We start from the raw sequence: 55,908 nt of genomic DNA, 5'->3' as shown, positions 1-55,908 counted from the left end.
ACGAACGCTTCGCCCAGCAGGTCGGGCTGCCGGGCGTGATCGCCCACGGCATGCTCACCATGGGAGCGGCCGTGGGGCTGGTGGGCGACTGGGCCGGTGATCCGGCAGCAGTCACCGACTACCAGACCCGGTTCAGCAAACCGGTCCCCGTGCCTGACCCCACCCAAGGATCGCCCGATACCCCCACCGCACAGCTGGAGATCACCGCAAAGGTGGGCAAGCTGGATGAGGCAGCCGGCACCGCCCGGATCGACCTCACGGTGGAACTGGTGGACGGTGAGGAGCGGGCCAAGGTGCTCACCAAGTCCCAGGCGCTCGTCGCCCTCTCATAGGGTGACATGTACCCGAAACACCCAGCCTGTCTATAATCACCAGACGTTACTCACACTATGTACCGCACCGCCCTGGAAGCGGCACGCACCATTCGAACCGGGAGAACCACATGCCGAGCATGACCGAGCTGACCGAAAACCGGTGGCTGAAGCCGCTGGCCCTAGCCTCTGTGGCCGTACTGGCACTGAGCGCCTGTGGCGATGACGAGGAAAACGGTGATGCCGAGGCTGAGACTGAGGTGGAGACCGATGTGGAGATCGACGCCGAGGTTGAGACCCTGGAGGAGGGCGTGCTGCAGGTCTGCGCCGATGTGCCCTACCCGCCGTTCGAGTACTACGACACCGAGGGCAATGTGGTGGGTTACGACATCGACATCGCTGCCGCCATCGCCGGGGCGCTGGGCTTGGAGCTGGAGCTCATCGAATCCTCCTGGGAGGGTCTGGAGTCCGGGCTTGCCCTGGAATCTGAGAACTGTGACCTGGTGATCTCAGGTATGTCCATCACCGAGGAACGGGCCGGGAACATGCTCTTCAGCGACCCCTACCTGGATGACAACCTGGGGCTGCTGGCCACCACCGACTCCGGCATCTCCTCCACCGATGACCTGGACGGAGTGCCGGTGGGCGTGCAGAACGGCACCACCGGGCACACCTACGCCGCCGAGGAGCTCGGCCTGGACGTCACTGAGTATGAGGACTCCGGACTGCTGCTGCAGGGTCTGGAGGCTGGTCAGGTGGAGGCGCTGATCGGCAATATCTCGATCATCGGCTACCAGACCGGCGACGATGCGGCCTATGAGTTCGTGGAGGAGATCGACACCGGCGAGCAGCTGGGCATCGCCGCGCACCTGGAGAACCAGGAGCTCATCGAGGCGGTCAACGAGGTGCTCGCCGCCCTTGATGCCGAAGGCACCCTGGAGGAGATCCGGGAAGCCTGGTTCCACTCCGAGACCCCGGACGAGGGTGCTGACCCCGAGGACGAGGGTGACGAGGATGTCGACGACGGCGCTGAGGACGAAAACTGAGCCTCGCCTGCCCAGAGTCTGAGGCAGTGACGGTGAACCTCTGATGGCGCTCTCCAACCGTGAACGGGCACGGCTCTCCCTGGGGATCCAGGCCGGGATCTTTGCGGCGATCGTCGTAGTCCTGATCCTGCTGGTCGACTGGGGCGCTGTGCAGAACAGCTTCTTCGATCTGGAGAGCGTCTCAGGGATGTTCCCCGGGGTGATCACCGTGGGGCTGTGGAACACCATCCAGTACACCTTCTTCGGGTTCCTCTTCGGCCTGTTCGGCGGTACCCTGCTGGCTCTGATGCGGCTGGCCAGCTTCCCGGTCTATCGGTGGATCGCGGCGATCTATATTGAGTTCTTCCGGGGGATACCGGCGATCTTGGTGTTCATCGCCCTGGGCTTCGGCGCCTCCTTGGCGTTCAATCTGAACCTCTCCACCCTGCAGACCGCCTCCACCGCGCTGGCCATCGTCGGAGCTGCCTATATCGCGGAGACCATCCGTGCCGGCCTCCAAGCTGTGCCCAAGGGCCAGATGGAGGCCGCCCGCGCCCTCGGCATGCCGGCCTGGCGGGCCATGGTGAGCATCCAGATCCCGCAGGCCTTCCGGATCGTGCTGCCGCCGCTGACCAATGAGGCGATCCTGCTGACAAAGGACTCCTCGCTGATCTTCGTAGTCGGCATGGCCGGCTCCGCGGCGGAGCTGACCAAGATCGGCCGCGACGGCATCCTGCAGTACGGGGCCGGGATGACCCCGCTGGTGGTGGCCGGAGTTTGCTACCTGCTGATCACCGTACCGCTGTCGCTGTTGGCCCGGCGCATGGAGGAACGCGGCCCCGGACGGTCCTCCCGCAGGCGGCCCAGGAAGAAGGCGACTGAATCGCCGGTCACGGCAGGGGTGAAATGAGCGATACCGTCCCAGCAGGCGTCACAATCGAGGACCTGCACAAGTCCTATGGTGACAATGAGGTGCTCCAAGGCATCAGCATCACCGTCAACCCCGGCGAGGTGGTCTGCCTGATCGGCGCCACCGGCTCGGGCAAATCCACTCTGCTGCGCTGCGTGAACCGTCTGGAGGACCCCAACTCCGGGCGGATCCTGGTGGGCGAGTTCGATGCCACGGACCCGGATGTGAACCTGGATGCGATGCGCCGGAAGATCGGCATGGTCTTCCAGCAGTTCAACCTGTTCCCGCACCTCTCCGTCCTCGAGAACTGCACTATCACCCCCCGCCGGGTGCTCAAGCAGCCGCGCGCCGAGGCTGAGGCGGAGGCCATGCACCAATTGGAGCTGGTGGGACTGCAGCACCTGGCCCACCGCCGCCCCGCTCAGCTCTCCGGCGGCCAGCAACAGCGGGTGGCGATCGCCCGGGCGCTGACCATGAAACCCTCCCTGATGCTCTTTGACGAGCCCACCTCCGCCCTGGACCCGGAGACGGTGGGAGATGTGCTGGCCATCATGCGCGATCTCGCCCAGGCCGGAATGACCATGATCGTGGTGACCCATGAGATGGGCTTCGCACGCGAGGTGGCCGACCGGGTGGTGTTCATGAACCAGGGCCGGGTGGTGGAGGAGGGGCCCGCCCAGCAGGTGATCGGCGCCCCCGCCCAGCCACGCACCCAGGACTTCCTGCGCCGGGTGCTCAACCCACTGGGGGAGTAGCGGAGGACGCCGCCCCCTCACCTCTGAGCCGTCCCCGGCGCGGTTGAATAATGTGGTGTTGAACATAGTGTGACAGATTGTGACGTGTGCTCAACAGCACTGGTGCCGCTGGGCGTTAGGATGGGCTCTGCATCACGAGCTGCGGCCGTCACGATCCTCCCTGGGCCGCACACCAACCCCATGTTCACGGGTGGTTCGGATCACGATGCGGCCCGCTTCTGACGCCTTGAGCGTCACTGCCCGGAGCGGGCAAGAGCAGCAGTGGAGAGCGCCTCATCAGTGATTGAACTCCAGGATGTCCGCAAGGTCTATCCCGGCAATGTGACCGCCTTGGACGGGGTCAGCCTCCGTATCGGCCCGGGCAGCATCCATGGCATCGTCGGCCGATCCGGAGCCGGGAAGTCCACCCTCATCCGGTGTCTGACTGGGCTCGAGGACCTCAGCTCTGGCAGCATCCGGATCGACGGCAGGAGCATGGATCGTGCCACCGGGGCTGAGCTGATGAAGGCACGCCGCGCCATCGGGATGGTCTTCCAGCACGTGAACCTTCTGGACTCCCGCACCGCGGCCAGGAACATCGCCCATCCCCTGGAGATCGCAGGGGTCCCCCGCGCCAAGCGCAGAGCCCGGGTCAGCGAGCTGCTGGAACTGGTGGGGCTGGCCGACCGGGCCGATAACTACCCGGCCCAGCTCTCCGGCGGGCAGAAGCAGCGGGTGGGCATTGCCCGTGCGCTGGCCGCTGAGCCCCGAGTGCTGCTCTGCGACGAACCCACCTCCGCGCTGGACTCCACGACCACCCGGCAGATCCTTCAGCTCATCCGCTCTCTCCGGGACCGGTTGGGCATCACCGTCATCATCATCACCCACGAGATGTCAGTGGTGCGTGAGATCTGCGACTCGGTCTCCCTGCTGGAGAACGGGCGCGTCAGCCGCACCGGACGGCTGCTGGAGGTCATCTCCGACACCACCTCCCCGCTGTCCAAGGAACTCATCTCCCTGCCGCCGACCAGCGCCCTGAAGCCCGGGCAGCAGCTGGTCGAAGTGCTGCTCACCGAATCCGAGCACGTGCAGAACATCGGCGACCTGTTCAGTCTGCTGGCCGAGCAGGCCGTACCGGCCCGGGTAGAGGCGGGTTCCATCGAGACCATCCAGGGCAAGCAGGTCGGCAGGCTTCACCTGCGCCCCGAAGACATGCAGAGCGCCCAGCGTACCCTCCAGGTGCTGCACTCGGCCGGTCTGCATGCGGAGCTGACCACCGCTGAGCAGGTGGCGGCCGAGGAAGCCGCGGCAGAAGAGGCCGAGGCACCACGGGAAGGGGGCCGCTGATGCCCAGCGCCACCGACGAACTCTGGTTCGACAACCCGGTCATCGAACGCTTCCTGGTCGACGCGATCCTCGAAACCATCTACATGACCAGTGCCACCGGCTTCTTCACCGCGCTGTTCGGCCTGCCGCTGGGCATCCTGTTGTTCAACCTGGGGCCCAAGGGCCTGTATCCGGTGCAGCTGTTCTACCGGGTGCTGAGCGTGGCGGTTGACTTCGCCCGGGCGGTCCCCTTCATCATCCTGATGATCTGGATCATTCCGTTCACCCGGCTGGTAGTGGGGGCTGCGATCGGCTGGGAGGCGGCCGTGGTGCCGCTGACCATAGGTGCAATCCCCTTCTTCGCCCGGATGGTGGAGAACTCCCTCCGCGAGGTCTCCTGGGGCAAGGTGGAAGCAGTTCAGATGATGGGAGCCTCCAAGCTGCACATCACCTGGAACGTACTGCTCAGAGAGGGCCTGCCCGGCATCGTGGGCGGCTTCACCATCACCGTGGTCACCCTGATCAGCTTCACCGCCATGGCCGGAGCCGTGGGCGGAGGCGGATTGGGACAGCTGGCCATCAACTACGGATACCACCGATATATGGGCGACGTCATGCTCATCTGCGTGATTCTGCTGGTGGTCATCGTCACCGCCGTGCAATACACGGGGAACTACGTGGCCCGCCGCATCGATCATCGCTGAACCCGGGTGCCCGCGCTGGGCTGCCCGGTCACTCTCACTATGAAAGGAATATGCATCATGCCACACCGCACACACCGTTCACTGGGGATCGCCGCGGCCGCGGCCGCCGCGCTGCTCCTGGCCGCCTGCGGCAACGGAGATGACGAGGCCGACAACGGCGCCGGCACCGAGGGCGAGGACGGCATCGTGGAGCTCAGCGTGGGCGCCTCGCCGGTGCCACACGCCCAGATCCTGCAGTTCATCGATGATGAACTCGCCGAGGAGGCCGGCATCAGCCTGGACATCCAGGAGTACACCGACTACGTGATCCCCAACGAAGCACTGCACGCCGGGGAGCTGGATGCCAACTACTTCCAGCACGAGCCATGGTTCAACGCCGAGGTGCAGGAGCACGGATACGACCTGGCGCACTTCGAGGGCGTGCACATTGAGCCCTTCGCTCTGTACTCCACCCAGCACGAGAGCTACGAGGACCTCCCGGAGGGAGCGACCATCGCGCTGAACAACGACCCGTCCAACCAAGCCCGCGGCCTGGTGCTGCTGGAGGAGGCAGGGCTGATCACCCTGAGCGCGGACTGGCAGTCCGCCACCATCCTGGACATCGAGGACAACCCGCACAACTTCGAATTCATCGAGGCTGACGCCTCTGCCCTGGCCCGCACCCTCGACGACGTTGCCGCCGCGGTGATCAACGGCAACAACGCCCTGGAGGCCGGACTGTCTCCCACAGAGGACGGCCTGCTGGTGGAGTCCGGCGAGGACAACCCCTACGCCAACTTCTTGGCCGTGCGCTCCGAGGATGAGGACAACGAGGCGGTCCAGATCCTGCAGGACCTGCTCACCAGCGATGAGGTGCGCGAGTACATCGAGGAGACCTGGACCGACGGAGCTGTCCTGCCCGCCTTCTGAATCGGTGCCCGGCCCGTGCAGGTCTCCGGATAGTCTTGGACGGTGAGCACAGCCAAGATTTTCGCCGAGCACACCACTGCACGGGTCGGCGGCCCGGCAGCGGAGTGGGTCACCGCGGACACCGAGGCCCAAGCACTTGAGGTGCTCCAGGCCCATCCGCTGCCTCAGGAGACCGCTCGGGCCGCCGGGCAGGACTCGTTGTTAGTGCTCGGCGGCGGTTCCAACCTGCTGGTAGCGGACGCCGGCTTCAGCGGCACCGTGCTTCAGCTGGCCTTCACCGGAATCACCGCGGAGCCGGTCAGTCCCGCAGCGGCGACTACAGCTGATGCTATTGATGTCACTGTGGCAGCCGGCCACAGTTGGGACGCGGTGGTGGCTTGGACCGTGGAGCGCGGCCTCACCGGGCTCGAGGCGCTCTCTGGGATACCCGGGGCAGCCGGAGCGGTGCCGGTCCAAAACGTAGGCGCCTACGGGGCCGAGGTCGCTCAGACCATCCTTGATATCCGGGTCTGGGACAGGGCTGCCGCAGACCTCCTGGTGCTCAGCAGCGAGGACCTGGCCTTCGGCTACCGGGACTCCGCGCTGAAGCGCACCACTATCGCAGGCTCCCCGCGATACGTGGTGCTCTCCGTACGGTTCCGGCTCACCCACCAGGCCGGGCCGGCCCTCTCGGCACCCGTGCGCTATGCCGAACTGGCCCGCTCCCTGGGTCTGGACCCCGCCGCCGAGGAGCACTCCCGCCGCGCCCCGCTGACTGAGGTCCGCCAGAAGGTCCTGGCGCTGCGCGCAGGCAAAGGCATGGTCCTGGACCGGGCCGACCAGGACACCTGGTCCACCGGAAGCTTCTTCACCAACCCGATCATCCCGGACCCGGGTCAGGGGGCGGCGTCGTCCCCCTCCCTCCCCGAATCCGCCCCTCGCTTCCCCGCCGGGAAGGACCCCCAGGGGCGCGCTCTGGTCAAGCTCTCCGCAGCATGGCTGATCGAGAACGCCGGCTGCGGCAAGGGCTTCGGGGCCGAACTCACCGCAGGCCGGGCCTCACTGTCCACCAAGCACACCCTGGCAGTCACCAACCGGGGCGGGGCCAGCACCGAGGATCTGCTCACCGTGGCCCGTGCGGCCCGGGACAAGGTCCGCGAGCGCTTCGGCATCATCCTGCACCCGGAACCGGTGCTCATCGGCTGCAGCCTCTGAGCGGCTACGGCAGAATAGTCCCATGACACTGCGCACCGTCGACCTCGGCTCCCGAGGCTCCGTCCTGACCACCACGGCCCTGGGCTATGGGGCGATGTCCATTGCCGGAGCCTACGGGCCCATCGACGAGCAGGGCGCCCTGAATCTGCTTCATGAGATCTATGACCGTGGTGTGACCTTCATCGACACTGCGAATATCTACGGACTCGGGCTCAGCGAGTCCATCCTGGGCAAATTCCTCGCAGGCCGGCGCGCTGAATTCACCCTGGCCACCAAATGCGGTATCGAACCCAAAGGCGAGGCGGGCCAGCGCGGCACCAATGGCCGACCGGAGCATATCCGGGAGCAGATCGACCTCTCCCTGAGCAGGCTCGGCACTGACTATGTGGACCTCTACTATCTGCACCGTCCGGACCCCCAGGTGCCGGTGGAGGAGTCCGTAGGGGCACTGGCGGATCTGGTCACTGCTGGAAAGGTGCGCACCATCGGTCTCTCCGAGCACACCGCTGAGGAGATCCGCCGCGGCCATGCGGTGCACCCGATCACCGCAGTCCAGTCAGAGTGGAGCATCTTCGCCAGGGATGTGGAGCGGTATGTGATCCCCACCTGCGCTGAGCTGGGCATTGGGTTTGTGCCCTACTCCCCAGTGGCCCGCGGCCTGCTCACCGACCGGTTCAGCCCGGAGCTGCTGGCCCAGAAGGACACCCGGCATAAGTTCCCCTGGTTCTTCCCGGAGAACCTGGGGCACAACAACGACGTCGCCGCCCACGCCCGGGAACTGGCAGCGGAGGCTGGACTGCCCACCGCCGGTCTGGCCCTGGCCTGGCTCTACGCTAAGGCCTCAGCCTTCGGGGTGAAGATCTCCGTGATTCCCGGCACTCGCTATGCCCAGAACCTGGACGAGCTGCTCACCGGGTTGGAGGCTGGGCTGGCCGCTGAGGCGATCAGTGCGCTGGATGAGCTGGCTGATCAGATGTGCGGGGACCGCAGCTTCAGCCCTACCTGGGTCTCCGGGGGTCGCGAGGGCCTGCTGCCGCGCAGCTGACTACGGCGTATCACCGGTGACCACCGGGCGGTCATAGTTGTTCGACCACTCGCTGAAGGACCCGGGATAGAGCACGGCCTCGAACCCGCCCAGCTCCAGGGCCAGGCAGGAGTGGGCCCCGTTGATCCCGGAGCCGCAATAGCTGGCCACCGGTCTCTGCGGATCCACCCCCAGCGCCAGGAAGCGCTCCCGGAGCAGCTCAGGGGAGAGGAACCGCCCCTGGCCATCCACATTCTCCGCGGTCGGAGCATTGAGTGCTCCCGGGATATGCCCGGGCCGTGGGTCCATCGGCTCCACCTCGCCCCGGTAGCGCTGCGCAAGCCGGCTGTCCAGTAGGGTGCCGCGCTCGGGGAAGGCCGCGGCCTCGTCGATGCTCAGTGCCTCCAGCTGTCCATAGTCCAGCGTGATGCTGCCGGGGGAGGGAACTACGTCGCCGGTCTCCAGCGGGTAACCGGCACTCACCCAGCCGCGCAGCGAACCGTCCAGCACCCGGACATCCGCCACGCCGGCATGGCGCAGCAGCCACCAGGCCCGGGCCGAGGAGGTGTTCTTCATATCGTCATAGACCACCACAGTGTCCCCGTCATGCAGGCCCCAGCGGCGGGCCGCAGACTGCAGGGTCTCCCGGCTGGGCAGCGGGTGCCGGCCCTGGGTCAGCGGCAGTCCGTGCTCAGCCAGCTCAGTGTCCAGGTCCACATAGACCGCCCCGGGAAGATGGCCCTCCAGGTAGTCGGGACGGCCATCGGGCCGGTCCAGCCGCCAGCGCACATCAAGAATCCGCAGCCCCGGCTTCTCGGCAGAGATCAGCTCGTGCAGGTCCTCAGGTGAGATCAGATGCCCCATAGCTCTGAACTGTACCGTTATTGTGAGCCTGCGGATATGACCCCGTATGACGGCGCCTGAAAAATTCGAGCAGACAGTTGTTATGTTCAAACAGTGAGTGTTCCACTGAGCATCTTCGACCTGGTTCCGCTGGCCGAGGGGCAGCCCCCCGACCAGGCGCTGCACGCCAGTGCGGAACTGGCCCGCCGTGCAGAGGAGTTGGGCTACCGCCGGCTCTGGTACGGCGAGCACCACCTCAACCCCGGGGTGATCGGCTATAACCCTGCCCTGCTCATGAGCCTGGCCGGAGCGGTGACCACTACCTTGCGGCTGGGCTCCGGAGCGGTGCTGGCCGGACAGCGCAGCGCGCTGAACATTGCGGAGGACTTCGCCCTGCTCACTGCTGCCTACGGGGACCGCATCGATCTGGGTATCGGCCGGGCGGCCATCCGGCGCACTCAGCGGAAAAAGGCAGAGAACGACGACGCCGCCCCCACCCCGCCGGCCCGCTCCATTCCTGCCGCCCAGGAAGACCGAGTCACCCGGGAGGGCCTGCTGCTGCCTGCGGCCCCTGACCTGAGTCATCTCTTCGGATCCCCGAGGACTGCTGCGGCTTCTCAGCTGCTGCTGGCCGAGGGGGCCGAGGTGCCGCCCTACGGGGAATTCACCGACCAGCTGCTCGCCCTGCTGGACCACACCGCCGAGGTGGACGGGATTGCGTTCCCCGGGGCGGTCCCGCCTACCGCAGGCAAGCCGGAGGTGTGGGTGCTGGGCAGCTCCGCCGGGGAGTCCGCCGAAATCGCCGGCAGTCGCGGGCTGCGCTTCGGCGCCAACTACCACGTGGCACCCTCCAATGTCACCGATGCGGTGCAGCACTATCGGCAGAGCTTTGTGCCCCGCCGCGAGCTGGAGTCTCCCTATGTGATCGTCTCCGCAGAGGTGCTGGTGGCCGACACCCGTCAGGAGGTGGACCGCCTGGCGGCCGGCTACGCCGAATGGGTGCACTCCATCCGCACCGGGCAGGGTGCCATCCGGTATCCCAGCCCCGAGTCAGCTGCGCAGAGCCCGCTGAACCCGGAGCAGCAGAAACTGGTCCGGGACCGGCTGGAGACCCGCTTCACCGGCACTGCGGCACAGGTCGCCGAACAGCTGCAGACCCTGCAGCAGGCCACCGGTGCCGATGAGCTGCTCATCTCGGTCAGCGCCCACCGGGCCGAAGACCGGCTGGCCAGCTACGAGCTGCTGGCCGAGGAATGGGGTTTATGACAAAACACTACAACCAGATTTTTATGTTCAGATTACGGTGTTAGCGTAGACCCCGTCACGAGTTCCGGTCCGGCGCGCAAGCGCCGACAGCCCTGGCTGGCCGGACAGCAACCCTCTCTCACAGTGGGGTGCTCCAGGTGAGGACAAGGCGTCCGCCGCCCGGCGGGCAGCAAGTGTGAACTTCTTGGAGGACATCATGTCAGCAGCACAGGCCGAGGGCATCCCCCCGGCACAGACTTTCCACCTGGGCATCGGCCTGCAGGACACCGGATGGCACCCCGGCTCCTGGTTCCGGATTCCCGGAGCCCAGGAGATCTTCACCTCCCAGTACTGGGCAGATCTGGCACTGGCCGCCGAGGCGGGCGGCCTGGACTTCGTCACCTTCGAGGACTCCCTGGGCCTGCAGCGCCACGGCCAGCTGGATGCCTCCCTGGTGGCCTCCTGGTTGGGAGCCCGCACCAGCAAAATCGGGCTGATCCCCACCCTGACCACCACCCATACCGAGCCTTTCCACGTATCCAAGAACCTGGCCACCCTGGACCACATCAGCGCCGGCCGCGCCGGCTGGCAGGTGGAAGTCTCCCGCACCGAGGCGGAGTCCCGGCTCTTCGGCCGCGACCGGCCGCCCGCCGAGCTGCTGCCGGAGGACTCTGAGCCCTGGCTGGCCGAGCTCTACGCCGAATCCGAGCAGGCGGTGGAGGTGGTCCGCCGGCTCTGGGACTCCTGGGAGGATGACGCCGAGATCCGTGATGCTGCCACCGGCCGGTTCGTCGACCGGGAGAAGCTGCACTACATCGACTATCAGGGCTCCCGGTTCTCCGTAAAGGGGCCCTCGATCACCCCGCGTCCGCCCCAGGGCCAGCCGGTGGTCAGCTACCAGGGCACCTCGGAGCCGGTGATCAAAGCCGCAGCTACCAGCGCCGACCTGCTCTTCGTGGAAGCCCCGCAGCGCAGCCTGGCGGGGGAACTGCTCAAGACCGTCCGGGAGACCGAGCGGATCTTCGGACGCTCCGGTGCGCCCCTGCAGGTCTACGCGGACCTCACAGTTCTGGTGGAGGACTCCGATGAGAACGCCCAGTTCCGCTGGGCCGGGTTGGAGGAGGCCAACGGCTCTGATTGGAGCCCCGCCGGTGAACTGGTGGCCGGCTCGGCAGCTGCTGTGGCAGACGTCGTCGCCATCTACCAGGACCTAGGGTTCGCCGGGGTGCGGCTCAAGCCTGCCGAACACGCCCGGGACCTGAGCTCGATCGCCGAGCTGCTGGTGCCAGAACTCGCTCGCCGGGAGATCTTCACCCCCGTTGATGAGCCGCAGCAGCTGCGCCGCAGGCTCGGCCTGGGTGAGGCCCCCAATAGGCACTCGGCAGAGCAGAAGCATCACGACGCCGCACTGGTAGGAGACGCCGCATGAGTGCCAGTCCACGTCAGGTGATCCTCGGCGCCCACTTCCCAGGGGTCAACAACACCACCGTATGGTCAGATCCCGCCTCGGGCAGCCATATCGCGTTCGACTCCTTCCGCAGATTCGCCCAGGCGGCCGAGCGCGGCAGATTCGACTTCCTGTTCCTGGCCGAGGGGCTGCGGCTGCGCGAGCAGAAGGGTCAGATCCACGATCTGGACGTGGTGGGCCGACCTGACACCCTGCCGGTGCTTGCCGGGCTGGCCGCAGTCACCGAGCACCTGGGCCTGGCCGGGACCATCAACGCCACCTACAACGAGCCCTACGAGGTGGCCCGGCAGTTCGCCAGCCTGGACCACCTCTCCGCAGGCCGGGCCGCCTGGAACGTGGTGACCAGCTCGGATGCCTTCACCGGGGAGAACTTCCGGCGCGGGGGCTACCTGCCCCACGATCAGCGTTATGTGCGTGCCGAGGAGTTCGTCCGCGCAGCAAAGACCATCTGGGACTCCTGGTCAGGGGAGGAGCCGGATCCCTTCGAGTATCGCAGCACCCAGTTCAGCATCGAGGGGCGATTCAACCTGCCCCGGCCCCCGCAGGGCCACCCGGTGATCTTCCAGGCCGGAGACTCCGCCGAGGGCCGGGACTTCGCAGCCCGCAACGCCGATGCCATCTTCACCCGGCACAGCGCCGGTGAGGAGGGCCGGAGGTTCTACGCGGACGTCAAAGCCCGGGCTGAACGGTACGGCCGTGATCCCGACAGCCTCAAAGTGCTGCCCGGAATCAGCTTCATCATCGGCGACACCGACCAGGAGGCCGAGGAGATCGCCGCCGAGGTGCGCGCCCAGCAGGTCAGCGGCCAGACCGCCATCCTGATCCTGGAGCGGCTGTGGAACCGGGACCTCTCCGGGTACGACCCCGAGGGGCCGCTGCCAGAGATCGACCCCGACCCGGACGGCCCGCAGCTCTTCGCCGGGCGCACCCGGCAGCACGATGATGTCCACGCCGAGGTGGCCACGCTGCGCCGGATCTCAGCGGAGCAGGGCCTGAACCTGCGCCAGACCGTGATCGCCACCCAGGCCCGTCAATCACTGATCGGCAGCCCGGCCACGGTGGCCCAACAGATTATCGAGGCCGTGAAGACCCGGGTTTCCGACGGGTTCATCCTGGTCCCGCACATCACCCCTGCCGGACTGGACCCCTTTGTGGACAAGGTGGTGCCGCTGCTGCAGGAGCGCGGTGCACTGCGCAGCGAATACCCCCAGGGTGCGCTGCTCAGAGACCTGCTTGGGTTGGGTGTCCCAGGCAGTCCCTGTGGGGGCGGAGCCGAAACAGGTGCTCAGGCTCTGTCCCCACAGGTTTCCCTGTCTCACTGATCCGTGCGAGTGCCGCTGAGACGGGCAAACTCAGTGATCGTCTGCCGCTGCAGCTGACGACGCCGCGCCCCGCAGCGCAGTGCCCACAGCACCGACCCCGCCCCCACTAGCAGCAGAACCAGGGGCGCTATCAGAGTGAAGCGCTCCGTCTCGGTGAACAGGACAATACCGGCCAGGAGAAGGAAGGGGGCCAGCACCCAGCCGCAGGTCTCCCCGCCGCGCAGCAGAGTGGTGGGCGGGCGCTGCCAGGCCGCCAGGAACACCGGCGGCAGGCCGCGCTGAAGCTGCCCGGGATCCCGGGTGGCCAACCACTGGTGGGCGAGCCGGCGCTGCCGGCGGATCCATTGATCTGCCAGCAGCTGTCTGCTCCCGTAGGCCAGAACCGCTGCTGCCAAGCTGACCACCGCCAGGGCTGTCCAGCGATCCTCCTCGGTACGCAGGACAGCGGTCGCGAACCCCACCCCGGCTGTCGCGAACACCAGCAGCATCCAGCGCAGGGCTTTGTCCAGGGTTACGTGCCGGCTGGGGTGAGCTGCCAGGAACTCGGCCGCCGAGGCGGCGTCGCTGCGCTGGCGCTCCTCAATCGCCTCGGGATGCTCGCCGTGGCCGGCGGCCTCCGCTCGGCTCAATCGGGCGTCGTCCGCTTTTTGGTCTTCTTTCACCTGGTATGGGTGCCGGTCTGGCTGGTCCGAGTCACTGGTCCGGAGCAGGGAGTCCAGCCGATGGAACTTGCTCAGGGTCTGCCGCACGGCCTCGGGATGAGCCGGCTGCCAACGCCGGGTGTAGGCAGCCGTACGGGCTGCGGCGACCAGCTGCTGATCCGGGTTGAGCCCCTGTGCCGCGGGTATCGAAGCGCCTGCGGTCACCACCCCAGCCAGGAAGGTATCCAGCGCCTGGGCCGCCTCAGCCGAGAGCTGGGTGCTATGGGTGACCAGGATGCTGCGGTGGATGGTCACCGTGACCGACTCGGCGCCGATGAAGCGCAGCTGCTCAGTCAGGGAGAGCCCGCTGGTCGCAACCCGGATCTGCACCTGCTGCACCTGATGCGGCAGCAGCCGGGCCCGGCCCTGACTGATGCTGCCGTCGGCGGGGTGGTACCAGGCAGACGGCAGCCTGCTCAGCCGGATCAGCCCGTCCGTTCCGTTCATGCGCGCCAGTGTAACGGTGTAGTGCCTGATGTCACATGACGCAGACGAGTCTGAACATTACGAACTATTTCCATTTCATAGAATGTAATGTTCAATCGGCGTAGCGTTCAGCCATGCAACGCACACTTCTGCAGATCCTGCGCCGCCGCCTCATCGGCGCGGTGGCAGTGCTGATCGGTGCGGCCACCCTGGGCTTCTTCGCCATTCACCTCACCCCCGGTGATCCGGTGCTGCTGCTGGTGGGCCAGGAGGGCGCCATGTCCGATGAGGCCCGCGAACAGGTCGCCGCCCGCTACGGGCTGGACCAGCCGCTGGTGGTGCAGTTCTTCGCCTATGTGCTCCAGGTGCTCACCTTCAACCTGGGCAGCTCCTTCCGCTCCGGGCTGCCGGTCAGCCAGATGATCAGCGAACGGCTGGCCCCCACCCTGGAGCTGGCCTTCGCCGCACTGATCCTCGCCTTCCTGATCGCCTTCCTGGTGGCCGTGTTCACCGCCAACACCCGAGGCTGGCGCAAAGCGATCGGGTCTATCACCGAGCTCACCGCGGCCTCAGTGCCCTCCTTCTGGATCGGCATCCTGCTGCTGATCGTCTTCTCCTTCCAGCTGGGCTGGTTCCCGGTCTTCGGCAACGAAGGCCTCCGCTCCCTGGTGCTGCCGGCGGTCACCCTGGCAGTGCCCGTGGCGGCCCTGTTGATCCAGGTGCTGCGCAAGGGCCTGGAGGACGCCCTGGACCAACCCTTTGTGCTGGCCGCCCGCACCCGCGGGGCACATGAGACCTATGTGCGCATCGCCCACGGGCTGCGCCACGCCCTGCTGCCCGCCATCACCCTGGGCGGCACCATCTTCGGCGGACTGATCGGCGGCTCAGTGATCGTGGAGTCAGTTTTCAACCGTGACGGCATCGGCCGGGTGCTGCTGCTGGCCATCGAGGGCCGCGACATCCCGGTGGTCGTCGGGGTGCTGCTCTTCGCCGCCCTGGCCTTCGTGGTGGTCAACACCATCATCGACATCGCCTATGTGCTCATCGACCCCCGACTGCGAGTCCCAGCATGACCAACCCACAGCTCATCGCCGCCCAGGGTCTGAAGACCCCCGAGTACCAGTCCAAGGCCGCCCGCCGGCTGCCGGTCCCGCCCACTGTGGCGCTGTCCATCATCTTCCTGGTGCTCCTGGCCGCCGCCACGCTGCGGCCCACCCTGTTCACTGACCGCAGCCCGATCAGCAACCAGCTGGACCAGTCCCTGCAGCCGCCCAGCGCCGAGCACTTCTTCGGCACCGACCGGCTGGGCCGTGACATCTTCACCCGGATCATCTACGGGGCCGAACAGTCGCTGACCGTGGGACTGTTCTCCACCGCGATCGCCGTGGTGATCGGGGCAGGCATCGCCCTGCTGGCCGTGCTCGGCGGCCGCTACGCGGACGAGGTGCTGATGCGGTTCGTGGACGTGCTGCTGGCCTTCCCCACCATCCTGATGGCCCTGCTGGTGGTGGCCATCGCCGGAGGTGGGACCACCAACATCATCATTGCCCTGGCCATCGCCACCGTGCCCACCTACGCCCGGCTGGTCCGCTCCAAAGCGCTGGAGGTCCGCCGCTCCGCCTATGTGGAGGCCGCCACCGTGCTCGGGGTGCCGCGCTGGAAGATCGCCGTGCAGACTGTGGTGCCCAACTCCATCGGCCCGCTGCTGGTGATCGCCACCATCGGGGTCGGCACCACCATCGTGGACGCCGCAGCGCTGAGCTTCCTGGGCTTCGGCGCCCCGGAGCCAGCACCTGAATGGGGCGCGATGCTCTCCCAGGGGCAGAACGACCTCGCCCTGGGCTGGTGGGTCGGTGTGTTCCCCGGCCTGTTCATCACACTGACCGTCATCGCCGTCACCGTGCTGGGCCGGTGGCTGCAGAAGAAGTTCGAGGGGAGAGACTCATGAGCACCACAGAGCACGACGACGCCGGCTCACCCGGTACTGCCCCGCTTGCCGTGGAGGCGCAGAACCTCCGGATCGGGTTCACCAGCCCCCGCACCCGTGAGCACGCCGAGATCGTGCACGGGGTGAGCTTCACCCTGGAGCCAGGCAAGGCACTGGGCATCGTGGGCGAATCCGGCTCCGGCAAATCACTGACCGCCCGCTCCCTGGTGGGCCTGGTCGGAGACGGGTCCCGGGTGGAGGCGGAGAAGCTGGCCGTCCGCGGCTCCAGCGTGCTGGACCTCAGCGAGCGGCAGTGGCGCTCCCGGCGCGGCCGAGACATCGGGTTTGTGCTGCAGGACGCCCTGGTCTCGCTGAACCCCATGCACACCGCAGGACGGGCAGTGGAGGAGGCACTGAAGCTGCACACCCGGCTGCCCAAGAAGACCCGCAGGGCCCGCGCCCTGGAGCAGCTGGCCCGGGTGGGCATCCCGGACCCCGAGATCCGCTACCCCCAGTACCCGCACGAGCTCTCCGGGGGTCTGCGCCAGCGCGCCCTGATTGCCTCGGCCACCGTGCAGCAGCCCCCGCTGCTGATCGCCGATGAGCCCACCACCGCACTGGACGCCACCGTGCAGAAGCAGATCATCGAGCTGCTGAAGGAGCTCAAGGAGGCCGGCACCGCCCTGCTGGTGATCAGCCATGACCTCTCCGCGATCGCGGACCTGGCCGATGACATCCTGGTGATGCACCAGGGTGAGCAGAAGGAGTACGGACCCGCCGACCAGGTGCTGCGCAGTCCCCAGCACAGCTATACCAAGAAGCTGCTGGTCGCCCGGCCCGGCAGAGTCCTGCGCGAGCACAGCACCGAAGGTGCGACACATGCGCCCGCCACCGGGACCAGCACTGTGGTGCTCTCTGCCCACGCGGTCTCGAAGTCCTTCGACGGGCCGCGCAAGACCGTCCGCCATGCGGTGCAGGAGGCATCCTTCGCGCTGCGCCGCGGCACCACCTTGGGGATCGTGGGCGAATCCGGCTCCGGGAAGTCCACCCTGGCCCGGCTGGTGCTGGGCCTGGAGTCCCTGGACGCCGGAGAGGTGGAGTTCCTCGGCGAACCCTGGGGGACCCTCAGCTCCCGGCAGCGGCTGCCGCGCCGGCCCAGACTCGGGTTCGTCCAGCAGGATCCGCTGAGCTCCTTCGACCCCCGCTACACGGTGGATGAAGTCATCGCCCAGGCGCTGACTGCCGCCGGGATACCGCGCGGCACCCACCGGGCCCGCACCGAGGAGCTGTTGGAGGATGTGGGCCTGAGCGGGAAGTTCGGCAAGCGCCGCCCGGCCCGGCTCTCCGGCGGGGAGCGGCAGCGGGTGGCCATCGCCCGGGCCCTGGCCACCGGCCCAGAGGTGATCATCGCCGATGAGGCGGTCTCCGCCCTGGACGTCTCCGTCCAGGCCCAGATCCTCGATCTGCTGGCCAGGCTGCAGGCTGAGAAAGGCGTGGCCTATATGTTCATCTCCCACGATCTCGGCGTGATCCGCCACATCAGCCACGAGGTGCTGGTGATGAAGGACGGGGCGATCGTGGAGTCCGGGCCCACCGAGCAGATCTTCGCCAGCCCCGGCCATGACTACACCAGGCTGCTGCTGGAAGCCACCAGCACCTCCCTGGATCACCTCGACGCTGACATCCGCCACACCGTCGAACAGCCCAGTCCGCTTCCCTCCCCGTCATCACTGATCACTCTCTGAGGAGCCCCTATGAGTATCCGAATCCGCAGCGCAGCTGCCCTGACCGCCGTCACTGCACTGCTGGTCACCTCCTGCGGCGATGCCGGCACCGGTCCGGCCGGCGGCACCGACGACGACGCCCAGGAGGGCGGCACCCTGCGCTACGCCCAGACCAGTCTGCCGCCAGACGGGGCAGACCCGCATGTCGAACCCAGCCTGGCAGCCCAGCAGATCGCCCGCCCGGTGGTGGACTCCCTGGTCTATGAAGACGAGGATGGCCAGTTCCATCCCTGGTTGGCCGAGGACTGGGAGATCTCAGAGGACGGCACCGAGTACACCTTCTACCTCCGCGATGACGTCACCTTCTCCGACGGCACTGAGTTCAACGCGGAGGCAGTGGTGGCCAACTTTGACCGGATCATCGATCCGGAGACGGAGTCGCTGTTCGCCAACACTCTGATCCAGCCCTATGAGTCCAGCGAGGCGGTGGACGAGCATACCGTGGTGGTGCGGCTCTCTGAGCCCTCCGCTCCGTTCCTGCAGGCAGTCAGCGGGGTCAACCTGGGAATTCAGTCACCGGCAGCCTTTGAAAGCGCCGGTGAGGGCTACGGCTACGAGATCGTGGGCTCAGGGCCCTTCACCATCGAGTCCTACAGCCCGGACACCGAGATTCGGCTGGCCCGCCGCGAGGACTATGACTGGGCCCCCGAACCCTCCGAACAGCAGGGTCCGGCAAACCTGGAAGAGGTGGTGATCTCCGCCCTCGGGGAGTCCAGCACCCGCACCGGCGCTCTGCAGTCCGGATCCGTGGACGCCATCGGTGAAGTCCCCGCCCTGGACGCAGAACGGCTGGAGGCTGAGGGCTATCAGATCGTCAACACCCAGGCCGGTGGTGTGCCCTACACCATCTGGTTCAATGTGGAGCGCGAACCCTTCGGCGACCAGCGGGTGCGCGAGGCTTTCCGTGCCTCCGTGGATGTGGACAGCATCGTCACCACCCTCTACGGAGATGTGATCGAGCGCGGCTGGTCGGTGCTGACCCCCAACACCACCTACTACAACGCAGATCTCGAGCGCAGCTGGGACTATGATCCCGAACATGCCGCCGCACTGCTGGACGAGGCCGGCTGGGATGAGACCGATGAGGAGGGCTATCGGATCAATGAGGAGGGCGAGCGGCTCACCGTGGTGGCCATCCAGGAGCAGACCAACCGGGAACAGCGCGACCAGTACCTGTTGGCCGTGCAGGACAGCGCCGCAGCCGCTGGCTTCGACGTGGAGGTCGAGTTCCTGGAGTCCGGCTCGATCAGCGACCGCGACGTCTCCGGGGACTATGACATCCGTGCCTCCAGCTTCTCCCGCACCGACCCGGACATTCTGAAGATGAACGTCTGGTCAGAGAATCTGCCGCCATCTGGCCAGAACCGCTCCCGGGTGCAGTCTGATCAGATTGACGATCTCCTGCTGCGCGGGGCGGCCGAGCAGGACGAGGCGGAGCGCGAGGCGATCTACTATGAGCTGCAGGACTTCATCAACGAGGAGGTCTACGGCTTCCCCGGATTCCTGCCCGCCTACACGCTGGCCCATGCCGACCACGTGCACGGCTTCACCACCGGCCCCACCCAGTGGCCCACCTTCTACACCGCATGGATCGAGGACTGAGATGAGCACACAGACCACCGCAACGCAGACCGACCTGATCAACGAGTGGGAGGCCAAGCACGCCGAACGTGAGGCCGGGCGCCGCTCACCCACCGGGTTCTTCGCGGTCACCGGGCTCTACTGGCTCAGCAGCGAGCCCACCGAGGTGCCTGGTATCCCCGGCCTCTGGAGGGCAGAGCAGAATGCCGTCACCGTAGATCTGGGTGATCACGGCGCCCTGGAGCACCAGGGGCAGCGGCTCACCGGGCTGCAGGTCTTCAGCGATATCGCCGAACGCGGCGGGCTGCTGCTCACCGTGCCTCAGGGGCAGTCCCCGGAGCGCGGCGTGACCTCAGCGGAGGTGGCCAAGCGGGGCGGGCAGTTCATCCTGCGTCCCAAGAGCGCGACCCACCCCTTCCTCGGCGAGTACGCCGGCACTGAACGCTTCGACTACAGTCCGGCCTGGCGGGTGACCGGCAGCTTCGAACCCTTCGATCAGCCCGAGCCGGTCACCGTGGGGGCCGCAGTGGAAGGTCTGGAGCATGTCTACCAGGCCCCGGGCCGGGTGCGGTTCCAGGCTGCTGGAGCAGAGCACAGTCTGCTGGTCTTCGAGGGATTTGCAGCGGGGGAGCACCTGGTGCTGTTCACCGATGAGACCTCGGGCTACTCCACCTACCATGCCCTGCGGGCACTGCGGATCTCGGGGCCGGAAGGAGGCGGGGCGGGCGAGGTCGTGCTGGACTTCAACCACGCTGCCAACCTGCCCTGCGCCTATACCGACCTGGCCACCTGCCCGCTGCCCCCAGCGGGAAACCGGGTGGAGGCACCGGTGACCGCCGGGGAGAAGAAGCCCACCCAGCGGGTGCAGGCCGCAGCTGAAGGTCCCGGGGTGACCTGGGACCTGATCGTCCACACCTGAAGCGCCCGTGCTCAGGATGCGGCCAGGGCACGGTCGAGATCCTCCACCAGCTGCTCCACATCCTCAATGCCCACCGACAGGCGCAGCACATCGGCGGGTGGGGCCTCCGGTGTGCCCTTGGTGGAACCATGGGTCATCGTGGCCGGATGTGAGATCAGAGACTCGACCCCGCCCAGGCTCACCGAGAGGCCGAACAGCTCAGTGGACTCCGCAGTGCGCCGGGCAGCAGCCTCCCCGCCGCGCAGCCGGAAGGTCACCAGCCCGCCGAACCCCGACATCTGCTCTGCGGCGATCTGGTGCGTGCGGTGGTCCGGCAGTCCCGGGTAGAACACCTCATCCACCTGCGGATGCTCGGTGAGCCAGTCGGCGATCTCCGCGGCGTTCGCGCAGTGCTGCCGGATCCGCACCCCCAGGGTCTTCAGCCCGCGGGCGGCCAGAAAGGAGTCCTGCGGCCCGGCCACCGCCCCGGCGGCGAACTGCTGGAAGCCGATCAGCGCACTCAGCGGCTGGCCCTCCCATTCGGCATCCCCGACCACCACGGCCCCGCCGAGCACATCTGAGTGCCCGCCGATGTACTTGGTGGTCGAATGCACCACCGCATCAGCGCCCAGGGCCAGGGGAGTCTGCAGGGCAGGGGAGGCAAAGGTGTTGTCCACCGCCACCAGGGCGCCGTGAGCATGGGCGATCTGCGCCCACTGGGCAATGTCCACCACGGTCAGCAGCGGATTGGTGGGGGTCTCCAACCACACCAGCTTGGCACTGCGGTCATAGTCCAGGGCCTGCTCCAGCTCCTCGGGCCGCTCAGGGTGCACGAACACGGTGCGCACTCCCCAGCGGGCGTAGATCTGGGTCAGCAGCCGGTGGGTGCCGCCATAACTCTCGGCGGCGGCCACCACCGTGTACCCAGGGCGCAGCACTGCGCGCAGCAGGGCGTCCTCGGCGGCGATCCCGGAGGCGAAGGCAAAGCAGGCCGCACCGCCCTCCAGAGCTGCCAGCTGGGTCTCGAACCCGTTGCGGGTGGGATTTCCCCCGCGAGAGTACTCGTATCCGCTCTTCAGGGTCTCCACCCCGTCCTGGGTGAAGGTGGAGGTCTGGTAGATCGGTGGAATCACTGCTCCGGTCAGCGGGTCCGGGGCCTGCCCGGCATGTACCGCATCAGTGGCGAACCCCGGGCGCAGGGCCCCCTGCCGCACTCCGTTGCGCACCGGGGCAGCAGTGTCGGTCCAGCTGGTCTGCTCGGTGGTGTCGATGCTCATGCCGCCTCCACCTCCTGACGTGAGTCGGCGGCGTCGTTCCCGGCCAGCCCCGCGGCGGCGAAGGCCTGCTCCAGATCCGCCCAGAGGTCATCGGGGGCCTCCCGGCCCACCGCCAGCCGGATGGTCTGCTCGGTGATCTCCCCGGCAGCACGCAGCTGCGGGGAGAGCCGGCAGTGGGTCATCGAGGCCGGATGGGCCACCATGGAGCGGGAGTCGCCGATATTGGCCGCCAGCTTGAACAGCCGCAGCGCGTCCACAAACCGTTCCACCACGGTCAGATCCCCCTCCAGCTCGAAGCTGAGCACCGCCCCGGTGCCCTGTGGGAAGTCCCGGGCGGCCCGGGCGGCATTCGGATCCCCGGGCACACTGGGATGGCGCACCTGCAACACCCCCGGGTGCACCAGCAGTCGCTCAGCCAGTGCCTCTGCTACCTGACAGTGCCGGGCCACCCGCACATCCAAGGTCTCAATGCCCGCCAGGATCTGCTGGGCATTCCACGGAGCCAGACAGGGGCCCAGATCATGCAGAAACTTAGCCCGAATCAGGTGCAGCACCGCACCTGAGCCGTAGCGCTCCACCAGCGGCACCTGGCCGAAGCGAGGCGTGGCTGCGGAGAACTGTGGCCACCGGGCGGCGTCGTGCTCAGGCCGGAAGCTCCCGGTGTCCACCACCACCCCGCCCAGGGCAGTGCCGTTGCCGGTGAGGTATTTGGTGGCTGAATGCACCACAAAATCTGCCCCGTGGGCACCGGGTCGGAACAGGTAGGGGGTGGCCAGGGTGTTGTCCACCACCAGCACGACGCCGCGGCGGTGAGCGATCTCCGCCAGGGCACCGATATCCGGCAAGTCGCCATGCGGGTTGCCGATCGACTCCACCAGGAACACCCGGGTGCGCGGGGTGATCGCCGCCTCCCAGGCAGCAGGGGAGTGCGGATCCACCCAGGTGGAGCTGATGCCGGCCTCGGCCAGCGAATCGTTGATCAGATCAGCGGTGCCGCCGTAGATCCTCGAGGAGGCCACCACATGCCCGGCGCGCACCTCCGGATAGGCCCGGCCGTCCGGATGCTGGCCCGCGCTGCCGGCCAGGGCCAGCAGGGTCAGGGCGATGGCGGCCTGTCCTGAGGCGGTGGCCACTGCTCCGGTGCCGCCCTCCAGCTGCGCGATGCGCTGCTCCAGCAGAGCCACCGTGGGACTGCCGGTGCGGGCATAGGTGAACCCGGCCTCCCGCTGGGCGAAGGCCTCACGAGCATCCCGCAGGCTGCTGAACTCATAGGCTGCGGAGAGATGCACCGGCGGAGTGACCGGATGCGCGGTGGGCGGAGTGGTTCCGGCGTGAATCTGGCGGGTGCTGAAACAGGCTGGGTCGGCGGCTGCGGGCTCGGTGGCGGGCATGGAATTCCCCTTATGACACTGTGCTTGCCGGCAGGCGGGCAGTGAAATAGCCTGCGGCCGGATCGTCATCTGGGGCACCCCATCACAGCGGAAGGGTTGCCGACCGGTCGGCCAGAGCCGTAGGTGACCGGTACTCGTGATCCTGTTGAACATATTAGCTGATCCTGACCTCATTGTCCTCTCCAGGAGGTGTGGCGAAGCCGGAACAGGCAGGTGATCACCCTCGGGATTTATTGCGGAATATGACAGTGAACTTTTTTCGCCCCGGTGGTGTGTGGATCATGGGAGGTCGCATCGCACCTACTGCATGAGGAGCTCCCATGTCTGAAACCACTGCTGACCCGGCAGCCGGGCGCCGCAAGCGCCTGCTCATCGGGGTCAGCGTCCTGGCTGTCATCGCGCTGATTGCCGCCCTGGCCGTCTTCCTGCGGCCGGCAGGCTCCGACGAGGCCGATGAGGGAAACGGGGACGACGCCGCCCCCGAGGACGTCGAGTACGGCGGCACCCTCAATGTGGCCTTCGACGTCAACCCGGACAACTATGACCCGCACCAGCGCCCTCAGCTGCCCGCACGCGCAGTATCGCGCAATATTGCCGACACACTGACTGACCAGGACCCGGAGACCGGTGAGATCCTGCCGTGGCTCGCCGAGGACTGGGAGATCAACGAGGACGCCACCGAGTTCACCTTCTTCCTGCGCGATGACGTCACCTTCTCCGACGGCACCCCGCTGGATGCTGAGGTGGTCAAGGCAAACTTTGACCGGATCATCGAGATCGGCCCGCTGGCCTTTGTGGCAGCCGGTCTGCTGCGCGGCTATGAGGAGTCCGAGGTCATCGACGAGCACACTGTGACGGTGCGCTTCGAGGAGCCCAACGCCCAGTTCCTGCAGGCCACCGCCGTGCAGTCGCTGAGCATCCTGGCCCCGGCCACCCTGGAGCTGGATCCTGAGGAGGTCGCCGCCGGAAATGTGATCGGCTCCGGGCCCTACACCCTGGAGTCCTACGACCCCAATGACGGCATCCGCCTGGCAGTCCGCGAGGACTACGCCTGGGGCTCACCGCTCTACGAGAACCAGGGCCGGGCTTATTTCGACGAGGTGGAGATCAGCTTCATCGAGGAGTCCACCACCCTCGCCGGCGCAGTGTCCTCCGGACAGATTGACTACGCCTACCGGCTCTCGGCAGAGTCAGTGCCCGGTCTGGAAGGTTCCCAGGCGGAGCTGCACCCAACCGTGATGCCGGCCATCTCCATCCCGATCGTGCCGCTGGTCTACAGTGATGTCTTCTCCGATGAGAACGCCCGGAAAGCGCTGAACTACGCCACCGACCGGGAGGCCATCGTGGATTCGGTCTTCCAGGGCCTCTACGAGCCGGCCACTGGAGTGCTGACCCCCTCCAATCCCGGCTACGCGGACCTCTCCGATGTGATCCGCTATGACCCCGAGGAGGCTGAGCGGCTGCTGGAGGAGGCCGGCTGGACCGAGATCGGCGAGGACGGCATCCGCCAGAACGCCGACGGGGACCGGCTGGAGATTGAGATCCAGTACACCGGCACCAGCTATGAGGCCATGTTCCAGCTGCTGCAGCAGCAGTGGGCCCAGGTGGGCATCGACTTTGTGCTCACCCCGGTCTCCGATCTCTCCGACTACACCATCCACAACTATGAGTTCGACCTGACCACCTGGTCGCAGACCCGTGCAGACCCGGATGTGCTGCGCACCGTCTACTCCTCCTTCTATGAGAGCCAGTCCTTCCTCTACGGGCACCCGGATGAGGAGATCGATGATCTGCTGGGCGAGCTGCAGACCACCACGGATGAGGATGACCGGCTGGCTGTCTCCGAGGAGGTGCAGCGCCTGATCATCGACCGCGGCTACACCGTGCCGCTGTTCGACCTCACCCAGTTCGCCGCTTATCACCAGAGCATCGGCGGCACCACCGCCGATCTCGAGGGCAAGCCGGCATTCGTCGACTTCTACCGCGTGGACGAATGACCGCAGCGGCAGCCGAGACCGTCTCAGAGGGGTCGCCGGGGAACCCGGCGGCCCCTCCCGGGGTACGCCGGTCCTCCGGAACCCTGCACTACATCCTGCGCCGCCTGGGCCAGGCAGTGGTGGTGCTCTGGGGCGCGGTGACCCTGTCCTTCCTCATCATCCACCTGGTCCCCGGGGATCCGGTGCGGATCATGACCGGAGGCGGTGAGGGCGGCGAGGGCGCGGCGCTGGACTCAGCAGCCGAGGCGCAGCTGCGCGAACAGCTGGGTCTGGACCAGCCCATCCTCATCCAGTACTTCGACTTCCTGTGGCGGGCGGCCACCTTCGACTTCGGCATGTCCTACTCCACCGGGCAGCCGGTCTCCAGCGCCATCGCCACTGCCCTGCCGGTGACCATTGAGCTGGGCATCGCCTCGATCATCGCCTCCGTGCTGCTGGCTCTGCTCTTCGCCTTAGGCAGCGTGCTGCTGCCCACCCAGACCCTGCGCTCAGGGTTCCAGTCCGCCTCACTGCTGGGCACCGCCATGCCCTCCTTCTGGGTGGGCATCCTGCTGCTGCAGCTCTTCTCCTTCCAGCTGGGCTGGTTCCCGGCCTTCGGCTCCGCCTCCTGGCAGGCGCTGGTGCTGCCCTCACTGACCCTGGCCCTGCTCACCGCAGGCACCCTGGGCCAGATCCTGACCCGCGGGCTCAACGAGGCGCTGGCCGAGTCCTATGCGGATACCGCCCGGGCCAAGGGGATCAGCGAACTGCGGGTGGTGCTCCGCCACGCCCTGCGCAACGCCTCCCTGCCGGCCTTCACCATGGTGGGCATGATGGTCGGCGGCATCCTCTCCGGCACCACCATCGTGGAGACCATCTACGGCCGCCAGGGCATCGGCATGTACTTCGTCCAGGCCATCCAGGCCCAGGACTTCCCACTCATCCAGGCCCTGGTGATCCTCTCCGGAGCCTTCTTCGTGATCGTCACCCTGATCGTGGACCTCGCCTACCGGTGGATCGACCCGCGGGTGGTGGCCCCGCAGGAACACAGCAGCACCAAGAAGCGCAGCACCGCCAAGACGACCGCCACGAAGGCCGCCGAGAAGGGAGGCACCCGATGACCGGCATGGTCCTGCCCGGGGCCCCGGCCGAAGGCACCGTCCCCGCCCGGGCAGACGGCCTGAAGAGCCGGGCCGCCCATCTGCTGGCCCAACCCGGCCTGCTGCTCTCCCTGGCCGTCTTCGCCATCGTGATCGCCTGGGCGGTGGCCCCCGGGGTGTTCGCCACCCATGACCCGGTCACCGACCTTGACGCCAACGCCAGGCTCGCCGCCCCCAGCGCCAGCCACTGGTTCGGCACCGACCTGCTGGGCCGCGACGTCTACAGCCGGGTGGTCCACGGCACCAGACTCTCAATGCTCGCCGGAGTCATCGCGGTGACCCTCTCCCTGGTGGTCGGCTCCCTGCTGGGCATGCTCTCCGCCTATGTGGGCGGCTGGCTGGACGCAGTGGTGATGCGCACTGTGGACGTCATGGTCGCCATCCCGGGCCTGCTGCTGTCCATGGCTGCGGTCTCCATCCTGGGCTTCGGGGTGATCAATGTGGCCATCGCCGTGGGCATTGCGGGCATCCCCGCCTTCGCCCGGATCACCCGCGCTGAGACCCTGCGCATCCTCTCCCGCGGATATTTCGACGCCGCCCGCACCTCCGGCACCGGCCACCTGGGCATCCTGATCAAGCATGTGCTGCCCAATGCCTCCGGGGCCGTGATGGTGCTGGCAGCCCTGGAGCTCGGTGGAGCTGTGCTCTCGGTGGCCGCCCTGAGTTTCCTGGGCTTCGGCGCGGTCCCACCCACCCCCGAATGGGGATCCATGGTTGCGGAGGGCCGGGCCCATATCGCCACCGCCTGGTGGTTGACCACCTTCCCCGGCGCCGTCATCGCGGTGACCGTACTGGCCTCCAACCGGGTCAGCCGAGGACTGAGGATGAGACAACGATGAGCGCAGCAGCTCAGACAGATCAGCCCCTGCTGGAGATCCGTGACCTCACCGTGGACTACCGGCGCCCCGGCGGCAGCACCCAGGCGGTGCGCGGGGTCAGCTTCCAGGTGGCCCGCGGTGAGACGGTGGCCCTGGTGGGTGAGTCCGGCTCCGGCAAGACCACCATCGGCCGCGCCGTGCTCGGACTGCACCACCGCAACGCCCAGATCACCGGCAGCATCCGGTTCAGCGGCACCGAACTGGTGGGACTCGCCGAGGCCGGGCTGCGCAGGCTGCGCGGCCGGCGGATCGCACTGATCCCCCAGGACCCGCTGGCCGGACTCAACCCGGTGCACCCGATCGGCGAGCAGGTCAGCGAATCGCTGCGCACCCACGGGCTGGCCACTGGGGCCGAAGCCCGCCGGCAGGCCGTCCAGATCCTGGAACGGGCAGGGCTCGACGACGCCGCCAACCGCTACTACTCCTACCCCCACCAGCTCTCCGGGGGGCAGCGGCAGCGGGTGCTCATCGGCATCGCCTTAGCGGCAGAGCCGGACCTGATCGTGGCCGATGAGCCCACCAGCGCGCTGGACGTGACCGTCCAGCGGCGGATCCTGGACCATATCGAAGAACTGGTCACTCAGTCCGGGACCTCCCTGCTGCTGGTCACCCACGACCTGGGGGTGGCCGCGGACCGGGCCGACCGCGTCGTCGTCCTCCAGCACGGCCAGGTGGTGGAGCAGCTTCCGGCCGCCGACTTCCTGAACTCCGCCGAGCACCCCTACTCACAACGGCTGGCCGCCGCGGCCCCGACCATCGACTCCGAACCGCTGGTCACACAGCTGCCTCAGACCCAGGAGAACGACGCCGCCCAGCCTCTGGTCCGCGCCCAGGGACTGACCAAGACTTTCCCGGTGAGCGGCGGAGGCAGCGTCACCGCAGTCGATGCGGTGGACCTCACCCTGCGACCCGGCCAGAGCCTGGGCGTGGTGGGGGAGTCCGGCTCCGGGAAGACCACTGTGGCCAGGATGATTCTGGGGCTCAGTGATCCGGACGCGGGGTCCCTGACGCTGGCGGGGCTGGGCCACCAGGACTACCGCTCACGCAGCGGGCGCAAAGAGCTGCGCCGGCTGATCCGACCGGTATTCCAGGACCCCTACTCATCGCTGGACCCGGCACATTCGGTGGCCACCAGCATCGCGGAACCGCTGCGGGCCCTGACTACGCTGAGCCGCAGTGAACGCCAGCGCCGGGTCACCGAGCTGCTGGAGCAGGTCCATCTGCCTTCCGCCGCGGCGGGCCGGAAGCCCTATGAGCTCTCCGGCGGGCAGCTGCAGCGGGTCGCGATTGCCCGTGCCCTTGCTGTGCGGCCCAAGGTGCTGGTATGTGATGAGCCGGTCTCCTCCCTGGACGTCTCGGTCCAGGACCAGATCCTGCGGCTGCTGGCTGAGCTGCGCGAGGCGGAGGGGCTTTCCTACCTGTTCATCTCCCATGACCTGGCAGTGGTGCGTCAGGTCTGCACTGAAGTGGTGGTGATGCGCCACGGCCAGGTGGTCGAGCGGGGAGCCACCCGGGAGGTCTTCGCTGCGCCCGAGCATGAGTACACCCGGGAGCTGGTGGCCGCCATCCCGGGCAGCCGGGTCCGCCAGCAGGTCTGAGTAGCCTCAGCCGATCTTCATCTCACCCATCTCATCCCAGTCATCACCGTCGATCTGGCGGGAGATGATCTTGGGGGTGGCGGTCAGGGCCTGAGCCATCGGGCCCTCAGCACTGGTGGCCATCTTGAAGTGCTCGGAGTTCACATGCGCTTCGGCGCCGTCGTCCTCGAAGGCTTCCACCAGCACATACTCATTGGGGTCCTCCACGCTGCGTGACCACTCGAACCACTTGTTCTTGGGCTCAGCCCGGGTGGCTTCGGTGAACTCGCGGGTGATCTCCGGCCACTGCTCGGCCAGCTCCGGCTTGACGGGGAACTTCACAACAATAAAGATCATCGGACTCTCCTTCTGAGTTCCTCTGCGGGGTCGCTCCCCACACTATCCAGTCCGGGTGAACCCCGGGTAACCGCGTTGGTGCCCGGAGAGGAGCTGCGGGCTCAGCCCTGCGGGACCGATCAGATCCAGCTGCGTGACATTCGGGAACAGCAGGGCAACAATCTGCAGCGGGGCGACCATGCTGCCAGTGTAGTTCGGCTAAGCCGCCACATGGCTCCTGAAGCAGACGGTGGCCGCTCACCTGTGCGGCGTAGGCTGGCAGCTGGCTCGGTAGGCTGGCAGCGGGAGCGATGGACTGGAGGACTGTCGATGACGAGGAACCGTGTGCTGGACTCACCCCTGCCGATTGTGGCTGCCCCGATGGCTGGAGGGCCCAGTAGCCCCGAGCTGGCCAGTGCAGTCGCAGAGGCGGGCGCGTTCCCCTTCCTGGCCGGTGGGAACAAGCCGGCTGATGTGCTCAGCGCCGAGATTGAAGCGGTTCGCGGTCTCGGGGTGGACTTCGGGGTGAACCTCTTCGTTCTCAACGGACCCTCCGTCGACCGGCAGTCCTTCCGCCGCTACTCCGAGCGGCTTCAGGCAGAAGCTGAGGCCTACGGCCTGCAGCTGGACCCTCAGCCGAAGTCAGATGACGACTACCTGCCGCAGAAGTTGGAGCTGCTGGTCTCCGAACCGGTTCCGGTGGTCTCGTTCACCTTCGGACTCCCCGACCCGGGCGAGGTCGCGGCTCTGCAGCGGGCCGGCAGCAGAGTGCTGATCAGCGTCACCACCCCGGCAGAGGCGGTGGCTGCCAGTGAAACCGGCGCTGACGGGCTGGTGGTCCAAGGGTTCGGTGCCGGCGGGCACAGTGCCACTCACGACCCATTCGCTACCCCCGAGCCGGTGGAGACTGCGGAACTGGTAGAGCGGGTCCGCGGCACAGTGGACCTGCCCCTGATTGGGGCCGGGGGAGTGGACGGTGCCGAAGCTCTCCGGCGCATCCTTGATGCCGGGGCCGAGGCCGCAGCTGTGGGCACCCTTCTGCTGCGTGCCGATGAGGCCGGGACTTCGCCTGCCCACCGGGCCGCCCTGGCTGACCCGGCGTTCCAGGAGACTGTGCTCACCCGGGCATTCACCGGCCGCCCGGCCCGGGCCCTGCGCAATGGATTCATCGACCGGCACCAGGACGCCGCCCCCACCGGATACCCGGAGGTCCACCACCTCACCAGGGCGCTGCGTCAGGCCGCAGCGCAAGCTGGGGACGCCCAGCGGTTGCATCTCTGGGCTGGGACCGGCTACCGGAAGGCTGCCGCCGCCCCTGCTGGAGAGATCATCCGCAGGCTGTCTCAGCAGCTATGAAGCGCCCACAGTACCGGCAGAGCTGAAGCTCCGCAGGCGGTTCAGAGCTTTCCGAGGGCGATGAGCAGCATACGGCGCAGTGGCTCAGCCGCGCCCCACAGCAGCTGGTCACCGATGGTGAAGGCGCTGATGTACTCCCCACCCATCTCCAGCTTGCGGATCCGGCCCACCGGAATGGTCAGTCCCCCGGTGGCGGCCACGGGGGTCAGCTGCTCCATGGTCGCCTCCTTCTCATTGGGCACCACCTTGGCCCACTCGGAGCCCTCGGCGATGATCTGCTCAATTTCGGCTACCGGAAGGTCCTTGCGCAGCTTCAGGGTCAGCGCCTGGGAGTGGCTTCGCAGCGCACCGACCCGCACACACAGCGACTCGAAGGGAATGGCAGCTCCGCGCCGCTGCACCCCTGGGGCAAGGTTCTGCCCGCGGCCCAGGATCTTATTGGTCTCCTCGGAACCCTTGCACTCCTCCTTGGACATGCCGTTGCCGAGATCGGAGTCGATCCATGGGATCAGCGAGCCGGCCAGCGGCACCCCGAACTGGGAGGCGTCCAGCCCGCTGCGCTGGGCAGCCAGCACCTTGCGGTCAATTTCCAGGATTGCGCTGGCCGGATCCGCCAGCTCATCAGCCACCTCCCCGTGCAGGTGCCCGAACTGGTTCAGCAGTTCCCGCATATGCTTGGCGCCCCCGCCGGAGGCGGCCTGGTAGGTCATGGCAGTGCCCCATTCCACCAGGTCCTGCTTGAACAGCCCGCCCAGGCCCATCAGCATGCAGGAGACAGTGCAGTTGCCGCCCACGAACTCCTTGACTCCGGCGGCCAGCCCGGCATCGATGACATCCCGGTTGACCGGGTCCAACACAATGATGGAGCTCTCCGCCATGCGCAGTGCGGAGGCGGCGTCGATCCAGATCCCGTCCCAGCCGGCGGCCCGCAGCTTGGGGTAGACCTCCTGGGTGTACTCCCCGCCCTGCATGGTGACGATGATGGGCAGTTTGGCCAGGGTCGCCACGTCGTAGGCATCCTGCAGCTGGGCCGTCTCCGGGGAGGCGCCCTGGAACTCCGGAGCTGGCTTCCCAGCAGCCGAGGTGGAGAAGAACACCGGGTTGAAGTGGGAAAAATCCCCCTCGTCCACAAAGCGCTGCATCAGCACCGAGCCGACCATGCCGCGCCAACCGATCAGGCCGACGGACAGCGTCTGGCCGGGGGCGGAGCTCAGGGCAGCAGTATCAGCGGGTGCAGAAGTCATGCCTACTAGCCTAACGAGTTCGTCTGGACGGGTCAGCTGCTGGTGTGCCTCACCGGCGTTTGGGCTTACGCAGCAGGATCCATAGACCCAGTACCGGCAGTAGGAGCACCAGGACGTTCATGACGGTGACGGTCAGCTGATAGGCGAGATCCCCGGGCATCTCAGCGCGAATCTGGGCAGTTCGCCCGCTGGCAGCATTGCCCACTACGCCGAGGGCGAATAACCCGCCCACCACCAGCAGCAGGGTTCCCCAGATCTTGGCGGCAGCGGACTTCTTGGGCGGACGCCGGCGGTAGGTGTCGAACCGGTAGTTCAGCCCGGATCGGGACTGATGCCAGCCCTGCTGCGGATCGGCCTCAGTGCGGGCCCAGCGGTCGGGGTCCAGCACCGGGGCGTAGGTGTCCCCGGGAATCTCTTGGTCGATGAGGGTCACCGAGGCCAGATCAGCAAGGTCCTTCTCCAGTGCTTCGGCATAGACCCGGCCGCCGCCCATGATCCAGATGCGCCCCGAGGCTGCTGCCTGTGGCCGGGCCAGCAGCAGAGCCTCCTCCAGGGAAGTGGCCGGCACAGCCCCTGACTTCTCCAGCTCAGCTGCGGCCGCGGCGTCGCCGGTGACTACGATATTGGTCCGCTGCGGCAGCGGGCGGAATCGCGTCGGCAGGGACTCCCAGGTCCTGCGCCCCATGATCACCGGGCAGCCGGCGGTGGTGGCCTTGAAGTAGTCCAGATCCTCCGGCAGATGCCAGGGCATAGTGTTGTCTGCCCCAATCACGCCATTGTGCGCCTGGGCCCAGATCATCCCTACCTCAGCTGCGCTCATCGGCTCTCCTACCTGTGCCGGTCTCCTGCATTGACTGGTGAAATATCCCCGTTATTCGCGCCGGTTCAGCAGTCATAGCGGGGAGAATTCACCACTCGACGTGCTCAGACGGCAACTTTGGCCTTGATCGTCGGGTGCGGATCATAGCCCAGCACCTCGAAGTCCTCGTACTCATAGTCGAAGATCGACTCCGGCTGCCGAGCCAGCTGCAGGCGCGGATAGGGCTTGGGATCCCGCGAAAGTTGTTCGCGCACCTGCTCCTCATGGTTGCTGTAGATGTGACAGTCCCCGCCGGTCCAGATGAATTCGCCCGGCTGAAGCCCCGTCTGGTGGGCCAGCATCACCGTGAGCAGCGAGTAGCTGGCAATGTTGAACGGCACCCCCAGGAACATATCTGCGCTGCGCTGATAGAGCTGGCAGCTCAGCCGGCCCTCGGCCACGTAGAACTGAAAGAGGATGTGGCAGGGCGGCAGCGCCATCTCGGCGATCTGGCCGGGGTTCCAGGCGGTGACCACATGCCGCCGGGAGTCCGGGTTGCTGCGCAGCTGCTCGACCAGCTGGCTGATCTGGTCCACGGAGCCGCCCTCCGGAGTGGGCCAGGATCGCCATTGGACCCCGTATACCGGACCGAGGTCCCCGTTCTCATCGGCCCATTCGTTCCAGATTCGCACTCCGCGCTCCTGCAGCCAGCGCACATTGGAGTCGCCGCGCAAGAACCACAGCAGCTCCAGGGCCACAGCTTTGAAGTGCACCCGCTTGGTGGTGATCAGCGGGAAGGATTCAGTCAGGTCATAGCGGATCTGTCGGCCGAACACGCTGCGGGTTCCGGTCCCGGTGCGGTCGGACTTCTGCGTGCCGTACTCCAGCACATCGGCCAGCAGGTCCTCATATGGAGTGGGGATTGAACTCACCGCCTCAGTCTATCGACTCCCGAGCCGAGCACAGCGAAGGCGAGTTCTTCAGGGGTGAAGCTCCGCGTACGCGGGGCGCGGCGGGCCCCTGACGTCAGGGGCGCGTGCAACGGTGTCACGGTTGAGCGGACCACCTCAGGCAGCACCCGGGCCCGGAGCCCCGACCTCTGGGACCCGCGAAAACGCGGCAGCGCCTGGGCGTGCCACCTCGTGGCGTAGCCGCGGCCGGGATAGGTTCAGGCCAGCAGTGCCTGATGCTTGCGGTACTCCTGGTAGCGGGCCAGATAGTGATCAATATAGGTGCACTCGGAGGTGAACCTCTTGCCCTCGGCGGCAAGTCTGTCCAGCAGCAGGGTCACCAGAGCCCGGGCGTAGCCCTGCCGTCCAAAGCGCTCGCTGACGATAGTGTGCATCAGCAGCCAGACCGGCTGCCCGCCGATGGTCTCCTCGGCGTAGCCTACAAACCCGATGAAGGTGCGTTTGCCGCCGATCTCATCCCATAGTTCGGCCCGGCGGCGGTCGCTGTCGATCACCAGTTCGGCACTGGGGTGAACGTTTTTCTGCTCCGGTGCGGCGTGCTTACCCATAGAACAAGAGTAGTCGTGGAACGTAACCTATGTCACTGAGCCGCATGCCGCCAGGACCTGCTCAGCCGTCAAACGGATCGTAGACCTCAAGTGAGACGATGCGGCCACCGCGGTCCACCGCCTGCTGAGCAACCACGACGCCGCCCGGGCTCAGATACGGGTCCTCCTGGGGAAGTGCCCCGGTCACCTCCGGGCTCACCGCCCAGCGGCTGAGTTCGCCCAGCACGATCGGCAGCACCGGCCGGTGCGTGCACAGCAGAGACGGCTGGGTCCATTCCAGGGATTTGCGCACCCGGGAGGCGGCCTTGCCCGGGTTCTGCTTGGCCCGCTTCTCGGTCAGGGTCTTGCGGTACCTGATCCGGTGCCGGTGCTTCTTCACATAGGGAGCAATGGTCTCGGCACAGCGTTTCCAGGGGCTGGAATGGATCTGCCGGGGCCGCCAGGCGGTCAGCAGGCGCTCCACCGCTTTGGCCTGCCGCTTGCCGGTGGCGGCAAGCGGCCGCTCAGACTCGGCCTTGGACCAGGAGGAGCGTGGCTTCGCCTTGGCGTGGCGCAGCACCACAAAGGGCACAGTTCGCAGGATATTCTGCTCATGCAGCCGCTCCAGCTCATCCAACGGTTCGATGTCCCCCGGGTTGGTGAGCATCTGGCGGGCTCGGGCAGGCTCCACCCATGCGACGTCGTCGGTCTCCTCGCCATCTGGCCGGGGCCTACCTTCGAGGCTCTGGGCTGCCCAGTACCACACCTCTTTGGTCTGCTCAGCCGGACCGGACTTGGAGTTCTTGGTGACGCTATAGCGAGTCACCGGCAGCGGCATGCCCAGGCGAATCTTGAGCCCGATCTCCTCGGCCACCTCCCGGACTGCGCACTCAGGAAGCGTCTCCCCGGGGTCCAGCTTCCCCTTGGGGAAGGACCAGTCGTCATACCGGGGGCGATGGATCAGCAGCACATGCAGCGCTCCCCGGTGCAGCCGCCACACCAGAGCTCCAGCGGCCAGGACCTGGGCGTCAGTACCGTCATCAGACAAAGAGGGGGTGCGGCGGCGCGGAACCTCAGTCATCACCTCAGGAGTGGTCACGCCCAAAATTTACCAGTGTTGGTCCCGCCGGCGGCGCGCATGTCGCCGGCGCTCTCGCTCGGCTCTCGCTGCGCTTGTGCGGAACTTCACTCCTGACGTGGGCCCGTCGGCCCCGCGCTGTGCCCTGCGGGGACTCAGGCCGGCTCGGCTGCCGGCGGCCCGCACAGCGGGCAACCCTCAATCGCCTCGGGCAACATCTGAGCAAGCTCAGGTTCCCTCTCAGCTCAATCGGGTCTCCACTATTGGGGCGTACTGAATGTCAGTGTGAGCCACAGTGAAGCCCAGCCCTTGGTACAGCCTGGTGGCCGCGGTGTTCTCCGCATCCACGTAGAGGATCACCGCCGCCACGCCCTCTGCACGCAGATGCTCGATCCCAGCGGTGGTGAGGGCCCGGCCGAGCCTGCGCCCCTGGGCGGAGGGCGCGACTCCCACCACATAGACCTCCCCGATATCCGGACCATCGTCCTGGCGGTGGGTCTTGGTCCAGTGAAAGCCCAATAGCTCTTCGCCCGCTGCCGCAGTGTCCCAGGCCATCAGGAAGCCTTCGGCGGAGAACCAGTCCTCAGCCATTCGGGCCTGCAGGTCCTCCAGGGTGAGCCGGCCCTGCTCCGGGTGATCAGCGAACGCGGCGGCATTGACCTCCAGCCAGGCCTGTTCGTCCTGGCCGGGCCGGAAGCTGCCCAGCCGGATGCCTGCGGGCAGCTCGGTCCCCGGCAGCGGCACATCGTTCTCCAACCGCATCTGCCACAGTTCACGCACCGGTGCCCACTCGAACCGATCCGCTAACCGGGGCGCACCAGGGTGGCCACCATGTGCCCAGGCCCGGTGGGCGGTGCCCGGCTGCGGGGAGAGCACCGAATCGTTGAGCACAGCCGCCAGCTGGGAACCGATTCCGCGTTCCCGGAGATCCGGGTGCACCACCAGCTCCAGGAGGTTCGGCTCCGCCGCTTCGCCAGCCTCATCGGCATGCCCCAGTACGACGACGCCCGCCCCCGCCAATGTGCCAGGATTGGGGGAGTCAGCCTGCGCCTCGCCCTGCTCAGGCTCCTCATGCCCCGCCACAGACCCGGCACCGGGGCCGGCCTGCGTTCCGGCGGCCTCGTTCTCCTCCTGCACCCAGGCGTAGGCCACCGCCACGGTATCGGGCTCCTGGCGGGTCAGTTCCACCCAGGTCTGGTCGCCGAACGGTGGTGCGAGGTCGGATCGCTGCGCCGCTGAGGCGAGTTCCCGCAGCGCCGACAGCTGCTCAGCAGTGGGAGCGGAGTGAACCAGCTCAACCTGTACACCGAAGCTCATGGGGTGAGCCTATCGGACCGGCCTGCTACCAGGCCGAGCCCGGGCCACCCCAGTCCTGCCAGGTGTGGAAGATCTCGGATGACGCTGAGTGCAGCTGCGCCGTTCACCCAGTGCCTGCTCAGGCGGCGTCGTCGTCAGCTGCTTCCTGGTGAGCCGAGCCTTCCACCAGCAGCCGGTAGCCGACATTGCGGACGGTGCCGATCAGGGACTCATGCTCCGGGCCGAGCTTGGAGCGCAGGCGCCGGATGTGCACGTCCACGGTGCGGGTGCCACCGAAGTAGTCATAGCCCCACACATCGTGCAGCAGCCGGTCGCGGGTGAAGACCTGGCCGGGGTGCAGGGCCAGGTGCTTGAGCAGCTCGAACTCCTTATAGGTGAGGTTCAGCAGCTTGCCGTGGATGGTGGCCATATACGTGGTTTCATCGATCACGATGGCTCCTGCCCTGATCTCGCCGGCCGGCGCCTCGTCCTCGGCCTCCACGGAGGCCATCCGGATCCGGGCGTCCACCTCCCCGGGGGAGGCCTCAGTGAGCACGAAGTCATCGGCCTGCCAATTCTCATTGAGCGTAGGCAGCCCGGTCTCACTGACCACTACGATCACCGGGGAGAGCATGGAGGACTTCACCAGCTGGCAGAGCGAGCGGGCGTGGGCCAGATTGGTCCGGGCATCGATCAGGGTGATGTCCACATTGGGAGCGCGCACAATGGAGGATGCCTCAGCAGGGAAGCTGCGGATCCGGTGGTTGAGCAGCTCCAGAGACGGCAGGGTGTCTTCCGGGGCGTCAGAGAGCAGAAGCACCTGAGCCATCCGTGAACCCTCCCTAAGGTTGCTTCTCGTTGGTCAATAAGTCTGACACTCCATCCGATCCCACGATGCGAGAAAACACAGTGAGATGAGTCACATCGCGCTGTCATTCCGCATTGTGAAAAACGTTTGAGCGAACGCGATGAGTATATCCATGTTCCGAGCTCTGGCAGGATGGAGGCGTGAACTACCTGCACGTAGCGCTGGCCGCCCTGCTCGGTGCCGCCGCGCTCGCAGCCGCCTCCTGGTTCGGGGTCGCGCCGCTGACCCTGGTGGTCTGCGCGCTGTGCGCAGTGGTGGCACTGGGCTGGCCGCAGCTGATGGGAGTCACCGCACGCAAGTCCCTCTCAGCTGTCATCATGGCCGCCGGAGTCGTGGCAGCAGTGGGGGCAGCAGTCGTCACACAGGTGGAGGCCCTTTTCTTCTGGTCCTCAGTGGCGCTGGCCTTCGGGGTCATGGTGGTCTTTGTCATCCAGGTGCTCCGGGGCGCGGGGCGGCCGCATCGCCTGGAGTCCACCCTGGGTGCCTGCGCCGGGGTGGTGATCACCACCACTGCGGCCGGTTGGGTCGCAGGGCTGCGTTACCCCGCCGGCCTGGCCGAGGCGGAGAACGGCATTGGCCTGGGCAGCCTGCGGGTCCGTGGCTTCTTCCCCTATGAGGACTGGGGGGTGCTGGGAGTCACCGGACCTGGTGGTGAGCTCTCTGTGGTGGCTTTGGCCGCCTTTGCCCTGATGGTCGGCACTGTTGCGGCTTGCATTCCGGCCCGGGACGCACTGGTGCTGCCGCTGACCATCGCAGTCGCCGCGGCTGCGGCTGTGGTCACCGCCCTGGTCTGGGGCGAGCTGACGCTGCTCTTCGCCGCCGCCGTCGGGCTGGCGGCCGGTGTGCTGCTGGCCAGCTTTCGCAGATTCCTCTTCCTGCAGGGCGCCCCGGAGCAGCTGCTTTCGCGTCTGGCGGTGGGCGCAGCACCTGTGGCGGCCATGGGCGCCATCGTCTACTTCACCGAGCGGCTGCTGTTCGCATGAGCCCCTGGTCTCTCAGGTAGTCTTAGAGACATGAGCGAAGCACAGATTCTTGCCCTTGAGGTGTTCTTCATTGGTCTGCTGGTCATCTCGGTGCTGGTGATCGGCTGGATCAGCGTGGTTGTGCTCTCCCGCCTGTTCAAGGGTCAGCGCTGAGCAGCGGAACCAGCACCTCGCCCCTGCTCCGCCGCACCGGCGCGGTGGAGGCCGCAGGGCCGGATGCCGGAGTGCCCGCGCACTACGGGAATCCTGTCCAGGAGCAGCGCGCGCTTGAGCGCGGCCGCGCCGTCACTGATCTCTCCCACCGTTGCGTAGTCACAGTGACCGGTCCGGACAGACTCTCCTGGCTCAGCACACTTTCCTCCCAGCAGCTCACCGACCTCAAGCCCGGGGACTGCTCCGAGCTGCTGCTGCTGGATATCTCCGGCCGGATCGAGCAGGCCCCAGCCATCACTGATGACGGTGAGACCGCCTGGCTGATCACCGAACCCAGCCACGGGGCGGCGCTGGCCGATTGGCTGGACTCCATGAAGTTCATGCTCCGGGTGGAGATCACCGACCGCACAGAGCAGTACGCGGTGCTCGGCAGCACCCGCCCGCTTCCTGAGGACCTCCCGGCGGTCGCTCCGGCTCGCTGGAGCGACCCCTGGCCGGCTGTGGCCCCCGGTGGAGAGTCCTATGCTGCGGTGACCGAGTCTGAGCACCCGGGGCAGGACTTCAGCTGGCACCTCACCCTGTTGGAGCGCGAGAAATACGGCGACGCCGTCGCCCATTTGGAGGCCCAGGGCTGGACCCTGGCAGGTGTCCATGCTGCTGAGGCGCTGCGCATCGCCGCCTGGCGGCCCCGGCTGGCCACAGAGGTGGATGCCAAGGCGATCCCGCATGAGCTGGACCTGATCCGCACCGCAGTCCACCTGTCCAAGGGCTGCTATAAGGGCCAGGAGACAGTGGCCCGGGTACATAATCTGGGGCACCCGCCGCGCCGGCTGGTGTTCCTGCACCTGGACGGCTCCGAACATACGCTGCCCACCCCGGGCTCTGAGGTCTTGGCCCCCAAGGAGGGCGCGGACCCGGAGGCGCTGGCCACAGAGCGCGCAGTCGGGGTGGTCACCTCAGTGGCACGGCACCACGAGGCCGGGCCCATCGCCCTGGCCCTGGTCAAGCGCAAGGTGGACCCCCAGGCCCAGCTGGTGGTGCGTGATTCCAGCGCAGAGGCCGACACCAACGAGGCCGCCCCCCAGTTCTACGCCGCGGCCCAGGAGGTCATCGTCCGCCCTGATGCGGGGCAGTCGGTGGGCCGCCCGCAGGGCGATTTCCTGCGCGGACGCCCACGCTAGCGATCTTGGGCCGCCCGCCCCAGGCATTCTGCGTAGGCCTTTGCGCACTGCGTAGGGAAATAACACTATGCGGTGCGCAAAACCTTCTGCGCCCTGAGGTCGCGGTGCGCCACGAGGCGGTGCGCCATGAGCCAGTGCGCTCGAGGTGGCAGAGCTGCGACCGGCAGCGGGCCGGCTTCAGCGGGACCCGTGGCCTCATCCTCAGCGGCCGAAGAGGATCTTAGCCTCCTCGTACCGCTCGGCCGGGACCTCCTTGAGCCCGTCGATCGCCTCACTGAGGTCCACCTTGACGATCTCAGTGCCGCGCAGCGAGGCCATATGCCCCCAGGCGGCCTCATGCGCTAAGTCCAAGGCCTTCATGCCGAAGCGAGTGGCCAGCACCCTGTCGTAGCCGGTGGGGTTCCCCCCGCGCTGGATGTGGCCCAGAGTGGTGTTGCGGGTCTCAACCCCGGTGCGCTCCTCGATCTGGGCCGTGATGAACTCACCGATTCCACCCAGCCGTGGCCGACCGTCGGCCTCCTGGCCCTTGGCGGCCAGCGCCTCCTCGGCACCCTCGGGAATGAACCCCTCGGCCACCACCACCAGCGGGGACCGGCCCCGGGAGTGGACCTGATCCACCCACTCGCAGATTTGGTCCACATCCACCTTCTGCTCGGGGATCAGGATCGCATGCGCACCGGCGGCCATGCCCGAATGCAGGGCGATCCACCCCACATGGCGGCCCATCACCTCGGCCACCATGCAGCGGTGGTGGGACTCCCCGGTGGTGCGCAGCCGGTCCATGGCATCGGTGGCGATGGAGATGGCAGTGTCGAATCCGAAGGTGTAGTCGGTGGCCTTCAGGTCGTTGTCGATGGTCTTGGGCACCCCAACGATCGGCAACCCGTCATCGGCCAGCCTCTTGGCTCCGGCCAGGGTGCCCTCGCCGCCGATGGCGATCACCGCGTCGATGCCGTGGCGTTTCATCTGCCTGGCGATCCCCTCCGGGCCGCCGCCGGGGTGGTTGTAGGGGTGGGTGCGCGAGGTGCCCAGAATGGTGCCGCCCTCGCGGGCGATGCCGCGAACGTCGTGCCTGGTCAGCTCGGTGTAGTCAGCCTCGATCAGGCCGCGCCAGCCGCCGCGTAGGCCCAGGAACTCGTCACCGTAGGACTTCACGCCGTGCAGCACGGTCGAGCGAATCACAGCGTTGAGGCCGGGGCAGTCCCCGCCGGAGGTCAGCAGTCCGATGCGCATTCTCAGGTCACTTCCTTCTCGCGGTTGCGATGGGTAGTCAGCCCCTGGCGTCCTCGCCAGGAGAGTTACGGGCCAAGTCTATTACCCGCTATCGCCCGGGCCGAAAAGAGCGACGCCGCCGGCTGCGCAGTGACCGCACGGGACTATTTGCTGCCCAACAGGGTTTCGATTCGGGAGATGCCCTCCACCAGGTCCTCATCACCCAACGCGTAGGAGAGCCGCAGGTAGCCGGAGGGGCCGAAGGCCTCACCCGGTACCACCGCCACTTTGGCCTGTTCCAGGATCAACTCTGCCAGTTCGGCAGATGTGGTGGGTGTGGCGCCGTCGTACTCCTTGTTCAGTGCCCCGCGGGCGTCCACATAGGCGTAGAAGGCGCCCTGCGGCACCGGGGTCTGGAACCCGGCCACCCGGTTGAGCCTCTCCACGATGAGTTTCCGGCGGCGGTCGAAGGCCTCGCGCATTGCCTCAATCGGCTCCACGGGGCCAGTGACCGCAGCCAGCGCGGCCCGCTGGGACACATTGGCCACATTGGAGGTCAGATGGGTCTGCAGCGTGGTGGCGGCCTTGATCACATCGCTGGGCCCCACCATCCAGCCCACGCGCCAACCCGTCATCGCGAAGGTCTTGGCCACCCCGGAGAGGATAACCACCTGATCCGCCAGCTCCGGCACTGAGGCGATGGAGGTGAAGGGGACCCCGTCATAGGTGAGCTTCTCGTAGATCTCATCGGTGATCACCCAGAGTCCCCGTTCGGCGGCCCACCGGCCGATTGCGCGGGTCTCCTCCGGGGAGTAGACCGCCCCGGTGGGATTGGAGGGGCTGACGAATATCAGTGCCTTGGTCCGCCCGGTCACCGCGGCCTCCAGCTGCTCCACGGTGACCTTGTACTGCTGCTCCGGGCCGGCGAAAACCTCTACAGTGGAGCCACCGGCCAGCTTGATCGCCTCCGGGTAGGTGGTCCAGTAGGGGGCCGGCAGGAGCACCTCGTCGCCGGGGTCCACCAAGGCGGCCAAGGAGGCGTAGACAGCCTGCTTGCCGCCATTGGTCACCAGCACCTGGGCAGCCTCCACCGGATACTGGGAGTCCCGGCTGGTCTTCTCAGCGATCGCCTCGCGCAGCTCCGGCAGCCCGGCAGCCGGGGTGTACTTGTGGTTCTTGGGGTCCTTTGCCGCAGCCACAGCGGCCTCGACAATATGCTCCGGGGTGGGGAAGTCGGGTTCCCCTGCTCCGAAACCGATCACATCCTCCCCGGCGCCCTTCAGCGCCTTGGCCTTGGCGTCGACCTTCATAGTTGCCGACTCGGCGATCGAACCGATGCGGGCGGAGACTCGGCGAGCGGGAAGGGTCATGATGGGGCGTCCTTTCTGAGGGCGGGCACAACCGGACTTCTTCGCCCACAACCCTATCGGGGTGCCGCTGCACCCGTCACCACCTGATCTGCAGCTGCAGTTGGAGTTAATCCGGGCGGAGGCGTAGACTGGTCTGCCGGTGTCCAGAACACCTCTACTGGCCGTGCCCGAGCACTTGTGCTGAGCGCGGCCATAGGGCAGTGGCGCAATTGGTAGCGCAACGGTCTCCAAAACCGTAGGTTGCAGGTTCAAGTCCTGTCTGCCCTGCGACCTCCCCGTGCCGCAACCGGCCCAGGGAGCAGCCCGCAGCCCGCAAACAGATGGAGTCTTCGTGTCTCAGACACCCGTGACCGACGACGCCGGTGGTACCTCCTCCGGCGGCTCGGGCCCGAAGAACCCCTTCAGCAGGACGTGGTTGTTCCTCAAGCAGGTTTTCGACGAGCTGCGCAAGGTCATCGTCCCCACCCGTCGGGAGCTGCTGAACTACACGGTGGTTGTCCTGGTGTTCGTGCTGATCGTCATCGGTATTGTCACCGGCCTTGACTGGGTGCTGGGCCACCTCTCGGAGCTGGTCTTCGGCGGCGGCGCGGGCGGCTGACCGAGGCCTCAGGGCAGAACCACAGGACGAGGGCGCCGGCTCGCCGGCCTACGCACCACACCGACTTAGGAGAAACGTGTCTGATCAGGAACTGACGCAGGACCCCGCAGCTGAGACTGCCGAGGCCCCCGCGGAGGAGAAGTCCTACGAGGAGCGCGCCGAGGAGCTGAAGTCTAAGCTGCGCCGCGACCTCGGTGACTGGTACGTGATCCACACCTACGCCGGGTACGAGAAGTCGGTGAAGTCCAATCTGGAGACCCGCATCCAGACCCAGGACCTGGAGGACGAGATCTACGAGATCGAGGTCCCGATGGAAGAGGTCGTGGAGATCAAGAACACCCAGCGCAAAGTGGTCAACCGGGTCCGCATCCCCGGATATGTGCTGGTCCGCATGGAGCTCACCGATGAGTCCTGGGGCGTGGTGCGCCACACTCCCGGCGTCACCGGGTTCGTGGGCAATGCCCATGATCCGCAGCCGCTGAGCACCGATGAGGTCTTCACCATGCTGGCAGAGCACCGTCTGGGCAAGCCCGGCGAGAAGAAGGTCGAGGTCCTCGAAGGCGAGGGCGCTCCCGCCGCCGCACCGGCCGAGCAGGTCAAGGTCGACTTCGAGGTGGGCGAGTCGGTCACCGTTACCGACGGCCCCTTCGCCACCCTGCCGGCCTCCATCTCGGAGATCAACGCCGACTCCCGCACCCTGGTGGTGCTGGTCTCGATCTTCGAGCGCGAGACCCCGGTCACGCTCAACTTCAACCAGGTTGAGAAGATCTACTGACAAAGGTTCCTGCGGCGCCCGGTGGTGCTGTGGCAGACAACTGAAGCTTGCGGCGTCGTAGTTTATTGCTTTGAACCCACGACGCCGCTGAAGGGCGGCCCGGCCAGGTCCGCCCACCCCAGTGCCCACGCTCCTGTGGCCGCTGGACGCACGAATAAGTAAGGACAGATTATGGCCCCCAAGAAAAAGGTCACCGGTCTGATCAAGCTGCAGATCCAGGCTGGTGCGGCAAACCCCGCACCGCCCATCGGCCCTGCGCTCGGTCAGCACGGCGTCAACATTATGGAGTTCTGCAAGGCCTACAACGCCGCGACTGAGTCCCAGCGCGGCAATGTGGTCCCTGTGGAGATCACGGTCTACGAGGACCGCTCCTTCACCTTCGTCACCAAGACCCCGCCGGCCGCCGAGCTGATCAAGAAGGCCGCCGGAGTCAAGAAGGGTTCGGGCGTGCCGCACACCGATAAGGTCGGCAAGCTCACCATGGCCCAGGTCCAGGAGATCGCCCAGACCAAGATGGACGATCTGAACGCCAACGACGTCGAGGCCGCCTCCAAGATTGTGGCCGGCACCGCCCGGTCCATGGGCATCACCGTCGAAGGCTGATCCTAAGGATCATCCACTGCGCAGTTTGTGCAGCATCTGCGGGCTGATTCCCTCAGAACTGATGCACAACGTGCGCACTCAATGAACAATAAATAAAAAAGTCCGGGAATCCGGACACGTGGGAAGGGCCGAGCGCGGCCCGGGTACCACAACTGCTAAGGAGATAAAGCAGATGGCAAAGCGCAGCAAAGCATATAAGGCAGCAGCCGAGAAGATCGGCGAGGACAGGGTCTACTCCCCGGCTGAGGCAGTCGCCCTGGCCAAGGAGACCAACCCGTCGAAGTCTGATGCCACCGTGGAGGTGGCCTTCCGGCTCTCGGTAGACCCCCGCAAGGCCGACCAGATGGTCCGCGGCACTGTGAACCTGCCGCACGGCACCGGTAAGACCGCCCGCGTGGTGGTCTTCACCCAGGGTGACAATGTGGCCAAGGCCGAGGAGGCAGGAGCCGACCACGTGGGCGGTGACGAGCTGATCGCCAAGGTCGCTGACGGTTGGACCGACTTCGACGCCGCCGTGGCATCCCCGGACATGATGGGCAAGGTCGGCCGGCTCGGCAAGGTGCTGGGCCCCCGCAACCTGATGCCCAATCCCAAGACGGGCACCGTGACCCCCGATGTGGCCAAGGCTGTGAGTGAGATCAAGGGCGGAAAGATCGACTTCCGCGTGGACAAGCACTCCAACCTGCACTTCATCATCGGCAAGACCAGCTTCGAGCCCAAGCAGCTGGCCGAGAACTACGCCGCCGCTCTGGAGGAGATCCTGCGCCTGAAGCCCTCGGCTTCCAAGGGCCGCTACATCCAGAAGGCCACGGTGTCCACCACCTTCGGCCCCGGTATTCAGGTTGACCCCAACGTCACCAAGGTTGTCCTCTGATTTGCTGAGGACCGTGACGTCAGGCTGAGCAGCTGCTCAGGTCGCGTCCCGGAAGGCCCGGTTCCCACTGCGGGAGCCGGGCCTTCTGCTGTGCGGGGAGTGTCTGTGGGCGGCCCCGAGGGGCGCCTGGGAGGCACAGGGCAATTTGCTTGTAAAAGCCTGGGAACTCGCCATGAAATTCCGGGCCGATTATTACGCTGCACCCTGCTGGCTGCTTGAGCGTTCCACTGATTTGCTTCAAATGTGAACTACGCCACCTGACATGGAGGATTGGGCTGATGTTCAGGTTGTTTCCGGCTGACCCCTAGGCGGCGTCGCCCACTTCTGTGACACAGGTTCTGACCGGCAGTTGAGAATGTCGGTGATAACTCTCTAACCTGCGGATGGCGGACCGCGTCTTCTGAGCGATCGCCTCACATCGGATCACCTATGACGGGAAGCAAAGGAACGACTATGACCGAAGAACTCAAGCGCCGGGGCGCCTTGCCACCGCACTGATTGCCGGCCCGGCAGTCACCGTTGGATTCCTGGGCGCCGGTATGGCACCCGTATTGGCCGATGAGCAGGCCGATCAGCCTCCGGCCGGAGACCTTGCCGAGAACCAGTCCGAGGCCGAGACTGATCCCGAGGCCGAAGGCGGTGCCGGGGGCGAGGATGGCCAGGCAGCATCGGCCCCTGACACTCAGGATGACTCAGTGAACCCCTCCGATCTCGGGGGTCCCGGTGAGAACCTGGATGAGGAGGATCTTGACGACGAAGATGATGAGCCTGCCGATGAGGAGGATGCCGATCCTGCCGAGGATGGGACGAGCGTTGAGACTTTCCAGGAGAGCGGCAACCCCTCCTACAACCTGAATCAAGGCACCTACTGGTGGGGACAGACCATTGAGCTGACCATTGAGAACTTCCCGGCCAACACTGAGGCTGAGGTATTCATCGACGAGGCCTCAATCGGCACCGTTGCCATTGACGAGAACGGTCACGCCACCTTTACCTTCGACCTCGATGGTCTCTCGGCGGGGCGGTACACACTGAATCTGGAACACCCTGATCTGACGTTCTACGGCGGAATCAGCTTCGAGGTCCGCGAGGCCCCGCCAGAGAATGAGCAGGACTACTGGTGGTACGAGGCCCCGGAGGACCTGGTAGAGAGCAGCGGCCTGGCAGGCTGGGTGCAGAACTACATCGACGCCTCCATTCCGCCGGACAGCGAAGCGATCGGCGGCCGCTTCGAGTACAGCCCCGATGCTCAGGTCTACGCCGAGCCCAGCCTCGACTCCACTGCGTTGGGACCGCTGACCGATCCTGACCCGAACTTCCCACCGCCAGGCTTCGATTCCAACGCCAACCCCGTGGGGTACCTGGAGGATCTCGACTTCTGGATCATCCGCGATCCCTATGCCGGAGTGATCGGATTTGTACCCGCCAGTGCGGTGGAGGAAGAGGCCCCCGAGCCCGGTGAGGACGACCAGACCATCACCATCGGCGAGGACGGCGCTCTGGGCTACGCGGAGGCAGATGCCAACAGCGAGGTCATCCGCGAGTTCGACCCCGGCGCTGAACTGATCGTCGTAGAGGCGGGCGAGGACTGGATCGAGGTTCTCATTGATGAAGACGGCAACACCGCCTTCATCCCAGTCGGCGCCGTCGAGGACGAAGACGATGAGGATGACGACGAGACTCCTCCCGGCGACGACGACGAGGACGATGAGACTCCTCCCGGTGACGACGATGAGGATGACGACGACGAGGACGATGAGACTCCTCCCGGCGACGACGATGAGGATGACGACGACGAGGACGATGAGACTCCTCCCGGCGATGACGATGAGGATGACGACGACGAGGATGACGAGACTCCTCCCGGCGACGAGGATGAGGATGACGACGAGGGCGATGACGATGAGGACGCTGTCGAGTACACCGCCCTCATCGTGGAGCCCGACGAGGTGGCGCCGGGTGGCAGCTTTGTAGTCTCCGCCAGCGGATTTGAGCCCGGCGAGGACGTCGTACTCGAGTACAATCCCATCGCCACAGTCACCGCGGACGCCAGCGGAGGCATCGAGGAGGAGCTCTACATCAGCGAGGATGCCCCGGTGGGCACGGTCTACGAGATCACTGCCACGGGGCAGGACTCGGGTCTGATTGCCGTAGGTGAAGTCACCGTGGTCGCTCCGACCGGCCCTGCCGGTGAGGGTCCAGGCGCTGAGGATGATGGCGGAGCTGCTGACGACGGCTCCGATGATGAGCTGGCCCAGACCGGTCTCAGCGGCACAGAGGCCGGGCTTCTCGGCGGCCTGCTGCTGGCCCTGGGCGGGGCACTGACAGCATTCGGCTACCGAGGAAAATGGGCTCGCCGAAACGGCGCCGCCTGAACGGGACGCTGAAGCACCAGGCGCGCACTGACCGCGCCGCAGCCTGACAGCAGCACGGCGGCGGGGCCGGATCCTCATAGGGATTTGGTCTCGCCGCCGCTGCGCGTGTACAGTAGTCAATTGACCAAAGACCGCCGGTCGTTCATGCCGTGAATATCCAGTTGGCGCTGGAGATTCGGTCACCAGAGAGAACATCTGGAGTACGGCAGAACTGTAAAGAACCCTCACGGGTCGTCCTGCGCAGGTGAGATAAGAGCCAGCTGAAGCAGTACAGTGCCAGCCCGTATGGGCAGCCCAATACTGCCGATGGAGCCCTGTCTGCCCTGCGCAGCGGGGCATTTTTTATGCGCCAGGCGCCTGTGACTCTGACCGGCACAGTAATCGGAAGGAGTGCCATGGCGAATCCTGAGAAGGCAGCAGCCGTTGAAGAGCTCAAGGAGCTGTTCAACGAGTCCAACGCTGCCGTGCTCACGGAGTACCGCGGCCTCTCCGTGGGCCAGCTGCAGACTCTGCGCCGGTCCGTGCGGGAGAACGCAAACTACGCCGTGGTGAAGAACACGCTCACTGAGATCGCAGCCAAGGAAGTCGGCATCGACGCCTTCGCAGGCAAGATGGAAGGCCCTTCTGCGATCGCCTTCGTGCACGGGGACCCCGTGGACGTGGCCAAGGCGCTGCGTGACTTCGCCAAGGACAACCCTCAGCTCATCGTCAAGGGCGGCTACATGGATGGCAAGCCCCTGAACGAGGATGAGGTCAAGAAGCTCGCGGATCTTGAATCCCGTGAGGTTCTGCTCGGCAAGCTGGCTGGCGCCTTCATCGGTGCCCAGTCCAAGGCAGCCGGCACCTTCCAGGCCCCGATCTCCAAGATCGTGCGGACCGTGGAAGCCCTGCGCGCAAAGCAGGAAGAAGCTGCCTGACACTTGTCAGCGCAACGTAAACATCAAGATCCGCATCAAGCAACAGAAGTAAGGAGCCAATCCCATGGCTAAGCTGAGCAATGACGAACTGATTGAGCAGTTCAAAGAGATGAGCCTGATCGAGCTCTCCGAGTTCGTGAAGCTGTTCGAGGACACCTTCGACGTCACCGCTGCTGCCCCCGTGGCAGTAGCAGGTGCTGCCCCGGCAGGCGGCGGCGAGGCCGCTGCTGCTGAGGAGCAGACCGAGTTCGACGTGGTCCTGGAGGCCGCTGGCGACAAGAAGATCGGCGTCATCAAGGAGGTGCGCGGTCTGACCTCCCTCGGCCTGAAGGAGGCCAAGGAGCTGGTCGACAGCGCACCCAAGGCTGTCCTGGAGGGCGTGGACAAGGAAGCTGCCGAGAAGGCCAAGGAGGCCCTGGAGGGCGCTGGCGCCACCGTCACCCTCAAGTGATGATCTCCTGATCGCTTACGCGAAAGGACCCCCGGATCTCTCCGGGGGTCCTTTTCCATTCTCGATGAGCGGAGTGCTCGCGCTCCGCCACTTTATGGTGTGAAGTCGCCGGCAACGGCGACGAGGCGGACCCCTGACGTCGGGGTCCCGTGCAACCGTGGGGCGGTTGTGCGGGCCACGTCAGGGAGCGAGCGGGGTTTCCCCGCCGCCGGGACCAGCTCAGATGCGAGTGCCGGGTTTGGGTCGCAGGCCTGCAGCTACCAGGCTGATTCCGGCCAGGGAGCAGATCACCAAGCCCACCACCAGCGGATCCACGCTGAAGCCGAAGACCACTGAGGCCACCACCCAGCCGGCCAGCACCAGGGCCACCAGGCCAAAGATCACTGATCCCAACCGGATGCCCTGCCCCTGGCCCGCCGGTGAGGAGGATGCTGCCACCTCACCGCTGTACCCTGGGCTCACTGCCTGCGACCTCGGAGCCTGCGCCTCGGCGCGCTCCCACCAGCGGGGCTTGCGCTCGGGCTCCTTCCAGGTGAAGTCGGCCTCGGACTGAGCCTTCAAGGACTCTGCCAGCAGCGCGTCCACATCCTCAGGCTCTGGAGGCAGTGGAGTGGTCGGCTGATGGCCGCGGGGCACCTGCTGGGTGGTCTCGTCGTCGTGATTTCTGTACGTCATCGGTCTGACTCCTCCTGCTCATAGGTGGTCTCGTCGTAGACGGTGATATTGCCGAAAGCATTGGTGAAGCTCAGCTCCACCGTGCCCCGTGCCTCACCCGGACCCCCGCCGCGCATATTGGTGCTGATGCCGGACTCAGAGTCGTGCCAGTCCTGCATGCGGACATTGACGTTGCCCAGGAAGGTGCCCGGCTCGATCTCCACATAGACGTCATCGGGCAGGATCACCGTAGTGTTCCCGAAGGCATTGTTGATCTCCGCCCGGTGGTCGAAAGGCCCACCGTCATTGAGCCAGGTATTCTCGGGGTCACTCATATCCACTGCGGCGCTGTCTGGAAGACTCATACCCCGCAGATCAACTGTGGTGTTGGCGAAGGCCGTGTTCACTGTGCTGGACTGCGTGGTGTAGTTGCCGAAGACATGATGTGAGCTGTCCTGCATGCTCGATGGTGCCAGCAGAAAGACCACCAGCATCAGGGCTGTGAATACCCCGAGCAGTCCGCCGCGGCCCTTCTTGCCCCGGACTGCTGAGAACAGGTGCATCAGAGCGAGCAGGATCACCACTGCGGCCAGCCCCAGCAGCACCGCGTTGCTGGCGGCCAGGCCGATAGTGGTGGCGAACCACATGGCCGCGGCGATCATCGGGATCGCCAGCAGCAGCAGGCCGAAGCTCACCAACCGGCGGCGACGCTTCTCCTCCCGCACCCGCGGGTCCTCCTGGGGCTTGGCCTTGGGCGCAGCCTGCACCCTGGCGGCAGCACCGGTCTGGCCGAAGCTGCCCTCCGAGCGGTAGCTGCTGGCGTGTGGAACGTGCTGCTCCGGTTGATCCGGCCCCTCCTTGGGGTACCAGGCGGGCTTGCCGTCCGCGCGGCGTGCGGGGCTCTGCTGCCCCGATTCGCTGTGCTCTGCGCCGGTCCTGCGGCTTTGCTCCCCCTCTGGCCGCGGGCGCCCGGCGTGCTCAGAGGTCCGTGCTTTTGGGGAGGCTCCCTGATGCCGTGACCCGCCGTCCTTCTGGTACCCCTTGAAGATCGCCCACAGCAGCCAAGCGACCAGGCCGATGATGACCAGATTCAGCAGGATCGCGAACGGTCCCACAATATTCGGGGTGAAAACGTTGATCGCGCCGATACCGCCCAGGATCGCCGCTCCCCAGAACCCGCTGGGGTAGGAGCCGCGCAGCGCCTGCTGAGCGTGGATGCGGCCCTGGGCATCGGGCAGGAACATCCAGGCCAGTCCGTAGAACAGGGCCATCGGTGAGAAGAAGATGAAGAATGCGATGACGCCCAGTCCGCGCACAAGTGCGGCATCCCAGCCCAGCCGAGTGGCCAGTGCGGCAAATACGCCGCCTGCCCAGGAGCCGTCGGGACGGTGCACGCCCAGGGAGCGTGTCCAGTCGAAAATCTGATGGCCGGCTTCACGGCGGTCCTGCTCTGATGTGCTCATGGCTCAAGTCTCCCGTCCGGGGCACCCAGGCCGCTATGCGGGACCGCCCTGATCCAACCCTGATCCCCACCCCGAAATCCCCTGCCGGCCCGGCGTGACGGGCTCAGGGCGTGACACTATGGGACTGTGGAGACCACGACGACGCCGGAGGGCCAGCTGCCCCAGCGGCCACCGCTGCGCCGCGCCCTGGACACCCCGGTGGCAGGGGTGTGCCTGGGTGTAGCCCGCCATCTGGGGCTCTCTGTGCCCCTGGTGCGGGTGGTGTTCATCGTGCTGGCTCTGGCCGGAGTGGGCCTGCTGCTCTACTGCTGGCTGTGGATCTTTGTACCCACCCAGGAGGAGCCCACCCCGGAGGCCGCCCGGCGCGGTCTGAGCGGACCGGCGCTGGAGCAGACGGATCAGCCGGCTCCGAGTAGCGGCACCGGCGCAGCTGGCCGCAGCGCAAAGGTGCAGCGCGGCCTGGACAGCCTGACCTCCTCCCCCGAGGTGCTGCTGGGCGGGGTGCTGCTGGGCCTGGGAGCAGTCTTCATGGTCCAGCTGCTGGGGTTCCACATCGACTGGCGCCTGGTGCTGGCCCCGGCGGTGATTCTCTCCGGGGTGATCCTGGCCTGGTCGCAGATCGACCGCACCCAGGCAGAGGGTGCCGACCCGGCTCACCGCAGCGCCGCCCTGTGGCAGGTGGGCATCGGCGCTGGCCTGGTGATGGTGGCCGTGCTGGTCATCGCCGGCGGACTGGTCGGGACCGGTCAGCTGATCACCGGGATCATCGTAGGTGCGATGCTGCTGGGCGGCCTGGCTCTGGTGCTGGCGCCCTGGTTCATCAGGCTCTACCGCACCTCCCAGGTTGAGCGCGAGCGCGCGGCCGCAGAGGCGGAACGGGCCGATATCGCGGCCCACTTGCACGACTCAGTGCTTCAGACTCTGGCGATGATCCAGAAGCAGAAGGCCGACCCCGCCGCAGTGGAGCGGCTGGCCCGCGGCCAGGAGCGCCAGCTGCGGTCTTGGCTCTACCGGCAGAACGCGCAGGCCACCGGCAGCCTGAAGGATCAAATCCTGGCGGTGGCCGCTGAGCTGGAGGAGCTGCATTCGGTGCCTGTGGATGTGGTCGCGGTGGGGGAGTCCCGCCGCAGCCAGCACGCCCCACTCGTCGCCGCAGCCCGGGAAGCCATCCTCAACGCCATCAAACACGCTGGGCCGGCCTCGGTGTACATCGAGTCCACTGAACAGGAGGACGCCGTGTTCGTCCGCGACCGCGGGGACGGATTCGACCTGGAGACCATTGCCGGAGACCGGATGGGAGTCCGGGAGTCCATCATCGGGCGCATGCACCGGGCCGGGGGAAGGGCCCGGATCCGTTCTACCGGCAGCGGCACCGAGGTCCAGCTGTTCCTGCCGGTGGACGCCCAGCCGAAGACCAACGGCAATAACGGATCAGCCGCCTCCGGCGGCCCCGCGCAGAAAGTGAGTGAACATGAGTGAGAACCACCCAGGGCGGCGCCGCGTGGTGATCGTCGATGACCACGGCATCTTCCGGTCCGGGCTGAAGGCCGAGCTCGGTGATGCCGTAGAGGTGATCGGTGAGGCACCCACAGTGGATGAGGCCGCGCAGGTGATCCGTGAGTCCCTGCCCGAGGTGGTGCTGCTGGATGTGCACCTGCCCGGCGGCACCGGCGGAGGCGGGGCCGAGGTGGTCAAGCTCTGCCGCGACCTGCTGGAGGAGGTCCGGTTCCTAGCGATCAGCGTCTCCGATGAAGCCACCGACGTGGTCTCGGTGATCCGAGCCGGGGCCAGGGGCTATGTCACCAAAACCATCAGCACCGAGGAGCTGATCGGCGCCATCGACGCGGTGGCAGCAGGCGACGCCGTCTTCTCACCTCGGCTGGCGGGCTTTGTGCTGGATGCCTTCGGCACCTCCGGGCTGGTCGAGGATGTCCGCGACGAGGAGCTGGACCGGCTTTCGGCCAGAGAGGTGGAGGTGATGCGGCTGATCGCCCGCGGCTACACCTACCGGGAGATCGCCTCGGAACTGTTCATCTCGATCAAGACGGTGGAGACCCATGTGTCCAAGGTGCTGCGCAAACTGCAGCTGAGCTCCCGGCACGAGCTCACCCGGTGGGCCGAACAGCGCCGGATCGTGTGAGCTGGCAGGATCCGCTGGGAACTGCCGCCGAAACTAGCGCAGCAGGGCGGGGATCTGACCGGGATGGTCCACTACATCGGTGATCCAGCCGGCGTTGAGCCCCTGGGCGATCTCCGCATCCTCCCCGGAGCCGCCCCGGGTGATGATCCGCCGGCCGATCCCCACCTGCTGGGCTCCGTAGGCATCGTTGAAGGGCTTATCGCCCACCATTACTGCATGCTCCGGCGCCACCCCGGCCATCTGCAGGGCATAGGTGAAGATCGCCGGATGGGGCTTCTTCAGGCCGAACTCGTCCGAGCACACCCAGCCGGCAATGTGCTCGCCCAGCCCGTAGCCGCGGATGATGCTCCGCACCCCGGCTCCGCAGATGGTGTTGGAGACCACGACCACACGCCGGGCAGTCTGCGAGCAGAACTGAAGCAGCTCGCGGGTGCCTTCCCGCTCGGTCTTCACCGACTTGGAGCCGTACAGCGCCATCTGCAGCTGCTCGGCCTCAGCCAGCAGGGCCTGTCGCTGCCGCGGGGAGACCAGCCCTTCGGTGAACTCGCCCCAGTACTGCCGAGGCGTGATCTCCCGGTAGCTGGCATCCTCATCCCGGGAGTCCTTATACACCTTGTACTGCTCGTGGGCGGCCTGGACGATCTCCAGCCCACGGCCCGGTGCCACGGGGGTCCCGGCCCGGCTCAGCACCGACTCCAGTGCAGCTGCGGCAGCGGTGAAGGGAGCCTGCGGCTTCACCGAGTGCGAGACCACCCCACCGTGGTCCAGCAGAACGGCCTGGTTCTGCACCTTAGGCAGGGTCAGGTACGACGCCGCCGGGCTGGCAGTGGCTGCCGGCACCGGGGTGGGGCTTTCGGCAGGGGAGGCGAGGGGGGCGTCGTCGTAGTCTGTGGCGGCCTGCAGCAGCTGAAGCAGTTCAGCAGGATCCTCCACGGTGGCCTCCGGTGTGTCGTGCACCGGGAGGGGCGGCTCATCGGTGTGCTGGGAGCGGGTCAGCACCACCGCCCCCACCCCGGCGCGCCGCCCTGCCACCAGATCGCGGTCCAGAGTGTCGCCCACATACCAGCAGTCAGTCAGATCAGCCCCCAGGGCCGCGGCGGCACGACGGAGCATATCCGGGTGCGGCTTGCGGATCCCGGCCTCATCGGAGTAGATCTGCACGCCGAAGGCGTCATGGATCCCCAGGTCGGCCAGAATACGGCGGTGGCTGCGACCAGAGTGCGCATTGGAGACGATCCCCAGGGATATGCCCTGCTGCTGGGCATAGGTGATGAGCTCGCGCGCCCCGGGGCGGATGTTGTGATCGGTGAGCACGGTGGCCATCTGGTCCAGCACCTCCGCGCCCTCGCCGGTGAGCACCGCCCGGGCCGGATCCGGCAGCTCGGCGAAGTAGAACTCCATAATCTCGGCCACAGTCAGCTCCTGCGGAGCAAGCCGGCGGGAAGAGGAGTGCTTCCAGTGCTTCAGCGCCGTGGCGCCGGCCTCCAATGCGGCCTCCAGCTGGGCAGCGGGGAGCTGCAGTCCCGCGGCGGCCAGGCGATGCCTGAGTGCTTCAGCGAACTGGGCGCGCCCTTCTGGGCGCTTGGCGGTAAGAATGATCACCCCGCCGAAGTCCAGCAGCAGCGCCTTGGGGCGGCGGGCCAGCCGGTCTGCTGCTACACGAGAGCAGAGGGCTGGTTCCGGCCTCGCGGCGGGCGGTGCGGAGGGCGCGGTGGAGGTCATAGGAGCCTTTCAGCTGGAACGGTTCAGAAGCACAACGAGGGCGAAATTACGAATGCGCGGTGACGGTTGAGCGGACGGTAGGTAAACAGTTGTGGAACGTTCCACAACAATCTGCTGGAACGCAACAGTTTGGTCCGATTTCGCTACTTTCGCCGCCTAATCTGGCCCTCATGGCCAGCCTTACGACCTCTGTTGCGCAGCGCCGCCGTGCCGGGCGCAGACCCACTATTCATGACGTCGCCGAGGCTGCAGGAGTCTCCAAATCAGCAGTGAGCCTGGCTATCCGCAATCAGCGCGGAGTCTCCGAGGCCACCAGGGAGCACATCCTGCAGGTGGCGCAGGAGTTGGGCTACCGGTCCAATGTCTGGGCCCGCTCCCTGGTGCAGGGGCGCACCGGGCTGATCGGCATTCTGCTGCAGGATCTGGGCAACAGCTACCACCGGGACGTCACCGCGGGGGTGGAGGATGCTGCAGTGGCCAACGACCTTCGCCTGGTCATCGGGCATGGACGCCGCGACGCCAAGCGGCTGCAGGGGGAGTTGGATTCCCTGCTCGCCCTGGGTGTGGAGGGCGTGGTGATCGTCTCCTCCTGGGTTCCTCCGCAGTACCTGGAGCGGATCGGCAGACGGGTGCCGCTGGTGGTCGTGGGCCGGCTGCCGCACCGGGTGCCCGGTGTGGACACTGTGGCCAACCGCGATGAGGAGGGTGCCAAACAGGCAGTGGAGCATCTGATCGGATTGGGACACACCCGGATCGCGCACCTTACCGGTTCCGCCCGGCCGGCGGCCATGCACCGGCGGGGCGCCTTCAGCGAGGTAATGCGCAGAACGTTCCCGGATGTGGACCCCCAGGTGGAGGGCCCGGAGCAGCTGGAGGCCGCCATCAAATACCTGGTGTTCCAGATCCAGCAGGAGAAGGGCGCCCCCACAGCCGTGTTCACCCAGAATGACCGGGTGGCCGCCGATCTGGTAGGCGCCTGCCTTGATGCCGGACTCAACCTGCCCGAGCAGCTGAGCATTGTGGGCTACGACAACTCCAGCGTCTGCCAGATGCTGCGGCCCCAGCTGACCACCGTGGATCAGCCCCGGGCCCGGATGGGGGAGCTGGCCCTTGAGATGCTCCGCGAACGGATCGCCGGGCGCACTGACGATAAGCACATCACCATCGCTCCCAAGCTGGTGGTCCGGGACTCCACCGCAGCCCCGCGCGGCTGAGCTGGTCCCGGCGGCGGGGAAACCCCGCTCGCTCCCTGACGTGGCCCGCACAACCGGTCCCCGGTTGCACGGGACCCCAACGTCAGGGGTCCGTCTCGGCCGCGTTGCCGCGGCCTTCACGCCTGAAGGCTGGTCCCGGCGGCGGGGAAACCCCGCT

General features: G+C 66.7%; 53 protein-coding genes, 1 tRNA gene and 3 riboswitches (1 of these 57 only partly in view). Of the genes, 36 read left to right on the top strand and 18 right to left on the bottom strand.

The window, feature by feature from the left end; all coding sequences use genetic code 11:
• The 9 genes from GNZ21_RS12945 to GNZ21_RS12905 all read left to right on the top strand — a co-directional run.
• Positions 1-332 carry the 3' portion of a MaoC/PaaZ C-terminal domain-containing protein gene (locus tag GNZ21_RS12945; protein ID WP_157325003.1) on the top strand. 121 nt of this gene lie to the left of the window's left edge, so only the last 332 of its 453 coding nucleotides appear in the window; the start codon falls outside the window, past its left edge; it ends in the stop codon at positions 330-332.
• Positions 333-442: 110 nt separating this feature from the next.
• Entirely contained in the window at positions 443-1,357 is a 915-nt protein-coding gene (locus GNZ21_RS12940; protein WP_157325001.1) for an ABC transporter substrate-binding protein, read from the top strand.
• A gap of 43 nt (positions 1,358-1,400) precedes the next feature.
• The gene (locus GNZ21_RS12935; RefSeq protein WP_157324999.1) at positions 1,401-2,246 is read left to right on the top strand and encodes an amino acid ABC transporter permease; all 846 of its coding nucleotides are present in this window, start codon (positions 1,401-1,403) and stop codon (positions 2,244-2,246) included.
• A complete protein-coding gene (locus GNZ21_RS12930; RefSeq protein WP_157324997.1) occupies positions 2,243-3,001 on the top strand; it encodes an amino acid ABC transporter ATP-binding protein in 759 nt (252 codons plus the stop codon). Before GNZ21_RS12935 ends, GNZ21_RS12930 begins: the two co-directional genes overlap by 4 nt.
• A 130-nt stretch (positions 3,002-3,131) precedes the next feature.
• A riboswitch (SAM riboswitch) is annotated at positions 3,132-3,263 on the top strand.
• A gap of 17 nt (positions 3,264-3,280) precedes the next feature.
• Positions 3,281-4,327, top strand: a complete 1,047-nt coding sequence (locus tag GNZ21_RS12925; protein ID WP_188503408.1) for a methionine ABC transporter ATP-binding protein — start codon at positions 3,281-3,283, stop codon at positions 4,325-4,327.
• Positions 4,327-5,010, top strand: coding sequence for a methionine ABC transporter permease (locus GNZ21_RS12920; protein WP_157324995.1), 684 nt, complete (start codon positions 4,327-4,329; stop codon positions 5,008-5,010). The genes GNZ21_RS12925 and GNZ21_RS12920 overlap by 1 nt, the downstream gene beginning before the upstream one ends.
• 57 nt (positions 5,011-5,067) lie before the next feature.
• Positions 5,068-5,919, top strand: coding sequence for a MetQ/NlpA family ABC transporter substrate-binding protein (locus GNZ21_RS12915; protein ID WP_157324993.1), 852 nt, complete (start codon positions 5,068-5,070; stop codon positions 5,917-5,919).
• 42 nt (positions 5,920-5,961) lie between these two features.
• Entirely contained in the window at positions 5,962-7,113 is a 1,152-nt protein-coding gene (locus GNZ21_RS12910) for a UDP-N-acetylmuramate dehydrogenase (protein WP_188503409.1), read from the top strand.
• 22 nt (positions 7,114-7,135) lie between these two features.
• Entirely contained in the window at positions 7,136-8,158 is a 1,023-nt protein-coding gene (locus GNZ21_RS12905) for an aldo/keto reductase (protein ID WP_157324991.1), read from the top strand.
• Here GNZ21_RS12905 and GNZ21_RS12900 read toward each other — a convergent pair whose 3' ends face one another.
• Entirely contained in the window at positions 8,159-9,001 is an 843-nt protein-coding gene (locus GNZ21_RS12900) for a sulfurtransferase (protein WP_157324989.1), read from the bottom strand.
• A gap of 93 nt (positions 9,002-9,094) precedes the next feature.
• Here GNZ21_RS12900 and GNZ21_RS12895 point away from each other — a divergent pair, with 93 nt between their 5' ends.
• The 3 genes from GNZ21_RS12895 (at position 9,095) to GNZ21_RS12885 (ending at position 13,015) form a co-directional block, all read left to right on the top strand.
• Entirely contained in the window at positions 9,095-10,246 is a 1,152-nt protein-coding gene (locus GNZ21_RS12895; RefSeq protein WP_188503410.1) for an LLM class flavin-dependent oxidoreductase, read from the top strand.
• Positions 10,247-10,299: 53 nt separating this feature from the next.
• Positions 10,300-10,428: riboswitch (SAM riboswitch) on the top strand.
• Positions 10,429-10,442: 14 nt separating this feature from the next.
• Positions 10,443-11,654: an LLM class flavin-dependent oxidoreductase gene (locus tag GNZ21_RS12890; RefSeq protein WP_157324987.1), complete on the top strand. Its 1,212-nt coding sequence runs from the start codon at positions 10,443-10,445 to the stop codon at positions 11,652-11,654.
• A complete protein-coding gene (locus GNZ21_RS12885; RefSeq protein WP_157324985.1) occupies positions 11,651-13,015 on the top strand; it encodes an NtaA/DmoA family FMN-dependent monooxygenase in 1,365 nt (454 codons plus the stop codon). Before GNZ21_RS12890 ends, GNZ21_RS12885 begins: the two co-directional genes overlap by 4 nt.
• Here GNZ21_RS12885 and GNZ21_RS12880 read toward each other — a convergent pair.
• A complete protein-coding gene (locus tag GNZ21_RS12880; protein ID WP_157324982.1) occupies positions 13,009-14,163 on the bottom strand; it encodes a hypothetical protein in 1,155 nt (384 codons plus the stop codon). The genes GNZ21_RS12885 and GNZ21_RS12880 overlap by 7 nt on opposite strands.
• Positions 14,164-14,276: 113 nt before the next feature.
• Between GNZ21_RS12880 and GNZ21_RS12875 the strand changes: the two genes are divergently transcribed.
• Genes GNZ21_RS12875 through GNZ21_RS12855 form a run of 5 tightly spaced genes read left to right on the top strand, consistent with a single transcriptional unit; the run spans position 14,277 to position 20,353 of the window.
• Complete coding sequence (locus tag GNZ21_RS12875; protein WP_157324980.1) at positions 14,277-15,215, top strand: ABC transporter permease; 939 nt, start codon at positions 14,277-14,279, stop codon at positions 15,213-15,215.
• Positions 15,212-16,090: an ABC transporter permease gene (locus GNZ21_RS12870; RefSeq protein WP_157324979.1), complete on the top strand. Its 879-nt coding sequence runs from the start codon at positions 15,212-15,214 to the stop codon at positions 16,088-16,090. Before GNZ21_RS12875 ends, GNZ21_RS12870 begins: the two co-directional genes overlap by 4 nt.
• Entirely contained in the window at positions 16,087-17,814 is a 1,728-nt protein-coding gene (locus GNZ21_RS12865) for a dipeptide ABC transporter ATP-binding protein (RefSeq protein WP_157324977.1), read from the top strand. Before GNZ21_RS12870 ends, GNZ21_RS12865 begins: the two co-directional genes overlap by 4 nt.
• Before the next feature lie 9 nt (positions 17,815-17,823).
• Positions 17,824-19,455 carry an ABC transporter substrate-binding protein gene (locus tag GNZ21_RS12860; protein ID WP_157324975.1) on the top strand — a complete coding sequence of 544 codons (1,632 nt, stop codon included), beginning with the start codon at positions 17,824-17,826 and terminating at the stop codon, positions 19,453-19,455.
• Position 19,456: 1 nt separating this feature from the next.
• Positions 19,457-20,353, top strand: coding sequence for a DUF1684 domain-containing protein (locus GNZ21_RS12855; RefSeq protein ID WP_157324973.1), 897 nt, complete (start codon positions 19,457-19,459; stop codon positions 20,351-20,353).
• An 11-nt stretch (positions 20,354-20,364) separates the two neighbouring features.
• Here the strand turns inward: GNZ21_RS12855 and GNZ21_RS12850 are convergent, their stop codons facing one another.
• Both GNZ21_RS12850 and GNZ21_RS12845 read right to left on the bottom strand, forming a co-directional pair.
• Entirely contained in the window at positions 20,365-21,609 is a 1,245-nt protein-coding gene (locus tag GNZ21_RS12850; protein ID WP_157324970.1) for a cystathionine gamma-synthase, read from the bottom strand.
• Positions 21,606-23,000 carry an O-acetylhomoserine aminocarboxypropyltransferase/cysteine synthase family protein gene (locus GNZ21_RS12845; RefSeq protein WP_157324968.1) on the bottom strand — a complete coding sequence of 465 codons (1,395 nt, stop codon included), beginning with the start codon at positions 22,998-23,000 and terminating at the stop codon, positions 21,606-21,608. Before GNZ21_RS12845 ends, GNZ21_RS12850 begins: the two co-directional genes overlap by 4 nt.
• A 15-nt stretch (positions 23,001-23,015) precedes the next feature.
• Positions 23,016-23,142: riboswitch (SAM riboswitch) on the bottom strand.
• Between the two features lie 178 nt (positions 23,143-23,320).
• Here GNZ21_RS12845 and GNZ21_RS12840 point away from each other — a divergent pair.
• Genes GNZ21_RS12840 through GNZ21_RS12825 form a run of 4 tightly spaced genes read left to right on the top strand, consistent with a single transcriptional unit; the run spans position 23,321 to position 28,612 of the window.
• On the top strand, positions 23,321-24,997 hold the full coding sequence (locus GNZ21_RS12840) for an ABC transporter substrate-binding protein (protein WP_157324966.1): 1,677 nt from the start codon (positions 23,321-23,323) through the stop codon (positions 24,995-24,997).
• Positions 24,994-26,097 carry an ABC transporter permease gene (locus GNZ21_RS12835; protein ID WP_157324964.1) on the top strand — a complete coding sequence of 368 codons (1,104 nt, stop codon included), beginning with the start codon at positions 24,994-24,996 and terminating at the stop codon, positions 26,095-26,097. Before GNZ21_RS12840 ends, GNZ21_RS12835 begins: the two co-directional genes overlap by 4 nt.
• Positions 26,094-26,975, top strand: a complete 882-nt coding sequence (locus GNZ21_RS12830; protein WP_229659341.1) for an ABC transporter permease — start codon at positions 26,094-26,096, stop codon at positions 26,973-26,975. Before GNZ21_RS12835 ends, GNZ21_RS12830 begins: the two co-directional genes overlap by 4 nt.
• Positions 26,972-28,612 carry a dipeptide ABC transporter ATP-binding protein gene (locus GNZ21_RS12825; RefSeq protein WP_157324962.1) on the top strand — a complete coding sequence of 547 codons (1,641 nt, stop codon included), beginning with the start codon at positions 26,972-26,974 and terminating at the stop codon, positions 28,610-28,612. Before GNZ21_RS12830 ends, GNZ21_RS12825 begins: the two co-directional genes overlap by 4 nt.
• A 6-nt stretch (positions 28,613-28,618) precedes the next feature.
• Here the strand turns inward: GNZ21_RS12825 and GNZ21_RS12820 are convergent, their stop codons facing one another.
• Both GNZ21_RS12820 and GNZ21_RS12815 read right to left on the bottom strand, forming a co-directional pair.
• A complete protein-coding gene (locus GNZ21_RS12820; protein ID WP_157324960.1) occupies positions 28,619-28,948 on the bottom strand; it encodes a putative quinol monooxygenase in 330 nt (109 codons plus the stop codon).
• 42 nt (positions 28,949-28,990) lie between these two features.
• A complete protein-coding gene (locus GNZ21_RS12815) occupies positions 28,991-29,128 on the bottom strand; it encodes a hypothetical protein (RefSeq protein ID WP_157324958.1) in 138 nt (45 codons plus the stop codon).
• A 129-nt stretch (positions 29,129-29,257) separates the two neighbouring features.
• On the opposite strand from GNZ21_RS12815, the gene GNZ21_RS12810 reads away from it, so the two are divergent.
• On the top strand, positions 29,258-30,283 hold the full coding sequence (locus tag GNZ21_RS12810; RefSeq protein WP_157324956.1) for an NAD(P)H-dependent flavin oxidoreductase: 1,026 nt from the start codon (positions 29,258-29,260) through the stop codon (positions 30,281-30,283).
• Between the two features lie 41 nt (positions 30,284-30,324).
• Here the strand turns inward: GNZ21_RS12810 and asd are convergent, their stop codons facing one another.
• The 7 genes from asd to GNZ21_RS12775 all read right to left on the bottom strand — a co-directional run bounded on the left by asd (position 30,325) and on the right by GNZ21_RS12775 (position 37,027).
• On the bottom strand, positions 30,325-31,527 hold the full coding sequence (gene asd, locus GNZ21_RS12805; RefSeq protein ID WP_157324954.1) for an aspartate-semialdehyde dehydrogenase: 1,203 nt from the start codon (positions 31,525-31,527) through the stop codon (positions 30,325-30,327).
• Between the two features lie 49 nt (positions 31,528-31,576).
• Positions 31,577-32,347 carry a dihydrofolate reductase gene (locus GNZ21_RS12800; protein WP_157324952.1) on the bottom strand — a complete coding sequence of 257 codons (771 nt, stop codon included), beginning with the start codon at positions 32,345-32,347 and terminating at the stop codon, positions 31,577-31,579.
• A gap of 104 nt (positions 32,348-32,451) precedes the next feature.
• Positions 32,452-33,258, bottom strand: a complete 807-nt coding sequence (locus tag GNZ21_RS12795; protein WP_188503411.1) for a thymidylate synthase — start codon at positions 33,256-33,258, stop codon at positions 32,452-32,454.
• 236 nt (positions 33,259-33,494) lie between these two features.
• Complete coding sequence (locus GNZ21_RS12790) at positions 33,495-33,845, bottom strand: GNAT family N-acetyltransferase (protein WP_157324951.1); 351 nt, start codon at positions 33,843-33,845, stop codon at positions 33,495-33,497.
• A 61-nt stretch (positions 33,846-33,906) separates the two neighbouring features.
• A complete protein-coding gene (locus GNZ21_RS12785) occupies positions 33,907-34,923 on the bottom strand; it encodes an NUDIX hydrolase (RefSeq protein ID WP_308805442.1) in 1,017 nt (338 codons plus the stop codon).
• Between the two features lie 219 nt (positions 34,924-35,142).
• Positions 35,143-36,219, bottom strand: a complete 1,077-nt coding sequence (gene mshD / locus GNZ21_RS12780; RefSeq protein WP_157324949.1) for a mycothiol synthase — start codon at positions 36,217-36,219, stop codon at positions 35,143-35,145.
• Positions 36,220-36,337: 118 nt separating this feature from the next.
• On the bottom strand, positions 36,338-37,027 hold the full coding sequence (locus tag GNZ21_RS12775) for a winged helix-turn-helix transcriptional regulator (protein WP_157324947.1): 690 nt from the start codon (positions 37,025-37,027) through the stop codon (positions 36,338-36,340).
• Between the two features lie 179 nt (positions 37,028-37,206).
• Here GNZ21_RS12775 and GNZ21_RS12770 point away from each other — a divergent pair, with 179 nt between their 5' ends.
• From GNZ21_RS12770 to ygfZ, 3 genes are read left to right on the top strand one after another with little or no spacing between them, the layout of a single operon-like run.
• Positions 37,207-38,049: a hypothetical protein gene (locus GNZ21_RS12770; protein WP_157324945.1), complete on the top strand. Its 843-nt coding sequence runs from the start codon at positions 37,207-37,209 to the stop codon at positions 38,047-38,049.
• A 30-nt stretch (positions 38,050-38,079) separates the two neighbouring features.
• Positions 38,080-38,202: a hypothetical protein gene (locus tag GNZ21_RS16100; protein WP_268234805.1), complete on the top strand. Its 123-nt coding sequence runs from the start codon at positions 38,080-38,082 to the stop codon at positions 38,200-38,202.
• A 44-nt stretch (positions 38,203-38,246) separates the two neighbouring features.
• A complete protein-coding gene (gene ygfZ / locus GNZ21_RS12765) occupies positions 38,247-39,383 on the top strand; it encodes a CAF17-like 4Fe-4S cluster assembly/insertion protein YgfZ (protein WP_229659342.1) in 1,137 nt (378 codons plus the stop codon).
• 201 nt (positions 39,384-39,584) lie between these two features.
• Here ygfZ and GNZ21_RS12760 read toward each other — a convergent pair whose 3' ends face one another.
• Together GNZ21_RS12760 and GNZ21_RS12755 are read right to left on the bottom strand one after the other, a co-directional pair.
• Complete coding sequence (locus GNZ21_RS12760) at positions 39,585-40,616, bottom strand: 6-phosphofructokinase (protein ID WP_157324943.1); 1,032 nt, start codon at positions 40,614-40,616, stop codon at positions 39,585-39,587.
• A gap of 143 nt (positions 40,617-40,759) precedes the next feature.
• Positions 40,760-41,965, bottom strand: a complete 1,206-nt coding sequence (locus tag GNZ21_RS12755) for a pyridoxal phosphate-dependent aminotransferase (RefSeq protein ID WP_157324941.1) — start codon at positions 41,963-41,965, stop codon at positions 40,760-40,762.
• A 194-nt stretch (positions 41,966-42,159) separates the two neighbouring features.
• On the opposite strand from GNZ21_RS12755, the gene GNZ21_RS12750 reads away from it, so the two are divergent.
• The 8 genes from GNZ21_RS12750 to rplL all read left to right on the top strand — a co-directional run bounded on the left by GNZ21_RS12750 (position 42,160) and on the right by rplL (position 48,558).
• Positions 42,160-42,232 (top strand) — tRNA-Trp (locus GNZ21_RS12750).
• A gap of 64 nt (positions 42,233-42,296) precedes the next feature.
• Complete coding sequence (gene secE / locus GNZ21_RS12745) at positions 42,297-42,563, top strand: preprotein translocase subunit SecE (protein WP_229659343.1); 267 nt, start codon at positions 42,297-42,299, stop codon at positions 42,561-42,563.
• Positions 42,505-43,338 carry a transcription termination/antitermination protein NusG gene (gene nusG, locus GNZ21_RS12740; RefSeq protein ID WP_188503412.1) on the top strand — a complete coding sequence of 278 codons (834 nt, stop codon included), beginning with the start codon at positions 42,505-42,507 and terminating at the stop codon, positions 43,336-43,338. Before secE ends, nusG begins: the two co-directional genes overlap by 59 nt.
• Before the next feature lie 171 nt (positions 43,339-43,509).
• Positions 43,510-43,941: a 50S ribosomal protein L11 gene (gene rplK, locus GNZ21_RS12735; RefSeq protein WP_157324938.1), complete on the top strand. Its 432-nt coding sequence runs from the start codon at positions 43,510-43,512 to the stop codon at positions 43,939-43,941.
• 172 nt (positions 43,942-44,113) lie between these two features.
• Complete coding sequence (rplA, locus tag GNZ21_RS12730; protein WP_157324936.1) at positions 44,114-44,815, top strand: 50S ribosomal protein L1; 702 nt, start codon at positions 44,114-44,116, stop codon at positions 44,813-44,815.
• A 539-nt stretch (positions 44,816-45,354) separates the two neighbouring features.
• A complete protein-coding gene (locus GNZ21_RS12725) occupies positions 45,355-47,190 on the top strand; it encodes a hypothetical protein (RefSeq protein WP_157324934.1) in 1,836 nt (611 codons plus the stop codon).
• Positions 47,191-47,585: 395 nt separating this feature from the next.
• On the top strand, positions 47,586-48,107 hold the full coding sequence (gene rplJ, locus GNZ21_RS12720) for a 50S ribosomal protein L10 (protein ID WP_157324932.1): 522 nt from the start codon (positions 47,586-47,588) through the stop codon (positions 48,105-48,107).
• A gap of 64 nt (positions 48,108-48,171) precedes the next feature.
• Complete coding sequence (rplL, locus tag GNZ21_RS12715) at positions 48,172-48,558, top strand: 50S ribosomal protein L7/L12 (protein ID WP_157324930.1); 387 nt, start codon at positions 48,172-48,174, stop codon at positions 48,556-48,558.
• A 219-nt stretch (positions 48,559-48,777) separates the two neighbouring features.
• Here the strand turns inward: rplL and GNZ21_RS12710 are convergent, their stop codons facing one another.
• On the bottom strand, positions 48,778-49,233 hold the full coding sequence (locus tag GNZ21_RS12710) for a hypothetical protein (RefSeq protein ID WP_157324928.1): 456 nt from the start codon (positions 49,231-49,233) through the stop codon (positions 48,778-48,780).
• Positions 49,230-50,675, bottom strand: a complete 1,446-nt coding sequence (locus GNZ21_RS12705; protein WP_157324926.1) for a PspC domain-containing protein — start codon at positions 50,673-50,675, stop codon at positions 49,230-49,232. Before GNZ21_RS12705 ends, GNZ21_RS12710 begins: the two co-directional genes overlap by 4 nt.
• 126 nt (positions 50,676-50,801) lie before the next feature.
• Between GNZ21_RS12705 and GNZ21_RS12700 the strand changes: the two genes are divergently transcribed.
• Both GNZ21_RS12700 and GNZ21_RS12695 read left to right on the top strand, forming a co-directional pair.
• On the top strand, positions 50,802-52,154 hold the full coding sequence (locus GNZ21_RS12700; RefSeq protein ID WP_157324924.1) for an ATP-binding protein: 1,353 nt from the start codon (positions 50,802-50,804) through the stop codon (positions 52,152-52,154).
• The gene (locus GNZ21_RS12695; RefSeq protein WP_157324922.1) at positions 52,147-52,815 is read left to right on the top strand and encodes a LuxR C-terminal-related transcriptional regulator; all 669 of its coding nucleotides are present in this window, start codon (positions 52,147-52,149) and stop codon (positions 52,813-52,815) included. Before GNZ21_RS12700 ends, GNZ21_RS12695 begins: the two co-directional genes overlap by 8 nt.
• Before the next feature lie 33 nt (positions 52,816-52,848).
• Here GNZ21_RS12695 and GNZ21_RS12690 read toward each other — a convergent pair whose 3' ends face one another.
• Positions 52,849-54,537, bottom strand: coding sequence for an HAD family hydrolase (locus GNZ21_RS12690; RefSeq protein WP_157324920.1), 1,689 nt, complete (start codon positions 54,535-54,537; stop codon positions 52,849-52,851).
• 170 nt (positions 54,538-54,707) lie between these two features.
• Here GNZ21_RS12690 and GNZ21_RS12685 point away from each other — a divergent pair, with 170 nt between their 5' ends.
• Positions 54,708-55,751, top strand: a complete 1,044-nt coding sequence (locus GNZ21_RS12685; protein WP_157324919.1) for a LacI family DNA-binding transcriptional regulator — start codon at positions 54,708-54,710, stop codon at positions 55,749-55,751.
• The last annotated feature ends 157 nt before the right edge of the window (positions 55,752-55,908 follow it).

The organism is Nesterenkonia alkaliphila (assembly GCF_009758175.1).
In the GTDB taxonomy this organism is placed as follows: domain Bacteria; phylum Actinomycetota; class Actinomycetes; order Actinomycetales; family Micrococcaceae; genus Nesterenkonia; species Nesterenkonia alkaliphila.
Note: the sequence above shows the minus strand (reverse complement) of the source record. Positions and strands in the feature narration are given on the sequence as shown.

Excerpts from the sequence above, each read along its gene's own strand:
- GNZ21_RS12790 (WP_157324951.1), bottom strand. The coding sequence starts at position 33,845 with ATGGGTAAGCACGCCGCACCGGAGCAGAAAAACGTTCACCCCAGTGCC.
- GNZ21_RS12690 (WP_157324920.1), bottom strand. The coding sequence starts at position 54,537 with ATGACCTCCACCGCGCCCTCCGCACCGCCCGCCGCGAGGCCGGAACCA.
- GNZ21_RS12930 (WP_157324997.1), top strand. The coding sequence starts at position 2,243 with ATGAGCGATACCGTCCCAGCAGGCGTCACAATCGAGGACCTGCACAAG.
- mshD (WP_157324949.1), bottom strand. The coding sequence starts at position 36,219 with ATGAGCTTCGGTGTACAGGTTGAGCTGGTTCACTCCGCTCCCACTGCT.
- GNZ21_RS12885 (WP_157324985.1), top strand. The coding sequence starts at position 11,651 with ATGAGTGCCAGTCCACGTCAGGTGATCCTCGGCGCCCACTTCCCAGGG.
- GNZ21_RS12855 (WP_157324973.1), top strand. The coding sequence starts at position 19,457 with ATGAGCACACAGACCACCGCAACGCAGACCGACCTGATCAACGAGTGG.
- rplA (WP_157324936.1), top strand. The coding sequence starts at position 44,114 with ATGGCAAAGCGCAGCAAAGCATATAAGGCAGCAGCCGAGAAGATCGGC.
- GNZ21_RS12710 (WP_157324928.1), bottom strand. The coding sequence starts at position 49,233 with ATGACGTACAGAAATCACGACGACGAGACCACCCAGCAGGTGCCCCGC.
- GNZ21_RS12815 (WP_157324958.1), bottom strand. The coding sequence starts at position 29,128 with ATGGTCGCCCCGCTGCAGATTGTTGCCCTGCTGTTCCCGAATGTCACG.
- GNZ21_RS12820 (WP_157324960.1), bottom strand. The coding sequence starts at position 28,948 with ATGATCTTTATTGTTGTGAAGTTCCCCGTCAAGCCGGAGCTGGCCGAG.
- GNZ21_RS12900 (WP_157324989.1), bottom strand. The coding sequence starts at position 9,001 with ATGGGGCATCTGATCTCACCTGAGGACCTGCACGAGCTGATCTCTGCC.
- GNZ21_RS12695 (WP_157324922.1), top strand. The coding sequence starts at position 52,147 with ATGAGTGAGAACCACCCAGGGCGGCGCCGCGTGGTGATCGTCGATGAC.
- GNZ21_RS12870 (WP_157324979.1), top strand. The coding sequence starts at position 15,212 with ATGACCAACCCACAGCTCATCGCCGCCCAGGGTCTGAAGACCCCCGAG.
- rplK (WP_157324938.1), top strand. The coding sequence starts at position 43,510 with ATGGCCCCCAAGAAAAAGGTCACCGGTCTGATCAAGCTGCAGATCCAG.
- GNZ21_RS12905 (WP_157324991.1), top strand. The coding sequence starts at position 7,136 with ATGACACTGCGCACCGTCGACCTCGGCTCCCGAGGCTCCGTCCTGACC.
- GNZ21_RS12760 (WP_157324943.1), bottom strand. The coding sequence starts at position 40,616 with ATGCGCATCGGACTGCTGACCTCCGGCGGGGACTGCCCCGGCCTCAAC.
- GNZ21_RS12810 (WP_157324956.1), top strand. The coding sequence starts at position 29,258 with ATGACGAGGAACCGTGTGCTGGACTCACCCCTGCCGATTGTGGCTGCC.
- rplL (WP_157324930.1), top strand. The coding sequence starts at position 48,172 with ATGGCTAAGCTGAGCAATGACGAACTGATTGAGCAGTTCAAAGAGATG.
- GNZ21_RS12800 (WP_157324952.1), bottom strand. The coding sequence starts at position 32,347 with ATGAGCGCAGCTGAGGTAGGGATGATCTGGGCCCAGGCGCACAATGGC.
- GNZ21_RS12835 (WP_157324964.1), top strand. The coding sequence starts at position 24,994 with ATGACCGCAGCGGCAGCCGAGACCGTCTCAGAGGGGTCGCCGGGGAAC.
- GNZ21_RS12845 (WP_157324968.1), bottom strand. The coding sequence starts at position 23,000 with ATGCCCGCCACCGAGCCCGCAGCCGCCGACCCAGCCTGTTTCAGCACC.
- GNZ21_RS12875 (WP_157324980.1), top strand. The coding sequence starts at position 14,277 with ATGCAACGCACACTTCTGCAGATCCTGCGCCGCCGCCTCATCGGCGCG.
- GNZ21_RS12830 (WP_229659341.1), top strand. The coding sequence starts at position 26,094 with ATGACCGGCATGGTCCTGCCCGGGGCCCCGGCCGAAGGCACCGTCCCC.
- GNZ21_RS12725 (WP_157324934.1), top strand. The coding sequence starts at position 45,355 with ATGGCACCCGTATTGGCCGATGAGCAGGCCGATCAGCCTCCGGCCGGA.
- GNZ21_RS12755 (WP_157324941.1), bottom strand. The coding sequence starts at position 41,965 with ATGACCCTTCCCGCTCGCCGAGTCTCCGCCCGCATCGGTTCGATCGCC.
- GNZ21_RS12935 (WP_157324999.1), top strand. The coding sequence starts at position 1,401 with ATGGCGCTCTCCAACCGTGAACGGGCACGGCTCTCCCTGGGGATCCAG.
- GNZ21_RS12865 (WP_157324977.1), top strand. The coding sequence starts at position 16,087 with ATGAGCACCACAGAGCACGACGACGCCGGCTCACCCGGTACTGCCCCG.
- GNZ21_RS12850 (WP_157324970.1), bottom strand. The coding sequence starts at position 21,609 with ATGAGCATCGACACCACCGAGCAGACCAGCTGGACCGACACTGCTGCC.
- GNZ21_RS12840 (WP_157324966.1), top strand. The coding sequence starts at position 23,321 with ATGTCTGAAACCACTGCTGACCCGGCAGCCGGGCGCCGCAAGCGCCTG.
- GNZ21_RS12705 (WP_157324926.1), bottom strand. The coding sequence starts at position 50,675 with ATGAGCACATCAGAGCAGGACCGCCGTGAAGCCGGCCATCAGATTTTC.
- rplJ (WP_157324932.1), top strand. The coding sequence starts at position 47,586 with ATGGCGAATCCTGAGAAGGCAGCAGCCGTTGAAGAGCTCAAGGAGCTG.
- GNZ21_RS12915 (WP_157324993.1), top strand. The coding sequence starts at position 5,068 with ATGCCACACCGCACACACCGTTCACTGGGGATCGCCGCGGCCGCGGCC.
- GNZ21_RS12775 (WP_157324947.1), bottom strand. The coding sequence starts at position 37,027 with ATGGCTCAGGTGCTTCTGCTCTCTGACGCCCCGGAAGACACCCTGCCG.
- GNZ21_RS12685 (WP_157324919.1), top strand. The coding sequence starts at position 54,708 with ATGGCCAGCCTTACGACCTCTGTTGCGCAGCGCCGCCGTGCCGGGCGC.
- GNZ21_RS12860 (WP_157324975.1), top strand. The coding sequence starts at position 17,824 with ATGAGTATCCGAATCCGCAGCGCAGCTGCCCTGACCGCCGTCACTGCA.
- GNZ21_RS12940 (WP_157325001.1), top strand. The coding sequence starts at position 443 with ATGCCGAGCATGACCGAGCTGACCGAAAACCGGTGGCTGAAGCCGCTG.
- GNZ21_RS12920 (WP_157324995.1), top strand. The coding sequence starts at position 4,327 with ATGCCCAGCGCCACCGACGAACTCTGGTTCGACAACCCGGTCATCGAA.
- GNZ21_RS12890 (WP_157324987.1), top strand. The coding sequence starts at position 10,443 with ATGTCAGCAGCACAGGCCGAGGGCATCCCCCCGGCACAGACTTTCCAC.
- asd (WP_157324954.1), bottom strand. The coding sequence starts at position 31,527 with ATGACTTCTGCACCCGCTGATACTGCTGCCCTGAGCTCCGCCCCCGGC.
- GNZ21_RS16100 (WP_268234805.1), top strand. The coding sequence starts at position 38,080 with ATGAGCGAAGCACAGATTCTTGCCCTTGAGGTGTTCTTCATTGGTCTG.
- GNZ21_RS12825 (WP_157324962.1), top strand. The coding sequence starts at position 26,972 with ATGAGCGCAGCAGCTCAGACAGATCAGCCCCTGCTGGAGATCCGTGAC.
- GNZ21_RS12880 (WP_157324982.1), bottom strand. The coding sequence starts at position 14,163 with ATGAACGGAACGGACGGGCTGATCCGGCTGAGCAGGCTGCCGTCTGCC.